Genomic DNA, 55,178 nt, shown 5'->3' on the forward strand with positions numbered 1-55,178 from the left:
CGCTGCCCGACGCCTTCGCGGGGGACCGGAAGGAGCTGGGGCGGAAGCGGTGCCAGGGAGAGAGTGCGTACTCGTGTGCCGCGGCCCGCACCCAGCCGGCCGGGTCGTGGTCGCGGGCCACCTCCGGCCAGCGCTGCCAGGCCAGCTGGAAGCCCCACTCGACGGCCTCGCGGGAGAGGTGCGGCCGCCCGGTGAGGAGGAACGCCTGCCGGGCGAGCGCCGGCGCGTGCCGGACGTACAGCGCGTCGAAGGCGGCCGCGGGGGAGGGGGCGTCACCGGCCGCGGATGACGGCGCGTCACCGGTCGCGGGTGACGGTACGTCAGCCGGGCCGGGGTCCTCCCCGGCCGGTCGGGGCTGCTGGGACTTTCGGGCTGTCCGGGTTGTAAATCCCATAAACGTATCTTGGGCGACACGTCCGGTATTCGCCCGCTGCGTAGTGGAAACGGGTGTTGTTGGCAGCATGGCGGCGTGAGCCAGATGACCGACAACGGACCGACGGCGGCCACGCCGGGCGGGGCCGCCGCGCAGCCCGCCACCACGACCGGCGGCGCGTTCCTCGCGGGGGTGGTGACCGCCGGGCTGGGCCTCGGCGTCTGCACCGTCTCCGTCCTCCTCCTGTGGATCGTCGCGCCGGCGCCGGCCGCCGGCAGCCCCTCCGGCGCACTGCACATCGCCGCCGACCTGTGGCTGCTCGCGCACGGCGCCGACCTCGTACGGACGGCGGGGCCCGGCGCGGCCGCCGTGCCGGTGGGCGTGACGCCGCTGCTCCTCGTCGCCGTGCCCGTATGGCTGCTGTACCGCTGCGCCCAGCGCGCCCTGGCGGCGGCGGGCGGCGGACCACGGCGGCATGCGCGCGGCAGGGGAGCCCTGCGCCGCCCCGCTTCCCCCGGCGCCGTGCTCGGCCGGTTCCTCGGCGGCTACCTGCTGACCGCCGCGGCCGCCGTGGCGTACGCGGCGTCCGGGGCGCTGCGGGTCGCGCCGGTGAGCGCGCTGCTGTGCGTGCCGCTCACCGCCGCGGGCACGGTGGCCGTGGTGGCGGCGCGCACGGTCGGGCTGGGCGCCGTCCTGCCGCTGCCCGCGCGCGCCCGGCAGCTCTGGGCCGGACTGCCGCCCGGCGTGCGCGCGGCCCTCGCCCCGCCCCGGCGCGCCGCCGCGCTGCGCGCCGCCTGTGCGGCCGGCGCGGTCCTGCTCGCCGCGGGCGCGCTGCTGGTCATGACCGGCCTGGTGTGGCACGCGGGCGCCGTGCGCCACCACGTCCTGCACGTCGCCCCGGACTGGCCCGGCCGCGGCACGGTCCTGCTGGTCTGCCTCCTGCTGCTGCCGAACGCGGCCGTCTGGGGCGCCGCGTACGCGCTGGGCCCCGGCTTCACGCTCGGCGCGGGCAGTACGGCAGGGCCGCTCGGCGCCGCGGGCTACCCGGCGGGCCTGCCGCCCTTCCCGCTGCTCGGCGCGGTCCCGCAGGAGGCCGCCGGATCCCCGCTGACCTGGGCGGCGGCCATCGGGCCCGTCGCGGCGGGGGCGGCCGCCGCGTGGTACGCGGCACGGCCCGCGCGCGCCGCGGCGGAGGCGGTACGGGAAGCGGCGGAGCGGACCGGTGGCGGGGCGGCCGCGCGCGGGCCCGAGGCCCGGCTGCTGCGCTGGAACCGCCGCTCCACCGCCACGGTCGCGGCGCTCGCGGCACTGGTGTGCGGGGCCGGGGCCGCGGTGCTCGCGGGCGCGGCGGGCGGCGCGCTCGGCACCGCCGCGCTCCGGCACGTCGGCCCGAGCTGGTGGCTCACGGGCGCGGCAGCAGCGGCCTGGACGGCGGCCGTCGCCGTACCGGGCGCCCTCGCCCTGCGCGAGTGGCACCTGTGGCGCACGCTCGGCCGCTCGCCGCTGCGGAAGCTCCGGTCACCACTGCCGAAGCTCCGCCCGCCTCGGACGGAGCGGTAGCCCGCGCGACCTCTGCGGGCCTTACTCCTGCACGCTCAGGATCGGCCGCAGCTGCTCCGGGAGGAGGTCCTCGCAGGAGTGCCGGGCGGACTGGGTGAGGGCGTCGTTGACGCAGGTGTAGTAGTCCTTGTACACGAGCTGGAGGGTGAATCCCGCGGCCACGATGCACAGTGCCAGGCACGCCGTGACCAGCCCGCTCAGTGCCGCGGTGGTCTGCGGCCGGGTGCTGCCGTAGGCCGCGGGCGCGCCCGTGTTGCCGGCGGTCGCGTGCGGCGGTCCCGCCGTCGTGGTGTCCGCGCCGTGCGGGGGGACGCCGCCCGAGATGTCCGCCGCGGTGGCCCTGGCCTGCGTGGGCTTGTCCCCGCCCGGCTTGCCCGCGCGCGGCTTGGCGCGCAGCGCGCTGATGCCCCAGTACAGGGCCAGCGCGCCGAGCAGCAGGGCGATCTCGGGGAGGCTGAAGAGCGAGAAGAAGAACGCCCACATGCCCGAGAGGAGGGCGTAGCGCGCCCGGCGCTGGGCCGGGTCGGTCGGGTCCCAGCGCAGCCCGGTCTGCCCGGGGCCGCCGGAGCCGCCCGGTCCCTCCGGTCCGCCGCGCCCGGGGCGGCTGCCGAATCCGCCGCTCTGGCGACCCGGCTGCCGGCTGCTCCACTGGCTGCCCCAGGCATGCCGGCCGTCGTGCTCGTCGGAGGAGCCCTGCGCGTCCTTCCCGGATTTCTCGGTGTCCCCGGACTTTCCGGAGTCCCCGGAGTCCTCGGGATGGCCCGAGTGCGCGTGGCGCGGCCGCCATTCCCGGTCGGGTGTCCCGGCCGGCGGTGCGGCGAAGGGGTTGTCCCGGTCCCGGTCCCGGCCGTCCTGGCCGCCGGCCCCCGCACCGCGGCCGTCCCCGGAAGTGCCCTCCGAGGAGGACGGCGACGGCTTGCCCTCGCGCGGCAGCAGCACCGCCGCCCCGGGAGCGGTGGCGGGGAGGGGGAGAAGGAATGCTGCCCGGCGGCGTCGGTCCGTCATCTGAGGTGCGTCTTCCCCTTGTCTCGTCCGATCGCCGGTCCGTCCGTCCGGCGGCGGGTCCACCACGAATCGCGCGCGATCTGCACAGATCACTTGCGGTCTTACGCCCGACGCTACCTCCCGCGTCCGCCCCCGTCCCGCGGGGGCCGCGCGGAGTGCCGGTATCGTTGCTGACGGTCGGCGCCTTCGTAGGGTTCCCCGGATTTCCGGTACCCATGGCCTTGTACGACCACACAAAGCTCGCGAGACCGAGAAAGAACCGCCGTGGCTTCCTCCCCACTCACCGTCCCCGCGCCCGCACGTCCCGGCCGCCCGGCCAGGATCGTCGCGCTGGTGTCCGGTTCCGGCACCAATCTCCAGGCGCTGCTGGACGCCATCGCCGAGCAGGGCGCGGAGGCGTACGGCGCCGAGATCGTGGCCGTCGGCGCCGACCGGGGGGCCATCGCCGGCCTGGAGCGCGCCGAGCGCGCCGGGCTGCCGACGTTCGTCTGCCGGGTCAAGGACCACGCCGACCGCGCCGCGTGGGACCTCGCGCTCACCGAGGCGACCGCCGCGTACGAGCCGGACCTCGTCGTCTCGGCGGGCTTCATGAAGATCCTGGGCAAGGAGTTCCTGGCCCGGTACGGCGGCCGCGTGGTGAACACCCACCCCGCGCTGCTGCCCAGCTTTCCCGGTGCCCACGGCGTACGCGACGCGCTCGCGTACGGCGCGAAGGTCACCGGCTGCACCGTCCACTTCGTCGACGACGGCGTCGACACCGGTCCGGTCATCGCGCAGGGCGTGGTCGAGGTCCGGGACGAGGACGACGAATCCGCGCTGCACGAGCGGATCAAGGAAGTCGAGCGTTCGCTGCTCGTCGATGTCGTGGGGCGTCTGGCCCGTAACGGCTACCGCACTGAGGGACGAAAGGTAGTTATCCCGTGACCGAGACCGCCGAAGGTACCAAGCGGCCCATCCGCCGCGCGCTGGTCAGCGTCTACGACAAGACCGGGCTGGAAGAGCTGGCGAAGGGGCTGCACGCGGCGGGCGTCCAGCTCGTGTCGACCGGCTCCACCGCGGGGAAGATCGCGGCGGCCGGCGTCCCCGTGACCAAGGTCGAGGAGCTGACCGGCTTCCCCGAGTGCCTGGACGGGCGCGTGAAGACGCTGCACCCGAAGGTGCACGCGGGCATCCTCGCCGACCTGCGTCTCGAGGACCACCAGCGGCAGCTCGCCGACCTGGGCGTCGAGCCGTTCGACCTGGTGATCGTGAACCTCTACCCGTTCGCCGCGACCGTCGCCTCGGGCGCGACCCCGGACGAGTGCGTCGAGCAGATCGACATCGGCGGCCCGTCGATGGTCCGCGCCGCCGCCAAGAACCACCCCTCGGTGGCCGTCGTCGTCAACCCGCAGCGTTACGAAGACGTGCTCGCCGCCGCCTCCGAGGGCGGCTTCGACCTCGCCACCCGTAAGCGGCTGGCCGCCGAGGCGTTCCAGCACACCGCTTCGTACGACGTGGCCGTCGCCTCCTGGTTCGCCGACGACTACGCGGCCGCCGACGACTCCGGCTTCCCGTCCTTCACCGGCGCCACCTACGAGCGCAAGAACGTCCTGCGGTACGGCGAGAACCCGCACCAGGGCGCCGCGCTCTACGTGGACGGCAACGGGGGCGGGCTCGCCGACGCCGAGCAGCTGCACGGCAAGGAGATGTCGTACAACAACTTCACGGACACGGACGCCGCGCGCCGTGCCGCGTACGACCACGCCGAGCCCTGCGTCGCGATCATCAAGCACGCCAACCCCTGCGGCATCGCGATCGGCGCGGACGTCGCCGAGGCGCACCGCCGCGCCCACGAGTGCGACCCGCTGTCCGCCTTCGGCGGCGTGATCGCCGTCAACCGCCCGGTCAGCAAGGCGATGGCCGAGCAGGTCGCGGAGATCTTCACCGAGGTCATCGTGGCGCCGGACTACGAGGAGGGCGCGCTGGAGGCCCTCACCAAGAAGAAGAACATCCGCGTGCTGCGCGTGCCCGGCGCCCCGGCGAACCCCGTCGAGGTCAAGGCCATCGACGGCGGCGCGCTGCTCCAGGTCACCGACCGCCTCCAGGCCGACGGCGACGACCCGGCCAACTGGACCCTCGCCACCGGCGAGGCCCTGTCCGCCGACGAGCTCGCCGAGCTGGCCTTCGCCTGGCGCGCCTCCCGCGCCGTGAAGTCCAACGCGATCCTGCTCGCCAAGGACGGCGCGACGGTCGGCGTCGGCATGGGCCAGGTCAACCGCGTCGACTCCGCGAAGCTCGCGGTGCAGCGCGCGGGCGAGGAGCGGGCGCGCGGCTCGTACGCCGCCTCCGACGCGTTCTTCCCCTTCCCCGACGGCCTGGAGGTCCTCACCGAGGCCGGCATCAAGGCCGTCGCCCAGCCCGGCGGCTCGGTCCGCGACGAGCAGGTCATCGAGGCCGCCAAGAAGGCGGGCGTGACGATGTACTTCACGGGCACGCGCCACTTCTTCCACTGATCACCGCGCGTACGGGCCCGGCGGAGCGCTCCGCCGGGCCCGTACGCGGTGGCCGCTCAGCAGCCGCTGCGCCAGCGGACGGCGTCGACGGTGTAGTCGAGGCCGCTGCGCCACGAGCCGGGCGCCAGACAGGTCCAGTCGTTGCTGAACCGCTTGATCCGCGCGTGGTCGCGCGGGTGGCTGGTGTCCCCGTTGTTCCACATCGAGCTGATGTGCTTGTAGTTGCGGTTCGTGTTGGCCCAGACCTTGTGGACCTTCCCCTGACCGTGCGGCTTGGTGTACAGGCACACCGCGCCCTCCGGACAGGGCTTCCAGCCCTTGGGCGCCGCGGCCTGCGCTGCCGTCTCCGCCGGTGCGGCCGCCCCCGCCGGGGCCATGGCGATCGTGCCCACGGCCACCGCCGCGGTCGCCACCGTCATCGCGATCCTGCGCATCATGGTCGTACGTCCCTCCGTTGACTGCCACCCCCGTGATGGCATGCCCTCACCATCCCGGAGCGGGCCGACGGCCGGTACCTCGGAACTCTCAGGGTGCGCTCAGCAGCTCTTGACCCACCGGTGGGAGCGGAGTTGCTCCTGGCCGGCCGGGAGGTCCGTGCGGCCGAGGCGGCTGATGCAGCCCTGCGGGCCGCGGAAGTCGTCGCCGGGGTAGTACGAGACGGCCGTGTACGAGCCGTCGACGCCGTTGTTGAACACCGAGCGCGGCGGCGTCCGGGCGCTCCAGGGGCAGGAGATCGTGCCGGTCCGCCAGTCCTCGTCGAAGCCGAACCAGCTGCACATGTCGCCCTTTCCGGCCGCTTCGGTGAAGAAGCAGACGTGGCCCTTCTTGCAGCGGTCATAGCCGGTCGGGGCCTTGCTCTCCTGGGCGGCTCCGGGCGCGCCGCCCAGCAGCAGCGCGGTGGCCCCCGCGGACGCGGCCATCAGCAGCAGGGCGGCACCGCCCGCGGCAACGGCCCGGCGCAGGCGCCGCCGGGGGGCCGGTGAGCGAACGGCGGTCCCGGCCGCCTCCTGCGTGCGGCGCAGCAGTGACGGCGCGTCATGTGCGGCGCGCTCCTCGTGCGTCGGCGCCAGACAGTCGCGGACGATCTCCCGCCAGGGGGAGGCGAGCGCGGGCGACAGCCGCAGGCCGCCGCTGCCCTGGGCATAGCTCAGCACGGCGTCCCGGCGGGCCGAGGGCGTGCCGCCCGGGAAGGGGGAGGTCCCGGTGAGGACGAGGTGGGCGAGGACGCCGAAGGCCCAGATGTCCGCGCTGGGCCGGACCAGCCGGCCGCGCTCGCCGATCTCGGACCAGAGCAGTTCGGGCGGAGTGTAGTCGGGCGTGGAGAAGGCGGGGGAGTAGGCGTGGGTGCCCTCCAGCTCCGCGGCGAGGTTGAAGTCGGCGAGCCGTACGGTGTCGGGCGCGACGGCGTCCGCCGCCCCGCTGCCCGCCCCGGCGGCCCCGGCCCCCCGGGACATCAACAGCACATTGCCGGGCTTGAGATCGCCGTGCACCCAGCCCGCGCCGTGCAACTGGGCCAGCCCCTCGCAGATCTGGACGAGCAGGGTCCCGGCGCCGGGCAGCGGGCCCGGTGCCACCAGCGAGACGAGCGAGAGCAGCGCGGCCAGGGAGCTTTCCGCACGTTCCAGGACCAGGACGGTGGCGCCGTCGACGTCGGGACACTCCGGCGCGTCGACGGTGAGCGCCTCGTACATCCGGATCAGCCGCGGCTGCCGGCACCTGCGGTGCAGGGCGAGTTCGCGCTCGGCGAGGTCCCGCAGGTGGTGCAGCTGCCGGGGTGTACGGGTGCCGGTGGGCAGGAACTTCAGGGCGGCCTCGGCGGGCTGCCCGGCACCCGGACCGGCCTCACCGCCGTCCACCGCGCGCGCCGCGTACACACTGCCGAACGCGCCCGAGGCGATCGGCTCGCCCACTTCCCACCGGCCGATGCGGAACCCGGCCGGCACGGGGACCGCGACGCCGGGCCGTGGGTCCGTCATGCCGTCAGTACCCCGTCCAGCACGCCCAGTTCGTCCTCGCGCACGAGGTCGAAGCGGAGCGCGAGGGAGACCACGGACTCCTTCTTGCCGTTCAGCCGCGGGCCGCAGTCGGCGGACTCGGGCGGCTGCTTGAGGCGCAGTTTGACCGCGAGGTAGTCGATGTTCCACTGCACGGCGGCCCGTCCGGCGGCCGGCCACACCGGCCGCAGCCGCTCGACGATCCGGTCGGTGGTGGGCAGCGGGGCGTGCGGCGCGCCGCTCAGCCGCGGCTCGCACAGCGCGGCCAGGACGAGGAAGTAGCGCTTGGTGCGATCGAGCGGGAAGGCGAGGACTGTGGCTTCGCCGCCGTCGGAGCCGGTGAGCGGGTCGGCGTAGTCGTGGCGCGGCGCCCAGACGTCAAAGGTCAGCAGCTCATCGGCGGCGGGCAGGACGACCCGCGCGAACTCGAACGGGATCGGCGCCCCGATCCGCCCCGGCGCGACCTTGACGTGCTCGCCCGCGCCCTCCGGGTTCTCCACGACGTAGGTCTGGCGGGCGCTGTGGTTGGTCAGCGTCCAGTACGCACCGGTGGCCGTGATCTCCCCGGCCGTACGCGAGACTCCGCAGTGCGGGATGGTCAGTTGGCGGCCGCCGTCGCTGCGCCGCTCCGAGCGGCCGAATCCCAGGGTCTCGCCCGGCTCCAGCCGGATCTGTTCCCCGCTCCCGCCGCACGGCGAGGGCACCACGATGATGCTGAACATGAGCCGTCCCTTCCCCCGGTGGATCATCGGAAGGGTAGCGGCGGAGAGTGATCGAAATCAGCCTGACGTGCGGATTCTGTTACGGACTGTGACATGAGGGGCGCGGGTGGGGTAACGACGCATGACGAAGGCCCCCGTCCACGGTGTGGACGGGGGCCTTCGGTGCGGTGGTTACTTCTCGACCACCGTTTACTTCTCGACCACCGTTTACTTCTTGATCACCACGGTGCCGGCGGCACGGTCGTGCCAGCCCTGCAGCTTGCCGCTGTTGTCGAAGAACGGCGACAGGTAGGTCAGCAGCATGCCGATGTAGCAGATGAACGCGCCGACCATCGGGATGATGTAGCGGATGAAGCCCGCGCCGACGCCGGGGACGCCGCCGGTGGACTCCTTGACGACCCGCAGGCCGAGCGCCATCTTGCCGAAGGTGGCGCCCTTGATGCCGATCATCAGCCACTCGTAGAGCAGCATGAAGAGAGCGAAGATGCCCAGGATGCCGAACATGACGGCGACACCGCTGCTGGCCTGCGCGGCGGCCTCGTTCATGCAGGCGTCGTAACCCGGGTCCATGTAGCTGCCGCAGTCCTCGGCGGCGTCACCGGCGATGCCGACGACGCTGCCCATGCCCGCGACCATGGCGATCGTCATGATCACACCGACGATCACGCCGTCCAGCAGCCGCGCGAGGAAGCGCTGGCCCATCGTCGCGAGCAGCACCGGGCCGCTGACGAGGTTGATGTAGCCGTTGTTGGCCTGGACGGAGCTGCCGGCGGGCTGCTGCTGGCCGTACGCGGCCTGCTGGCCGTACGGCTGCTGCGGCGCGCCCGGGGCCTGCTGCGGGTAGCCGTAGCCCTGCTGCGGCGGGACGCCCTGGGGGGCCTGCTGGGGGTAGCCGTAGCCGGGCTGGCCCTGCGGCTGCTGGGGCGGCTGCTGGCTGTAGGGGTTGTTCGGGTCGCCGGCGGGCGGCGGAGGGTAACTCACGGAAGCTTCCTTCGGGCGGGGACGTGGCGGGCCGACGGTTACTACGGGAAGCCACCGGACCGCCCCCGCAGCGCGTTGCTGCGTGAGCCGTGAAGAGTGCTTGGTGTTCTCCCCCGAACGTGCCGCCGTCGCATTCGGCCCCTCCTGCGACTGCAGCACGTGTCGCAACATCGTGAAGTCCGGATAAAGGCTTTGTCCAGCGGACGAGAGTCCGTAGTCCCCAGGTGATCCCGATATGTGTTGTTCCTGTTACCGAGATTGGACAGCTCTGTGGTCCGCTCGCGACAACCGCTGTGCCTCTACGCGCGTCGACCTCCGAACCCGGCCCTGATTGGTACGCCGGCCCCGTCATCCGGGAGGATAGGAGCCATGAGCGCCCAGATTCTCGATGGCAAGGCCACCGCCGCCGCGATCAAGTCCGACCTGTCCGCCCGTGTGGAGGCCCTGAAGGCCAAGGGCGTACAGCCCGGTCTGGGCACCATCCTGGTCGGCGAGGACCCCGGCAGCCAGAAGTACGTCGCGGGCAAGCACCGCGACTGCGCGCAGGTGGGCATCGCCTCCATCCAGCGCGAGCTGCCCGCCACGGCCACCCAGGAGGAGATCGAGGCGGCCGTCCGCGAGCTGAACGAGGACCCGGCCTGCACCGGCTACATCGTCCAGCTGCCGCTGCCCAAGGGCATCAACGAGAACCGCGTCCTGGAGCTGATCGACCCGGCCAAGGACGCCGACGGCCTGCACCCGACCAACCTCGGCCGCCTGGTGCTCAACGAGCAGGCGCCGCTGCCCTGCACGCCGAACGGCATCCTGACGCTGCTGCGCCAGTACGGCGTCGAGATCAAGGGCGCCGAGGTCGTCGTGGTCGGCCGCGGCGTGACCATCGGCCGCTCGATGCCGCTGCTGCTCACCCGCAAGTCCGAGAACGCCACGGTGACCCAGTGCCACACCGGCACCCGCGACCTCGCCAAGCACCTCAAGGAAGCCGACATCATCGTGGCGGCGGCCGGCTCGCCGCACCTGATCAAGCCGGAGTACGTCAAGGAGGGCGCGGCCGTCCTGGACGTCGGCGTCAGCCGGGACGAGAACGGCAAGATCGTCGGCGATGTGCACCCGGGCGTGCGCGAGGTGGCCGGCTGGGTCGCCCCGAACCCGGGTGGCGTCGGCCCCATGACCCGCGCGATGCTGCTGGTCAACGTCGTCGAGGCCGCCGAGCGCGCGGCCGGCTGAGCCACGGCGGCGGGCCGACGAGCGTACGGACGACAGAAGGGCAGCGAGCGCATGAACGCCGGAGCGCACTCGGACGGGGTGTCCAGGCCGCAGCGCCTCACACGACGCTTTCCGCTGATCACGAAGGACACCGCGCGCCCCCAGGGCGGCGGCCGCGCGGCGCCCGGTGACGCGCCGGCGCCGGTCCGGCAGTGGCCGCTGCTCACGGTGATCGGCGGGGTCGCGCTCGGGCTGTTCGTGCTCTCCCTCGACGCCTTCCGGGCGGGGATCCTGCTGATCGGGCTGTCGCTGCTGGCCGGCGCGGTACTGCGGCGCGTCCTGCCGTCCGTCGGCATGCTCGCCGTACGGTCGCGCTTCACGGACATGGCGACGTACGGCGGGCTCGGCTTCGTGATCGTGATGCTGGCGCTCATGATCCAGCCCAAGCCCTGGCTGTCGCTGCCGTTCCTGGACGACATCGTCCACTTCACGGTGCGCTGACTCAGGCTCAAGGCCGTTCCGAGGCCCGTTCTCCCCCGGGGAGAACGGGCCTCCGGCGTGCTCAGCCCCGCACGGCCTCAGCCCCGCACGGCCTTGAGGCGGACGTGCACGTCGTGCCCCTTGTGCCAGCCGGTGTCGATCAGCGGGCTGTGCTGGGACTCGTTGCCCCAGCCGTAGTAGTGGAACCAGCTCTCGCGCCACTCGCCGTTGATGTTCGAACCGGTCGCGGTGTACCCCTGGGCGATCTTCCCGTCGTGCTTGTTGTCCCACAGGTAGAGCTGGGCCTTGGTCTGCGTGGCCGAGCCGCTGTAGCGGTCGCACTCGCGGTACTTGAGCCCGACGGCGTTGCCGTCGGCCTGGATGGTCCGCCATCCCGTGCAGGCGCCCTCCTGCGCGCCGGCGGACGAGGCGGTGGCCGTGGGCGCCACCGCGGCGGTGACGGCGGCGGCGAGCGCCGCGATGGTCAGTGCGAGCCGCTTGCGTGTGGTCATGGTGCGGTTTCCTCCCGTGGTGTGGGGGCGGCGCGGAGCGGACCGCGCCGCCCGGTGGGCCACGACGACTCTGCGCGGCGGGCCCGGCCACCGGCCAGCGTTTCCGGGGGAGTTGGGCGATCGTGGGACGTCCCAGGGGCTGACCTGCTGGGACGCGGCGCGCGGGGACGCCGGCGTGGGACGTGGCGGGGCGCGGGAACCGGAGGCCGGGGAACCGGAGCCCCCTCCGTGGGCATCATCCGCACCAGAGGAGGCGGTACGCCTCGGGGGAACTTCGACGCGTGTGGAGTGGGACATGTCGCGTTGGCAGGAGTTGCCCGCACCGCTCGACCAGCGGGTGCGGCAACTCGTCGTACGGCTCAGGGAACTGAAGGACCACAGCGGCCTGAGCCTGGCCGCGCTGGCCGCCAGGACCCCGTACAGCAAGTCGTCCTGGGAGCGGTACCTCAACGGCAAGAAGCTGCCGCCGCGGGACGCGGTCGAGGCGCTCGCGCGGGTCTGCGGCACCGACCCGACCCGGCTGCTGGCCCTTCAGGAGGTCGCGGCGGCGGCCTGGGAGGGGCGGACGCCTTCGGTACGGGCGTCCGCACCCTCGGTACGGGCGTCCGCGCCTTCGGTACGGGCGTCCGCGCCTGAAACTCCGGCGTCCGCGCCGCCCGAGAGCCCCGCGCCCGGACCGCCGGGCTCGCCACCCGGACCGCCGGACGCGTCGGCCCCGCAGGCCCCGCCGCACCGTGTGAAGGCGCTGCTCGCCGTGGGGCTCGTGGCCGCTCTGCTGGCCGTCGCCGCCGTCCTGCTGGTGATGCGGCCCTGGGAGAGGGGGCCGGCCGCGCCGGCGGCCGTCGCGGAGGCGTCGCCGGGCGCGTTCCGGCCCGAGCCGGGGCGGACCTTCGGCTGCCGGGTCGCCCGTACCGGGGCCGGAGCGCTGTACGCCGGACACAGCACGTCCGATGACGCGGTGCTGGCCAACGGAGGGCAGGGCTGGGAGGTCGTCGAGGCGCAGTGCCTGCTGGCCCACCACGGCTACGACCCGGGCGCGGTCGACGGCATCGTCGGCGAGAAGACCATGCGGGCCGCGAAGCGTCTGCAGGCCGTGCACGGGCTGCCCGCCGACGGGATCGTGGGCCCCGACACCTGGAAGGTGCTGCGGCGGTGAGCGGCGCTCCGCCGCCGGAGACGGTCGAATCCGCGCGGCTGACCGAGGGGTTGCGGGAGCTGCGCGCGCGTACGGGGCTGAGCCTGGCCGCGCTCGCCGCGCGCACTCCGTACAGCAAGTCCTCCTGGCAGCGGTACCTCAACGGCACGAAGCTGCCGCCCCGGGACGCGGTCGAGGCGCTGTGCCGGTTGGCGCGGCAGCGGCCGGGCCGCCTCCTCGCCCTGTGGGAGCTGGCGGAGCACGCCTGGAGCGGCCGCGCGGCGGCGGGCCCGGCCCCGGGCGCAGCGCCGCCGCCCGAGGCGCCCACGCCCGCCCTGGAAGCGCCCACGCCCCTCCTGGAGGCGTCCGCGCGCCCGCCGGGCCGGGGCCCCGCTCCCGGGCCGAGAGGGCCGCGCACGCTGCTCGGCACGGCCGTCGCGGCGGTCGTGGCCCTCGCCGTCGCGGGGGCCGTCGCCCTGCTCGCCGCGCCGGGCCACGGGGCGGGCAGCGCGCGGGCGGCGGCGGGTCCGGCCACCGCGGCGGGGCCCGTCTCCGTGCCGGCGCCTCCCGCGGTCGGCTGCCGCGGCGCGTCGTGTGGGGGCGGTGACCCCGAGGCCATGCGGTGCGGCGGCGCCGGGCGGCTGGTGACCCCGCTGGAGCGGACGGTCGCCGGGGGCGCGCGGCTCCAGGTGCGGTACAGCACGGTCTGCCGGGCGGCCTGGGGCCGGGTCACGCACGGCACGGTCGGCGACCGGGTGGTGCTGACCGTCCCGGGCCAACGGCCGCGCGCGGTACGGGTGGCCGACGCGTACGACGCCGAGGGCTACCTCGTCACGCCCATGTCGGCGGCGAAGGGGACGGGCGGGATCACGCTCTGCCTGGAGCCGGCGGACGGCGGCCGCCGGCAGTGCTTCCGTATGCCGAAGTGAAGGTTCCGTACGTGGACGGCGTGCGGAGGCGCGTGTCCGAAGCGTGAACGCTCCCCTGCGCCGCTTTCATGGGAACTGGCATCCTGGCTGCCGGCATCCCAACGGATAGCCGCAGCAGTTCGGGGGGATAGGGGGAGGCAATGCCTCGCTGGAGGGCGCTACCGGAGGAACTCGATCCGCAGGTGCGGGAGTTCGCCGGACAGTTACGCAGGCAGGTGGAGCGGAGCGGGCTGAGCATATCGGCCCTCGCGGACCGTACGGGCTACAGCAAGACGTCGTGGGAGCGTTACCTCAACGGGCGGCTGCTGGCGCCGCAGCGTGCGGTGGTGGCGCTGGCCGAGGTGACGGGCGCGCACACCGGCCATCTCACGACCATGTGGGAGCTGGCCGAACGGGCCTGGAGCCGTGCGGAGATGCGGCACGACGTCACGATGGAGGCGATACGGGTGGCCCAGGCGCGGGCCGCGCTCGGCGAGTTCGGCCCGGCGCCGGACGAGCCGAAGGGGGGCCTCGGGAAGCGGCCGGTGGCCGCGGCCCCGGCGCCCGCCGCGCCCGAAGCGCCCGCCGCGGCGCCCGTCGCGCCGGAAGCGCCCGCCGAGGCGTCCGTCGCGTCCGAAGCGCCCGCCGCGCCGAGATTCCCGCACCAGCGCGACGGCTCCCCGACCCTGGGCGCGCACCCCGCGCCCTCCATACCCCCGGCACCCGCCCCGTCCGTGTCACCGCCCGTGTCACCGCCCACAGCCCCGCCCGCGGCACCGGCCGCCGGGCCCGACCCGGAGCGCCGCCGCCGCATCACGATGTTCGTGACCGGCGTCGTCGGGGCGCTGCTGCTGATCGCCGCTGCCGTGCTGCTGCTCGGCGACGGGGACGGCGGGCAGCGGGCGGCGCCCGCGCCCACGCCGACCCGGTCGCAGGCGCCCGACCTGCCGGCCGGCGTGAAGTGCAGCGGCGCCGGCTGCACGGGCAAGGACCCCGAGGAGATGGGCTGCGGCGGCACGCACGCCACGACCCCGTCCCGGGGCGTGATGGGCGGCGCGCTGGTCGAGGTCCGGTACAGCAAGGTCTGCGGTGCCGCCTGGGCCCGGCTCACGGGCGGCGCGCAGGGCGACCGCGCCACCGTCACCTCCGGCGGGCGTACGGAGGAGGCCAAGGCGGCCGGCGACGGTTCGGCGTACACCCCGATGGTGCAGGTCAGCGGCGCGCCGGAGAAGGTCAGGGCGTGCGGCACGACGAACGCGGGCTACCAGAGCTGCACCGAACCGGAAGCCGCCACGGGCACGGAGTCGGCCCCGGCCACCGGGCGCTGACCCCGCCCGGCGCGGCCCGCGTTGGGCCGATCGGGCGGTCCGCGGAACCGTGGGCATGACCCGGACGGAACGGGGCAGGCGCCCGGTCGACCCCCCACGGGTGTGGCACCGCCCGGCGGCCGCTCGCGCTCCCCTCCTTGTCGCGGGCGGCCGCTCTCCGTCCGCCGCGGGCCCGCGGTCGCGCGTCCTCGGGCGAGCGGCCGTGACCTGCGGGGTGACGGCCGGTGAGGAGTTACACACCGGCCTGTCACCGGTGCGGCGCCGCCGTCCGATAGCCTGACGCCCGGGTCTCTTGATACCGAGATACATCAAGAGGCTCCGTATACATGGGCAGGGACACCCACCGCCCACCGCAACATGGTGGCTCTGGGGCTCGCCCCCAGAAAAAACACGCCGCAGGAGATCGCCATGACCCGCACTCCCGTCAATGTCACCATCACCGGCGCCGCCGGCCAGATCGGCTACGCACTCCTCTTCCGCATCGCTTCCGGTCACCTCCTCGGTGCCGACGTGCCGGTCAAGCTGCGCCTCCTGGAGATCCCGCAGGGCCTGAAGGCCGCCGAGGGCACCGCGATGGAGCTCGACGACTGTGCCTTCCCGCTGCTCCAGGGCATCGAGATCACCGACGACCCGAACGTCGCCTTCGACGGCGCGAACGTCGCCCTGCTGGTCGGCGCCCGCCCCCGTACCAAGGGCATGGAGCGCGGTGACCTGCTGGAGGCCAACGGCGGCATCTTCAAGCCGCAGGGCAAGGCCATCAACGACCACGCGGCGGACGACATCAAGGTCCTGGTCGTCGGCAACCCGGCCAACACCAACGCGCTGATCGCCCAGGCCGCCGCGCCGGACGTACCGGCCGAGCGGTTCACCGCGATGACCCGCCTGGACCACAACCGTGCGCTCTCGCAGCTCTCGAAGAAGACCGGCGTGCCGGTCTCCGAGATCAAGAAGCTCACGATCTGGGGCAACCACTCCGCGACCCAGTACCCGGACATCTTCCACGCCGAGGTGGCCGGCAAGAACGCCGCCGAGGTCGTGAACGACGAGCAGTGGCTGGCCGACGAGTTCATCCCGACCGTCGCCAAGCGCGGTGCGGCGATCATCGAGGCCCGTGGCGCCTCCTCGGCCGCCTCGGCCGCGAACGCCGCCATCGACCACGTGCACACCTGGGTGAACGGCACCGCCGCCGGCGACTGGACCTCGATGGGTATCCCCTCGGACGGCTCCTACGGCGTGCCGGAGGGCCTCATCTCCTCCTTCCCGGTCACCACCAAGGACGGCAAGTACGAGATCGTCCAGGGCCTGGAGATCAGCGACTTCTCCCGCACCCGCATCGACGCCTCGGTGCAGGAGCTGGTCGAGGAGCGCGACGCGGTCCGCGGCCTGGGCCTGATCTGATCCGTTCCCCCTCGGGGGACGGCGCGAGCCCGTACCGCTCACTTCACGGTGAGTGGTGCGGGCTCGCTGTTTTTCCACTCCGGCTGTGGCCGGTTCTTCACCCCGCTGTAGAGGGCACCTATCAGCCAAAACGGGACAAGCTCGGGCAACTCGCCAGTAAATCCGTGAGCCCGGTCACCTTCCGTGAACTTTTGCGCATGAGGATCAGATAAGCGGGGAGGGGTCGATGTTGCTGGTGTGAACCAGCGGCACAAAACGGCAAGTGGAAGTGGAAGGCTGAGCGGACGTGTCGGCAATCGAGACCATTCACGTAGACGGGGTGTGGCGCGCCGCCGCATCCGACGCCACGCGGGAGGTCCTCGACCCCGCCGATGCGACGGTGCTGGCGGTCGTGTCGGAAGGCGGCGTCGAGGACGTGGACGCGGCGGTCGCCGCCGCGTCCCGGGCATTCGGCGGCGGGGCCGGTGAGTGGCCGCGCACGGCCGCCGCCGAGCGGGCCGCGCTGCTGCGCCGCGTCGCGGATTTCCTGCAGCGGGACCGCGAGGAGATCGCGCTGATCGAGAGCCGGGACACCGGCAAGACCCTGGAGGAGGGCCGGGTCGACGTCGATGACGTGACCAACGCCTTCCGGTACTTCGCCGACCTCGTGATGAACGAGAGCGGCGGCCGGGTCGTGGACGCGGGCAGCGAGGACGTGCACAGCGTCGTCGTGTACGAGCCGGTCGGCGTCTGCGCGATGATCACGCCCTGGAACTACCCCCTGCTGCAGGCCAGCTGGAAGATCGCTCCGGCGCTCGCGGCGGGCAACACCTTCGTGATCAAGCCCAGCGAGGTCACCCCGCTGTCCACCGTGCACCTGGTGAAGCTGTGCGTGGAGGCCGGGCTGCCCACCGGCGTGGCGAACATCGTCACCGGCGCGGGCCTGCCCGTCGGCCAGCGCCTCGCCGAGCACCCGGACGTGGACCTGTTCTCCTTCACCGGCGGCATCGTCAGCGGTACGAAGGCCGGCGCGGCCGCCGTGTCCGGCGCGAAGAAGATCGCGCTGGAGCTGGGCGGCAAGAACCCCAACGTGGTCTTCGCCGACGCCTGCGCCACGGACGAGGAGTTCGACACCGCCGTCGACCAGGCGCTGAACGCCGCGTTCATCCACAGCGGCCAGGTCTGCTCGGCCGGTGCCCGGCTGATCGTCCAGGCGTCGGTCAAGGACCGCTTCGTCGCCGAGCTGGCCCGCCGCGCCGAGCGGATCAAGCTCGGCCGGGGCACCGAAGAGGGCGTCGAGTGCGGCCCGCTCGTCTCCCAGCAGCAGCTGGACAAGGTCGAGGCGTACGTCGAGTCCGCGCTCAAGGAAGGCGCCCGGCTGCGCTGCGGCGGCTCGCGCCCCAAGCCGAGCGAGACCCGCCCCGAAAGTGGCTACTTCTACCAGCCGACCATCCTCGACCAGTGCCACCGCGGCATGAAGGTGATCCGCGAGGAGACCTTCGGGCCGATCCTGACGGTGGAGACCTTCACCACCGAGGACGAGGCCGTCGAGCTCGCCAACGACACCGAGTACGGCCTGGCCGGCGCGGTGTGGTCCGGTGACACCGCGCGCGCCCGCCGGGTCGCGGCCCGGCTGCGCCACGGCACCGTCTGGATCAACGACTACCACCCCTACCTCCCGCAGGCGGAGTGGGGCGGCATGGGCAAGTCCGGCATCGGCCGCGAGCTGGGCCCGGCCGGTCTGGACGAGTACCGCGAGAGCAAGCACATCTACGAGAACCTGCGCCCGGAGCCGGTGCGCTGGTTCGCGGGCTGACGAGCCCGCGGTGACCGGGCGGGCAGCGGCACCCCGCACCCGCCCGGCCACCCGCAGCCCGTCCCCCCGAAGCGGGCCCGGCCGCACCCCCCCCATCCCCGTAGGCCCGGCCCGCCCTGTACCTCCCCGGCCGCGACGAAGCGGCCCAGCGGAACCGCAGCCCCGCCGAGCGCACCCGCTCCGAAGCACTGCGCACCCGCTCGAACTTTGGAAAACACAAGGAGCTACCCATGTCTCCCGCAGCAGCGAAGAAGATGTCCGCGGACTATGTGATCGTCGGCGGCGGCACCGCAGGATCGGTGATCGCCTCCCGCCTGACCGAGGACCCCGACGTCACCGTCGCCGTCATCGAGGGCGGCCCGTCCGACATCGACCGTGAGGACGTGCTGACGCTGCGCAAGTGGCTCGGCCTGCTCGGCGGCGAGCTGGACTACGAGTACACGACCACCGAGCAGCCGCGCGGCAACTCGCACATCCTGCACAGCCGCGCCAAGGTCCTCGGCGGCTGCTCGTCGCACAACACCCTGATCTCCTTCAAGCCGCTGCCGTCCGACTGGGACGAGTGGGAAGAAGCGGGCGCCGCCGGCTGGAACGCCAAGGCGATGGACCCGTACTTCGGCAAGCTCCGCAACAACATCGTGCGGGTGGCCAAGAAGGACCAGAACCAGATCGCCACGGACTGGATCGAGGCCGTCAAGGACGCCCTGGACGTCCCCGAGGTCGTCGGCTTCAACGACCAGCCCTTCGAGGAGGGCGTCGGCTTCTTCGACCTCTCCTACCACCCGGAGAACAACAAGCGCTCCTCCGCCTCGGTCGCCTATCTGCACCCGCACATGGAGGCCGGTGACCGGCCGAACCTGACGCTGCTGCTGGAGACCTGGGCGTACCGGCTGGAGCTGGACGGCACCACCGCCAAGGGCGTCCACGTCCGCACCAAGGACGGCGAGGAGATCTACCTGGAGGCCGGCCGCGAGGTGCTGGTCTGCGCCGGCGCGGTGGACACCCCGCGGCTGCTGCTGCACTCCGGCATCGGTCCGAAGAAGGACCTGGAGGCGCTGGGCATCGAGTGCAAGCTCGACCTGCCGGGCGTCGGTGAGAACCTGATCGACCACCCGGAGTCGGTCATCGTCTGGGAGACCAACGGGCCGCTCCCGGGGAACTCCGCGATGGACTCCGACGCGGGCCTCTTCGTGAAGCGGGACCCGGACCACAAGGGCCCGGACCTGATGTTCCACTTCTACCAGATCCCCTTCACCGACAACCCCGAGCGCCTCGGCTACGAACGCCCCGAGCACGGCGTGTCGATGACCCCGAACATCCCCAAGTCCCGCGCCCGCGGCCGGCTTTACCTGACCTCCGCGGACCCCGAGGTCAAGCCCGCGCTGGACTTCAAGTACTTCGAGGACGAGGGCGACTACGACGGGCAGACCCTGGTCGACGGCATCAAGCTGGCGCGCAAGGTCGCGCAGTCCGAGCCGTTCGCCAAGTGGCTCAAGCGCGAGGTCTTCCCCGGCCCCGACGTCACCGACGACGCGGAGATCAGCGAGCTGGTCCGCAAGGCCGCGCACACCGTTTACCACCCCGCCGGCACCTGCAAGATGGGTGCCGTCGACGACGAACTCGCCGTCGTCGACCCGCAGTTGAAGATCCGCGGGCTGAACGGTATCCGTATCGCGGACGCGTCCGTCTTCCCGACGATGCCCGCCGTGAACCCGATGATCGGCGTGCTGATGGTGGGGGAGAAGTGCGCCGAAATTCTCACCGAGACCCCGACCCAGGGAGGTGATGCGTGATGACCAGCACCGTCGTCGACGCATCCGGCACCGAGAAGTCCACCGCCACGCCCACCGGTACGCAGACGGAGCAGGACGCGGTCTTCGCGGTCCGCCACCTGTGGAAGGTCTTCGGGCCCAAGGCCGAGAAGGTGCCCGAGGACGCCTCCCTCGCCGAGCTGTCCGCGCAGGAGCTGCGCGAGAAGACCGGCTGCACCGCCGCCGTCCGGGACGTCTCCTTCGACGTCAAGAAGGGCGAGGTCTTCGTCGTCATGGGCCTCTCCGGCTCCGGCAAGTCCACCCTCGTCCGCTGCCTGACCCGGCTCATCGAGCCGACCAGCGGCGACCTGGAGATGGACGGCGAGGACGTGCGCGGCATGGACCGGTCCGGGCTGCGCGAGCTGCGCCGGCACCGCGCCGCCATGGTCTTCCAGCACTTCGGCCTGCTCCCGCACCGCTCGGTGCTGGACAACGTCGCGTACGGCCTGGAGATCCAGGGCGTCGGCAAGGCCGAACGCCGCGCCCGCGCCATGGAGACGGTCGAGAAGGTCGGCCTCGGCGGCCTGGAGCAGCGCAAGCCCGGCCAGCTCTCCGGCGGTCAGCAGCAGCGCGTCGGCCTGGCCCGTGCGCTCACCGTCGACCCCGAGGTTCTGCTCTTCGACGAGCCCTTCAGCGCGCTGGACCCGCTCATCCGGCGCGACATGCAGGAGGAGGTCATCCGCCTGCACAAGGAGGAGGGCCGCACGATGGTCTTCATCACCCACGACCTCGCCGAGGCCCTGCTGCTCGGCGACCGCATCGCCCTGATGCGGGACGGGAAGATCGTCCAGCTCGGCACCCCCGAGGAGATCGTCGGCTCGCCGGCCGACGAGTACGTCCGGGACTTCGTCCGCGACGTGCCCCGCGAGCAGGTGCTGACCGTGCGCCGCGCCATGCGGCCTGCCGAGTCCGGCGAGGCCGACGAGGGCGCCGCGCTCACCCCGGACACGCTGATCTCCGACGCCATCGAGGCCGTGGCCCGCTCCGGCGGCGCGGCGCGCGTCGTCGAGGACGGCCGCTGCCTGGGCATCGTGGACCACGAGTGCCTGCTCAACGTCGTCGCCCGGCTCGACGAAGAGGCGCCGGACCACGGGAAGGCGGCCGCCTGATGCATCCCCGTACCGTCCCCACCGTCCCCGTGACGCCGAACCTCAGAGCCCGCCCCGCGGCCGACCGGCCGCTGACCCTGCGGGGGCTGCGCGCAGCGGCCCGCCGGTACTGGCACGAAGCGCAGCGCGCCGCCGCGCTGAACGTGCCGTCCGGTACCGCGAAGCGGGGGCGCGTGTGAGTGCCGCCACGACCAGCCCCACCACGACCGCACCGGGCACCTCCTCCCAGGGCCCGTCCCGCATCACCGCCTCGCTCCGCCACGGCGCCCTCGGCAAGCTGCTGATCCTCGCCGTCGCCGCGGCCGTCCTGGTCCCCCTCGTCAACGCCAAGTGGGCGAGCGGCGTCTGGCCGCACGCGCTGACCGTCGACCTCTCCGGTCCGTTCGGCGACGCCAGCACCTGGATCGTGAACAACCGCGATTCGCACTGGTTCTTCGTCTACTTCCTCGGCCACCTCTCCAACGGCGTGGTCGTCTCCGTACGCGCCGTCTACCTCTGCCTCCTCGCGCTCGGCTGGACCGGCGTGACCGCGCTGGTCACCCTGGTCGCCTGGCGCGTGGCGGGGCTGCGCATCGCCGCGACCGCCCTGGTGTCGCTGCTGGTCAGCGGCGTGCTCGGGATGTGGGTGCCGACGATGCAGACCATCGCGCTGATGGTCGTCTCGGTGCTCGTCTCGATCGCCGTGGGCGCGCTGCTCGGCCTCGCCGGCGGCCTCTCGGACCGGATGTTCCGGCTGCTGCGGCCGGTGCTGGACACCATGCAGGTGCTGCCGGCCTTCGCGTACCTGCTGCCGTTCGTCATGGTCTTCGGCATCGGCGTCCCCGCGGCGCTGCTCGCCACCGTGATCTACGCGGCCCCGCCGATGGCCCGGCTGACCGCGCTCGGCCTGCGCGGCGCCGACGCCGGCGTGCTGGAGGCCGTCGCCTCGCTCGGCGCCACCGGCAGGCAGCGGCTGCTGACCGCCCGGCTGCCGCTGGCCCGCAAGGAACTGCTGCTCGGCGTCAACCAGACGATCATGATGGCGCTGTCCATGGTCGTGATCGCCTCGATGATCGGCGCGGCCGGTCTCGGTGACCGCGTGTACCAGGCGCTGGCCTCCGTGGACGTCGGCGCCGCGCTGGCCGCCTCCATCCCGATCGTGCTGCTGGCCATCGTCATGGACCGCACCACCGCCAAGGCCGGCGAGCGGCTCGGCGACGGTCGGGGCGGCGGCCCGGCCTGGCTGCGCGGCCGCTTCGTCTGGCCGGCGCTCGCCGTCGTGACCGCGCTCGCCGCCGCCGCGGGCCGGCTCACCGGCTCGCTGGTCTGGCCGACCGCCTCGGTGGTCGACATCGCGCCGCCGGTGAACCACTTCAAGGAGTGGATGGTGGACCACCTCTACTCCGGTATCCCCGTCATCGGCGGCACCGCCGACTGGGCCGCGGGCTTCACCTCCTTCGTGCTCAACCCGCTCCGCGACGGCCTGACCGCGCTGCCCTGGTGGGGCGCGCTGCTGATCGTCGCCGCGCTGGCCTGGGTCATCGGCACCTGGCGCACCGCGCTGACCGCCACGCTCGCGCTCGCCGTCATCGGCGTGCTGGGCGTCTGGGTACCGTCCATGAACACCCTCTCGCAGGTGCTCGCAGCCCTGGTCGTCACGCTGGTCGTCGGCGTCGGCGTGGGCGTGCTCGCGGCCGGCAGCGCCCGTATGGAGAAGATCCTGCGGCCGGTGCTGGACGTCTGCCAGACCATGCCGCAGTTCGTGTACCTGATCCCGGTGGTCGCGCTGTTCGGTGTGGGCCGCGCCCCGGCCGCCGCGGCAGCCGTCGTCTACGCGCTGCCCGCCGTCATCCGCATCACCACCCAGGGCCTGCGCCAGGTCAGCCCGGCCGCCATGGAGTCCGCGCAGTCGCTCGGCGCCACCCGCTGGCAGCAGCTGCGCCAGGTGCAGCTGCCGCTGGCCAGGCCGGCGCTGCTGCTGGCCGTCAACCAGGGCGTCGTCCTCGTCCTCGCCGTCGTCATCATCGGCGGCCTGGTGGGCGGTGGCGCGCTCGGCTACGACGTCGTCACCGGCCTGTCCACCGGCGACCTGGGCCTCGGCATGATTGCCGGTATCGCCATCGTCTGCCTCGGCCTGATGCTCGACCGGGTGACGCAGCCGACGGACCGCCGCGCGGGGAAGGGAGCCTGAGCGATGATCTTCACTCGCAAGCGCACCACGGCCGTTGGCGCGGCCGCGCTGACCGGCGCCGTACTGCTGGCCCTCAGCGGCTGCGGCAAGGCCGACATGACCAAGCAGACGTCGCCGTTCGCGGCGGCCGCCGGCACCAAGACGGTGACCCTCTCCACGCAGACGTGGGTGGGCGCGCAGTCCAACGTCGCGGTCGCCAAGTACCTGCTGGAGCACGAGCTGGGTTACCGGGTCGACACCGTGCAGGTGGACGAGACCCCGGCCTGGGACGCGCTCAGCCAGGGCCGCGTCGACGCGATCATGGAGGACTGGGGCCACCCCACCCAGGAGAAGCTGTACGTCGACGACAAGAAGACCATCGTCCCCGGCGGCGACCTGGGCGTGGACGGCCACATCGGCTGGTGGGTCCCCAAGTACTGGGCCGACAAGCACCCGGACGTACTGAACTGGAAGAACCTCAACAAGTACGCCGACCAGCTGAAGACCGCCGAGAGCGGCGACAAGGGCCAGCTGATGGACGGCTCGCCGTCCTATGTCACCAATGACAAGGCCCTGGTGAAGAACCTCAAGCTGAATTACGAGGTGGTCTTCGCCGGCTCCGAGGCGGCCCAGATCACGCAGATGCAGCAGTTCGCCAAGGAGAAGAAGCCCTTCCTGACGTACTGGTACGCGCCGCACTGGCTCTTCAACCAGCTGCCGCTGAAGGAAGTCAAGCTTCCGAAGTACACCGACAAGTGCGCGGCGAAGGGCGAGAAGGACCCGGAGTCGATCGACTGCGCCTATCCGACGACGCCGCTGCAGAAGTTCTTCAACGCCGACTTCGCCAAGGGCAACAGCTCCGCCGCGAAGTTCCTGAAGAATTTCAAGTGGACCACCAAGGACCAGAATTACGTCTCGGAGCTCATCGCCTCCCAGCACATGCCCGCTGACGAAGCGGCCGCGCGCTGGGTGAAGAAGAACCCGGACGTCTGGCAGAAGTGGCTCCCGAAGAAGTAACACCCGTCGGGTGGCGACGCGGCCGGGCATCCCTCAGGGGGTGCCCGGCCGCCGCCATTCCGCGGCGGTCAGCGCGTATGCGACATCCCCGTGCTCGGCCCCCGGCAGCGGATCGGCCCATTCTTCATGGAACGTACGGACATACCGCAGCCCGCATTTCTCCAGCACCCGCCGGGACCCGGCATTCACCGCCATCGTCGTGGCGACCACCCGCGCCACGCCCAGCTCAGTGAAGCCCCTGTGGACCAGTGCCCGGGCGCCCTCCGTGGCGTACCCCTTTCCCCAGGCGGCGCGCCGGAGCCGGTAACCCAGCTCCACCTCGTCCGTGCGGCCGTCCCGCACGGGCCGGAATTCGAACCAGCCGAGAAATGCCGCGGTGGTCCTTTCCTCCGCGGCCCAGTATCCGAAAGCGGCGGGGTGCGCATAGCGGCCGGCGAGCAGCTCGGGCGCCGGGTGACCCCTGTCCAGGAATCGCATGACTTCGGGGTCCCCGTGCAACTCACGCAGATTGTCCAGGTCCGCCCCGGTGAAAGCGCGCAAACGCAGCCTTTCCGTCTCCAGTAAGACGTGCATCACAGCCCCCTACTCGCGCGTCAACCCCTGCTTACCGGCATAGTAGGGGCCCGCCCCTGAATGGGGTCATGACAACAACACAGCAGTTATCAGGGGGAGCAGGACCCATGCCATCCATACGCCGTGCCGCAGCAGCAGCCGTGGCGGTCGCCGCGTTGCTCGTCACCGCCACCGCCTGCGGGCCCGAGGACACCAAGGCGGCGGGCCAGAACGGCGCGGCGGAGGCCGGCGGGAAGCCGGACGGGATCAAGCTTCCCAACGGCCTGCCCAAGGACCTCGATTCGCTGAAGAAGTGGGAACAGGGCGGCTGGAAGGACTGGGACAAGGAGACCTGGGCCCGGAAGGCGTCCGAGTTCGCCAACCCGGTCATCAAGGACCTGTGGAAGCCGTCCCGGATGGCCAAGGCCGAGGACGCCCCCGCGGTGACCGTGCAGACCGCCGGCTCCGGTGACTCGGGCGCCACCGACCCCGAGCCCCGCCCGGTGACCGCGCAGCAGGTCGAGCGCCCGTACCACCAGCACATGGCGCCCATCGGGAAGATTTTCTTCGACAGCCCCGACGGCCCGATGGTCTGCTCCGGCACCGTCGTCACCGACCCGGCCAACCCGGGCAAGTCCAACCTGGTGTGGACCGCGGGCCACTGCGTGCACTCCGGCCGGAACGGCGGCTGGATGCGCAACATCGTCTTCGTGCCCTCGTACAACGACAACGGGCTGTCCGCGGACCAGGTCTCCGCCTCCTCGCAGCAGAACGTCACCCCGTACGGCACCTGGTGGGCGGACTGGTCGCAGACCTCCTCGCAGTGGATCGACGGCGGCGGCCACAGCGGCAACGCCGCGTCCGCCTACGACTTCGCCGTGCTGCACGTGAAGCCGGAGAACGGCGGCGGCAAGTCGCTGGAGGAGACCGTCGGCGCCTCCCTGCCGGTCTGGTTCGGCGCGCCCTCGGGCAGCGGCGTGACCGGCCTCGGCGCCACGAAGGCGATCGGCTACCCGGCGGCGCCCCCGTACGACGGCGCGAAGATGATGAACTGCCTCGACCGGCCCGTGCGGCTGACGATGGCTCAGGGCACCCCCGCCATGCACTGGATCGGCTGCAGCATGACCGGCGGCACCTCGGGCGGCGGCTGGCTCGCGAACCACAACGGCGAGCTCTCCCTGGTCTCCAACAGCTCCATCGGCTCGCTGGACCACACCTGGCTGGCGGGGCCGCACCTCGGCGCCGAGGCGAAGGGCGTCTTCGACGCGATCAGCAAGAAGTACGCGGGGCAGTGACGGCGTAGTGCGGGCGGCGGTACGCGGCACACGCGTACCGCCGCCCGCCGTGCTGTCAGCCCGTCCGCAGCTCCGCCGCCACCTCGCGCAGCGTCTCCATGGCCCGGCGCTGCAGCCCGCCGCCGAAGGTGACGCGGGAGGCGCCGGCGGTGCCCAGCGCGCGCGGTGACGGGCCGCCCGGCAGCGCGATCGCGTTGACCGGCGCGCCGATGCCCGCCGCCAGCTCGGCCAGCAGCTCCGGCGGCGCGAGGATCGGGTACACGCAGTCGGCGCCCGCGGCGACGTACCGCCGGCCGCGCGCCACGGCCGGCGCGGCCCCGGTCTCCCCGCGCAGAAACGTGTCGACGCGGGCGTTGATCACCAGCGCGTCCCCGGCGACGGCCCGCACCTCGGCCAGCCACTCGGCCTGCTCCTCCGGATCGCGCAGGGTGCCGGTCGCCGCGTCCGAGTCCTCCAGGTTGCAGCCCACCGCGCCCGCGTCCAGCAGCCGTTCGACCAGCTCCTTGGCGGGCAGGCCGTACCCGGCCTCCACGTCCGCGGTGACCGGCACGTCGACGGCCCGGGTGATCCGGGCGATCGCCGCGAACATCTCGTCCGGCGGGGTGTGCCCGTCCCCGTACCCCAGCGACTCGCCGATGCCCGCGCTCGGGGTGGCCAGCGCCTCGAACCCGGCTTCCGCGAAGACCCGCGCGCTCGCCGCGTCCCAGGGGCCGGGCAGGACGAGCGGGTCCTCCGGCGCGCGGTTCAGGTGCAGGGCGCGCAGCGCCGCGGCGGTCATGTGAGGACTCCGGGGTCAGCGCAGCACAGCCGGGGCGGGCACATGCCGGCGTCGCCGCCGGCCGTCGTGTTCATCGTCATGAGCCCGACGCTACGACGCTCCTGGCTCCTGGGTAGGGTCCTTCCCGACCTTGGCCGGGGAATACGCCCCCGGCCGGCCCACCACCCGCCGTCCGCCGAGGAGTTCACCATGACCGCGCGCCCCGTCACCCTCGTCACCGGCGGCAGCCGCGGCATCGGCGCCGCCACCTGCGTGCGGCTGGCCGCCGCGGGCCACGACCTGGCACTGTCCTACGTCCAGGACGCCGGGGCCGCCGAGCGGACCGCCGAGGCGGTACGCGCCGCCGGGGCCCGCTGCGTCGTCGTCCGGGCCGACACCGTCGAAGAGGCCGACGTGAACCGGCTGTTCGACGCGGCGGCCGACCGGCTCGGGCCGGTCACCGGGCTGGTGAACAACGCGGGCGTGACCGGGCCGCTCGGCAGGCTCGCCGACGCCGACACCGCCGTGCTCCGCCGCGTCCTGGACGTCAACGTCCTCGGCGCCCTGCTCTGCTGCCGTCGTGCGGCGCAGGTCATGGCCCCGCGCCGGACCGGGGCCATCGTCAACGTCTCCTCGGCGGCTGCCACCCTCGGCAGCCCCGGCGACTACGTCCACTACGCCGCCTCGAAGGCGGCCCTCGACGCGCTGACCGTCGGGCTCGCCAAGGAACTCGGCCCCGACGGCATCCGCGTCAACGCCGTGGCCCCAGGGATCACCGACACCGACATGCACGCCGCCATGGGCGCGCCGGACCGCGCGGCACAGGCGGCCCCCGGCATCCCCCTCGGCCGCGCCGGCGAGCCCGACGAGATCGCCGCCGCGATCACCTGGCTGCTCTCCCCGGACGCCTCGTACACCACGGGCACGGTCCTGCGGGTGGCCGGCGGACGGTGAGCCGCACGCTCCGTCACGGCCGCCGCACGCGCGGGTACGGACGGCGCGCGCTCCGTTACCGGAAGCGGGGCGTCCGCCCCGTACCTGCCGGTATTCCCACCGGCGGCCAGGACGCCCCGGGGACCTGAGAGAATGAGTGTCATGGCTCTCGATCGTCCGCGTGTGCTCTCCGGTATCCAGCCCACCGCCGGCTCCTTCCACCTCGGCAACTACCTCGGCGCCGTCCGCCAGTGGGTAGCCCTCCAGGAGTCCCACGACGCCTTCTACATGGTCGTGGACCAGCACGCGATCACCGTGCCGCAGGACCCGAAGGAGCTGCGCGCGAACACCCGCGTGGCCGCCGCCCAGCTGCTCGCGGCCGGGCTGGACCCGGAGCGCTGCACCCTCTTCGTCCAGAGCCACGTCCCCGAGCACGCGCAGCTCGCCTGGGTGCTGAACTGCATCACCGGCTTCGGTGAGGCGTCCCGCATGACCCAGTTCAAGGACAAGTCGGCAAAGCAGGGCCAGGACCGTACGACGGTCGGCCTCTTCACGTACCCCGTGCTGATGGTCGCGGACATCCTGCTGTACCAGGCCGACCAGGTCCCGGTCGGCGAGGACCAGCGCCAGCACCTGGAGCTGACCCGCGACCTCGCGGACCGCTTCAACCAGCGCTTCGGTGACACCTTCACGATCCCGAACCCGTACATCGTGAAGGAGACCGCGAAGATCCAGGATCTTCAGGACCCGCTGATCAAGATGAGCAAGTCGGCGTCCTCGCCGAAGGGCATCATCGACCTGCTCGACGAGCCCAAGGTCACGGCCAAGAAGATCAAGAGCGCGGTGACCGACACGGACACGGTGATCCGCTTCGACCGCGAGGCCAAGCCGGGCGTGTCGAACCTCCTGACCATCCTCTCCACCCTCACCGGCACGGACATCCCGCAGCTGGAGAAGGACTACGAGGGCAAGATGTACGGCGCGCTCAAGACCGACCTCGCCGAGGTGATGGTCGACTTCGTCACACCCTTCCGGGACCGTACGAAGGAATACCTGGACGACCCGGAGACGCTGGACTCGATCCTGGCCAAGGGTGCCGAGAAGGCCCGCGCGGTGTCCGCCGAGACGCTGGCCAAGACGTACGACCGGATCGGCTTCCTGCCCGCCAAGCACTGAGCCGCCCGCCGGGACGCGCTCGCCGTAACGGCGGCGCACCCGGCACACTGGCATCCGGGGACACCATCCGTTTCAGGGAGGAGAACGCAGTGGGGACCGTAACGCTCGGCGTTTCGATCGCGGTCCCGGAGCCGTACGGCCGCTTCCTCCAGGAGCAGCGCGCGCGCTTCGGGGACCCGGCCGCGCACGCCATCCCCACCCACGTCACCCTCCTCCCGCCCACCGAGGCCGATCCGGCGGACCTGCCCCGGATCGAGGAGTACCTCGCCGAGGTCGCGGCGGCCTTCACGCCCTTCACGCTGCGTCTGAAGGGCACCGACACCTTCCGGCCGCTCTCGCCCGTCGTCTTCGTCAAGCTCGTCGACGGCAAGGCGGGCTGCACGGCGCTGCAGGAGCGCATCCGCGCCGCGTCCGGCCCGTGCGCCCGGGAACTTCAGTTTCCGTACCACCCGCACGTCACCGTCGCGCACGGCACGTCCGAGGAGGCGATGGACCGGGCCCAGCGCGAGCTCGCGGACTTCGAGGCCGCCTGGACCATAGGCGGCTTCGCGCTGTACCAGCAGGGCGCGGACGGGGTGTGGCGGCTGGAGCGCGAATACCCTTTTGGCGGACCGGTCGGCGGCGTGCCGCGGCAGGCCGACCTCACCCGGCCGCCGGCCCCTTCCCGGTGACCCGCCGCGCCCTGGCGCGTCTGCGCCGTACGCGGTCATCCGGAGGCTAGTGTTCCGCCAGATGGGGGACAACGGCTCGGGAAGGGGTACCCGCGGCTCATGGAGTGGCTGACCAGGCTGCCGCTGATCGGCCCCGGGGTGGTGTGGCTGATGCGCACCCACCTGTGGCGGGCGTACCAGCGGATGGACCGCGTGCACTGGACCCGGCTGGCGGCCGCCCTCACCTTCACCAGCTTCGTGGCGCTCTTCCCGCTGCTCACGGTCTCGGCGGCGCTCGGCGCCGCGACGCTCACCGATGCGCAGCTGCGCCAGTTCCAGCACCAGCTCACCGAGCAGGTGCCGGGCATCGCGGCGCAGCTGGACGTGGGGGCGCTGGTGGACAACGCGGGCACGGTCGGGGTGATCGCCGGCGCCGCGCTGCTCTTCACCGGCGTGGGCTGGGTCCAGTCGCTGCGGGACTGCCTGCGCGCGGTGTGGGAGACCGACGACGAGGAGGGCAACTTCTTCGTGGTCAAGGCCAGGGACGGCGCACTGCTGCTGGGCCTGGGCGGGGTGGCGGTGGTCTCGCTGGCCTGCTCGGCGTTCGCCTCGTCGGCGGTGGGCCGGGTGGCGCAGGCCATCGGCATCCCCGAGCACGGCGCGGGCCGTGTCCTGCTGACGCTGGCGGGGTTCCTGATCGCCGTGCTCGCCGACTTCCTGCTGCTCGCGTACGTCCTGACCCAGCTGCCCGGCGCGGAGCCGCCGCGGCGCGCCGTGGCCGTCGCGGCACTGATCGGGGCGGTCGGCTTCGAGGTACTGAAGTACGCGCTCAGCGGCTATCTGCAGGGCGTCGCGGCGAAGAGCATGTACGGCGCGTTCGGCACCCCGATCGCGCTGCTGCTGTGGATCAACTTCACCGCGAAGCTGCTGGTCTTCTGCGCGGCCTGGACGGCCACCCAGGAGCCGGCCGACGAGCCGGTGGAGGTGCCCGAAGCGGCGCCGTCCGGCGGGGCCGCGGAGGACGCCGCGTAACGCCTCCCCGGCCCCCGCCAGGTTCTCAGGCGGCCGCGGCCTCAGCGGCCGCGGCGCCGTACCAGCTCCGGCAGCGGCCAGCGGCGGTGCACTGCGAAGGCCACGGCGCCGAGGACGGCCAGCGCGCCGCCCGCGATCCCCAGCGCGGTCCACGCACCGCCCCTGGTGTGGTCACCCTCCGTGGCGGCCAGGTGCGCCGCGCTCTTGCCGTGCGGCTTGCCGGCGCTGTGCTTGCCGGCGTCGCCCTCCTCGCTCTTCGGGCCGACCAGCCGCCCCACCGGCTCGACCTTGTCCCGGGCCGCGAACCCCCAGTCGAACAGCGCGGCGGTCTCCTTGTAGACCTCGTTCAGGTCCTTCTTGGCCGGGTTCATGACCGTGACCAGGAGGACCTTGTCGCCGCGCTGCGCGACGCCGGTGAAGGTCGAGCCCGCGTTCGTGGTGTTGCCGTTCTTCACACCCGCGATGCCCTTGTACGGCTTCATGCCGAACGCGCCGGTCAGCAGCCGGTTGGTGTTCTGGATGCCGAAGGTCGGGCGCTTCTTGCCCTTCTTCGCCTCGCCCGGGAACTGCGCGGTCGCCGTCGAGCAGTACTCCCGGAAGTCCGCGTTCTGCAGCCCCGAGCGGGCGAACAGGCTCAGGTCGTACGCGCTGGAGACCTGCCCCTTCGCGTCATAGCCGTCCGGGGTGACGACGTGCGTGTCGTGCGCGTTCAGCTCGTCCGCGTGTGCCTGCATGTCGCGGACGGTCTGCTCGACGCCGTGGTTCATCGCGGCCAGCGTGTGCACCGCGTCGTTGCCCGAGCGAAGGAAGACGCCCAGCCACAGGTCGTGCACGGAGTAGGTCTGGTGCTCTTTTATGCCCACCAGGCTGCTGCCCTCGCCCATGCCCGCCAGGTCCTCCGGCTCGACCTTGTGCTGCTCGGTCTTGGGGAACTTCGGCAGCAGGGTGTCGGCGAAGAGCATCTTCAGCGTGGAGGCGGGCGGCAGCGGCCAGTGTGCGTTGTGCGCGGCGAGCACGTCCCCGGACTCCGGGTCGGAGACGATCCAGGAGCGCGCGGAGAGGCCCTTGGGCAGCTTCGGGGCGCCGTCCTTGAGCCGGACCTGCGTACCGGGCTTCGCCAGCAGGTCGCCGCCGACGGCGGACATCGCGGCGGGCGGCTCGGGCGCCTTGGACTTCGTCGGCTTCGCGTCGTCGGCGTACGCGGGCGCGGCCACGGCCAGCGGCGCGGTCAGCGCGGCGCACACCAGGGCGGCGGCCGCGGTCGTACGGGCGGCGCGGCGGCGGGCGGGGGACGGGGCGGGGGAGGGCGTGATCGTCGGCACGACGGTGAACGTACCCGGCGTGTCCGGCGCGGCCGCCGCCACCCCGTACGGTGCGGCCCCTGACGCAGCTCCTACGGGCCCGCCGCTCATACTGGAAGGCATGAAGCTCTCGCGCCCCGTCTCCTGGTTCCTGCTCGCCTTCGGGGTCTGGAGCTGGTTCATCTGGATCACTTTCGTCAAGAATCTGGTCAAGGACGGAAGTGGTCTCGCCTTCGATGACGCAGGTGACCCGACTGCCTATTTCTGGGTGCATCTGGCGCTCGCCGTGACGTCCTTTCTCTTGGGGACGGCAATCGGAGTGATCGGGTTCCGTGGGGTGCGGGCCCTGCGGCGCGAGACCGCGGCCCCGGTGAGCGAGAAGTCCGGAACGTGATCTTCTTTCTGGCCATCGGGGCGATCTTCGCGCTGCTCGGCGCGGTCCACTGGTACCTCTGGCGCCGCCTGGTCCGCGACACGACCTCTCCCGGCAGCGGCCCGCGCCGGGCCGGCACCGTGCTCGCCGTCGTGCTGCCGCTGCTGATCCTCGGCGCCTTCGTCGCGCCCCGCGCGGGCGCCCCGTTCCCCCTCCAGCAGTTCTTCGCCTGGCCGGGCTATCTGTGGCTCGCGCTGGTGCTCTACCTGACCCTCGCCCTGCTGGCGGGCGAGGTGGTCCGCGCGGTGTGGCTGCGGGTCCCGGCGCGCGAGACGGTGCCGGAACCGGTACCGGAGCGGATACGCGAGCCGGAGCCGGTCCCCGCGGGCGCGGACGGGGGCGCGGACGGGGATGTGGATGCGGGCACGGGCACGGGCGTGGGCGCGGGCGGCGACGCGCCCGTCGCGAGCGAGCCCCCCGCCGCTGCCCCCGCCGCTGCCCCCACCGCCCCCTCCCGGCGCCTCTTCGTCGCCCGCTCGGTGGCGGTCGGGGCCGCTGCGGCCGCCGCCGCGACCGTCGGGTACGGCACCTACAGCGTGCTCAGCGGGCCCCGCCTGAAGCGGGTGACGGTGCCCCTCGCCAAGCTGCCGCGCGCCGCGCACGGCTTCCGTATCGCCGTCGTCAGCGACATCCACCTAGGCCCGGTACTGGGCCGCGCGCACACCCAGCGGGTCGTGGACACCGTCAACCGCGCGAACCCCGACCTGATCGCGATCGTCGGCGACCTGGTCGACGGCAGCGTGGCGGACCTGGGCCCGGCCGCCGAGCCGCTGCGCGGGCTGACCGCCCGGCACGGCGCGTACTTCGTCACCGGCAACCACGAGTACTTCTCCGGCGTTCAGCAGTGGGTCGACCACGTACGCGAACTGGGCGTCCACCCGTTGGAGAACGCCCGCACGGAGCTGTCCGGATTCGACCTGGCCGGCGTCAACGACATCTCCGGCGAGAACTATGCCGACGGCCCCGACTACGACCGCGCCCTGGGCGACCGCGACCCGTCCCGCGCCGTCGTCCTCCTCGCCCACCAGCCGGTCATGATCCACGAGGCGGTCCGGCACCACGTCGATCTCCAGCTCTCCGGACACACTCACGGCGGCCAGCTGTGGCCCGGCAACCTCGTCGCCGCGGCCGCCAACCCCACCGTCGCGGGCCTGGACCGCTACGGCGACACCCAGCTCTACGTCAGCCGCGGCGCGGGCGCCTGGGGCCCGCCGGTCCGCGTCGGCGCCCCACCGGACGTCACGGTCGTCCAGCTGGCCTCCCGGCAGGCATGATCTGCGCGGGCAGCGGAAAAATCGGGCGACGTCCGTCCGTACCGCCTGTTAGCTTCCGGAACCATGGACCCACTGGCAGAACCCGACATCCGCGCCTCCTTCGTGAACTGTTCGAAGGGCGAGGCACGTCGGCTGAACCTCCCCGCCGGGCTCGCCGAACTGCCCTGGCCCGACCTGGACTTCCTCGGCTGGCGGGACCCGCAGGCGCCCGACCGGGCCTACCTCGTCGTACCGCGCGCGGACGGCCCGCTCGGCGTCACGCTGCGCCGCCCCACGAACGTCCGCCGCACCTTCACCAAGACCACGGTCTGCTCCTTCTGCCTGACCGGGCACGGCGGTTCGGGCGTCAGCCTCCTCGCCGCGCCCCGGGCCGGCGCGGCGGGCCGCCAGGGCAACACCGTCGGCGCGTACGTCTGTGCCGACCTGGCCTGCTCGCTGTACGTACGGGGCAAGAAGCGGCCCGATCTCGCCGCGCGCTACGAGGAGCAGCTCAGCGTCGAGGAGAAGGTCGCCCGGATGACCGCCAATCTGGACGCCTTCCTCGACAAGGTCACCGACGGCAGGCTCACCGAGGGGGCCGCGCGCCGGACGGCGTGAGGAAGTCCTCCAGCAGACCGGTCAGTTCGCGGACCAGCGGGCGCAGGACGCGGTAGCGGGACGCGGCGATCGCGCGGGAGATGAGGGGCGCCGTACGGGCGGCCAGCGCGCGGCTGCGCGCGCAGTCCGGCGACCGGTCGTACACCCAGAACAGCACCAGACCCATCTGGTGCAGCCACAGCAGCCGCGGGAGCTGCTCCGCCAGCTCCGGCGCGGCCTTCACGCCCGCGCCCGCGAGCACCTCGCGGTGCAGCGCGACGGCGGCCTCGCGGGGGCCACGGGACGCCTCGGAGAAGGGGCTGAGCGGGCTGTCCGGGTCGGCGGCGTTCTTGAAGAACTGGGTGGCGAACCGGTGGTACGGCGCCGCCACGTCCAGCCACGCCAGCAGCACCCCGCGGATCCGCGCGGCAAGCTCCGTCTCGGTGGCGAGCACCGCGCGGGCCGCCGCCGCGTGCTCCGCCGCGATCCGGTCGTAGAACCCCTGCACCAGGTGTTCCTTGGAGGCGAAGTAGTAGTACGCGTTACCGGTGGAGACGCCCGCCTCCTGGGCGATGGCCCGCATCGTCGTCCGGTCGTAACCGCGCTCCTCGAAGAGCCGCATCGCGGTGGCCAGGATCAGCGCCCGCGTCTGCTCTCCCCGGGATGCCTGCTTCGCGTCGTCCACGCCCCGACCCTAAGCGAGCGGCCGGGACGCGGGGGACCGCAGGGGCCCGTCGGGCGCTTCTAGAGGCCGTGCGCGGCGAGGAAGCCGGTGATCAGCCGCTCCCACTCCTCGGGGCACTCGTGCATCGGCACGTGGCCCGCGGCGAGTTCGGCGTACTGCGCGCCCGGTATGTGCTCGGCCAGGTAGCGGGAGTGCGCGGGGTCGACCAGCTGGTCGTGGAGGGTGGCGATGACGAGCGTCGGGACCGTGATCCCCGGCAGGTCGGCGCGGACGTCCAGGGACCGTACGAGCGCCGCCTGGTCCGCCGAGCCGTCGGGCACCAGCTCCGGGCAGGGGTCCAGCAGCGCGTCCAGGTCGGCGTGCGGCAGGTCCCGGAGGCGGCCGGGGGACCAGCCGCTGAGCGTGCGGGCCAGCGCCAGGGCCGTGTAGTCGTCCTGCGCCAGCAGGCGCTGCCAGAGCGCGAGCCAGAGGTCGGTGCGGCGGTCCGGGACGGCCAGCCCGGCGGTCAGCACGAGGCCGCTGACGTGCTGCGGGTAACGGGTCGCTGTGCGCACCGCGACGGCCGTGCCGAGCGAGTACCCGACCAGGGTGAAGGTCTCCAGCCCGGCGGCGAGCGCGCCGTCGACGACCGCGTCGGTGAGGCCGTCCAGGGTGAGCGGCCCGGCCGCGCGCGGAGTGCGGCCCGAGCCGGGGTAGTCGGGGGCGACGACGGTGTGGCCGGCGGCGAGCGCCGGTAAGAGGCGGGCGTAGTTCTCGTCGATGCTGCCGGTGGCGCCGTGGGCGAGGACGATGCCCGGGCCGGAACCGGTGACAGTGGCGGAGAGCGGAGGCAGGGGCCGGTGCGGAGAAAGGGGGGTGGTGTCGTTCCTCATACGACTGAGCATTCCCCGGCACGCCGGGCGTACCTACGCGAAGGGCCCCTGCCCGGTACGAAAACCGGACAAGGGCCCTGCGCAGGCTCAGGCTCTCAGGCCGAGGTCAGAAACGCCGCGTGATGAGCGCGCGCTTGACCTCCTGGATCGCCTTCGTGACCTCGATACCGCGCGGGCAGGCGTCCGTGCAGTTGAAGGTCGTACGGCAGCGCCAGACGCCGTCCTTGTCGTTCAGGATCTCCAGGCGCTGCTCGCCCGCCTCGTCACGCGAGTCGAAGATGAAGCGGTGCGCGTTGACGATCGCCGCCGGGCCGAAGTACTGGCCGTCGTTCCAGAACACCGGGCACGAGGTCGTGCACGCGGCGCACAGGATGCACTTGGTGGTGTCGTCGAAGCGCTCGCGGTCCTCGGCGGACTGCAGGCGCTCGCGGGTCGGCTCGTTGGTGTCCTTCGTGATCAGGAAGGGCATCACGTCGCGGTACGCCTGGAAGAACGGCTCCATGTCCACGACGAGGTCCTTCAGGACCGTCAGGCCCTTGATGGCCTCGACCGTGATCGGCTTCTCAGGGTTGATGTCCTTGATCAGCGTCTTGCAGGCCAGCCGGTTCTTGCCGTTGATCCGCATGGCGTCGGAGCCGCAGATGCCGTGCGCGCAGGACCGGCGGAAGGTCAGGGTGCCGTCCTGCTCCCACTTGATCTTGTGCAGCCCGTCGAGCACGCGCTCCTTCGGGTCCAGCTCCAGCTGGAAGTCCTGCCACTTCGCCTCGTCCGAGACCTCCGGGTTGAACCGGCGGATGCGGAAGGTGACGGTGATCTTCTGGAGTGCGCTGCTCTCGGCCGCGTCCAGCGCGTCCGAGTGCTTGTCAAGCGTGGGGGTGCTCATCAGTACTTACGCTCCATCGGCTGGTAGCGGGTCTGGACGACCGGCTTGTAGTCGAGGCGGATCGACTCCTTGCCGTCTGCGCCGACCTCGCGGTACGCCATGGTGTGCCGCATGAAGTTGACGTCGTCGCGGTTCGGGTAGTCCTCGCGGTAGTGACCGCCGCGGGACTCCTTGCGAGCCAGCGCGGAGACCGCCATGACCTCGGCCAGGTCGAGCAGGTTGCCCAGCTCGATGGCCTCCAGCAGGTCGGTGTTGAAGCGCTTGCCCTTGTCCTGGACGGACACGTTCAGGTACCGCTCGCGCAGCTCGCCGATCTTCTCGACCGCGCTCTTGATCGTCTGCTCGGTGCGGAACACCATCACGTTGGCGTCCATGCACTCCTGCAGCTCGGTACGGAGCTTGGTCACGCTCTCCGTGCCGTTGGAGTTGCGCAGCCGCTCGACCTGCTCCTGGACCTGCTTGGCCGGGTCCTCGGGCAGCTCGACGAAGTCGCTCTTGTGCGCGTACTCCGCGGCGGCGATGCCCGCGCGGCGGCCGAACACGTTGATGTCCAGCAGCGAGTTCGTGCCGAGGCGGTTGGCGCCGTGCACGGAGACACAGGCGACCTCGCCGGCGGCGTACAGGCCCGGCACGACGGTGGTGTTGTCGGCCAGCACCTCGCCCTCGACGTTGGTCGGGATGCCGCCCATGGCGTAGTGCGCGGTCGGCTGGATCGGGATCGGGTCCGTGTAGGGCTCGATGCCGAGGTAGGTCCGCGCGAACTCGGTGATGTCGGGCAGCTTGGCGTCCAGCTGCTCCGGCGGCAGGTGCGTGAGGTCGAGGTAGACGTGGTCGCCCTCGGGACCGCAGCCGCGGCCCTCACGGATCTCCGTGTAGATGGAGCGCGAGACGACGTCACGCGAGGCGAGGTCCTTCATGACCGGCGCGTACTTCTCCATGAAGCGCTCGCCGTCCTTGTTGCGGAGGATGCCGCCCTCACCACGGGCGCCCTCCGTCAGCAGGATGCCCATCCGCCAGATGCCGGTCGGGTGGAACTGGAAGAACTCCATGTCCTCCAGCGGCAGCCCGCGGCGCCAGGCGGCGGCCTGGCCGTCACCGGTCAGGGTGTGCGCGTTGGAGGTCACCTTGAAGAACTTGCCGGTGCCGCCGGACGCGAAGATGATCGACTTCGCCTGGAAGACGTGGATCTCGCCGGTCGCCAGCTCGTAGGCGACGACACCGGCGGACTTCTTGACCCCGTCGACCTCGTTGAGCAGCAGGTCCAGGACGTAGAACTCGTTGAAGAACTCCACGCCCTCCTTGACGCAGTTCTGGTACAGCGTCTGGAGGATCATGTGGCCGGTGCGGTCCGAGGCGTAGCAGGACCGGCGGACCGGGGCCTCACCGTGGTTACGGGAGTGGCCGCCGAAGCGGCGCTGGTCGATCGTGCCGTTCGGGGTGCGGTTGAACGGCAGGCCCATCTTCTCGAGGTCCAGGACCGAGTCGATGGCCTCCTTCGCGAGGATCTCGGCGGCGTCCTGGTCGACCAGGTAGTCGCCGCCCTTGATCGTGTCGAAGGTGTGCCACTCCCAGTTGTCTTCCTCGACGTTCGCGAGCGCCGCGGCCATGCCGCCCTGCGCCGCGCCGGTGTGGGAGCGGGTGGGGTAGAGCTTCGTCAGGACGGCGGTGCGGCTGCGCTTGGTCGACTCGATGGCCGCGCGCATACCGGCGCCACCCGCGCCGACGATGACGGTGTCGTACTTGTGGATCTTCATTGTTCCAGTCAGCCCCGGCGTTAGCGGATGTTCGGGTCGAAGGTGAAGATCACCAGCGTGCCCAGAAGGACGGTGAACACCGTGGCGGCGTACAGCAGCATCTTCAGCCAGAAGCGGGTGTTGTCCCGCTGCGCGTAGTCGTTGATGACCGTACGCAGGCCGTTGGCGCCGTGCAGCATCGCCAGCCACAGCATGATCAGGTCCCATGCCTGCCAGAACGGCGAGGCCCAGCGACCGGCCACGAAGGCGAAGCCGATCTTGCTCACGCCGCCGTCCAGCACCAGCTGGAGGAGCAGGTGGCCGAGGACCAGGACGACCAGCACGATGCCGGACAGCCGCATGAACAGCCAGCCGTACAGCTCGAAGTTGGTCCGGGTCGACCGCGGGGTCTTCTTGGTACGGGCGCGGGGCGGCTCGATGACGGGAGCCGGATTGTCCACGTCGTACAGGGACACGGAGTCGTTCACAGGAGTCGTCTCAGCAGAGGACATCGCGCTTCATCAGCTCCCGAACAGCGTGCGCAGGGTGTGCTGCAGCACGGGGTAGAAGGCGCCGGCCATCAGGACAAGCCAGACACCGACAACGGTCCACAGCAGCTGCTTCTGGTACTTCGTGCCCTTGGACCAGAAGTCCACGGCCACGACGCGCAGGCCGTTGAGCGCGTGGAAGAGGATGGCGGCCACGAGGCCGTACTCCATCACGTTGACGAGGGGCGTCTTGTACGTGGCGACGACGTCGTCATAAGCCTCGGGAGAGACGCGAACGAGAGCGGTGTCGAGCACGTGCACGAACAGGAAGAAGAAAATGAGGACGCCGGTGACTCGATGAGCCACCCAGGACCACATACCTTCCCGGCCGCGATACAGCGTTCCAGCCGGCACGGAAAAACCCTCCGGGAGCGGGGACTGGGGCCTGCCGGCTTCACTGTCGGTCTGGCCCGGCCGGGTACGGTCCACCGGCCCTGGCCATCGTAGCGACGACTTGTCGGTTCCTCCCGCCGGGGTCCTCAGGTGTGATCAAACAAGCACGGACGGGCGATCGAACGGGCTAACGGACAGGGAGGAAAAGGGTAATCGGCGACCAATCACGGACTTTCGCCCGCAAGGTGGGCGAGGCGCCCCCGCGCGGTCCGGCGCAGCTCCTCGGCGGCGACCGCGCGCTCCTCGTCCGGCTCGTGTCCCAGCCGGTCCCTGATGCCGCTCAGCACGCGGTCCAGCAGCTCCTCCTCGCGCAGCCCGTCCAGGCAGATCACGAAGGCGTGCCGGAAGCGGCGCTCGTACTCGGCGTGCGCGGCGCGCAGTGCGGTGTGCGCCGCGAGGGTGCCGCGGCCGCGGGCGCCCGCGAGCGGCTGCGGGGAGAGCGACTCCTCGGCGAGCGCCTCGGTGAGATCGCCCGGGCTGAGGTCGTAGCTGGCCTCGTCGGCGGCCGCCAGCAGCGCTTCCAGGTCGGGGTACGGGCGGTGCGCGGCGATCCGGCGGGCCCAGCGGCGGCTGCCGCAGCAGGCCAGCAGCGCGGCCTCGGCGGCGCCGGCGGTGGCCGAATTGAAGCGGTCGAGTCCGGACGCGCCGTCGGGCAGCGTCCGCCGCGGCCGGCACGTCTGCAAGGGTAGGCCGGGGCGGGGAGCGTGCAGCGTGGCCGGCGGGCCGGCCGGGGGCTCGCTGGTCAGCGTGGTCTCCTCGGGCACCAAAGAGTCTTCTGGGGGTGAGGGCGAATGAGTCGTCACCGTAACGACGTATGTCGACCTCTGTCCGACGGATGCACGAATTTCACCCGGATGAGAGAGCTTTCGCGCGCGTAGTGGACGGGACGTTCTTCCAGCTAGCCATACTTCGCCCTGGAAAGGGAGGTTTGCGTAGATGAGGAAGTTGACGGCATGGGTGGCCCTGGCCGCCTCGGCCCTGACCATCACCGGCTGCTCGGAGGGCTCCGCGCAGCACGGCGGCAGCGGTACCGGAAACCAGGATTCCAAGTCGCCCACGTCCGCCGCGTCCTCCGCAGCGCCCACGCCCCGCTGGGCCGCGGTCAAGGGACCCCCGCGCACGATCCCCGCCGTCCGCGGCTTCAAGGCGGCCGACGGCACCGGCTGGCGCGTCTCGAAGAACGCCCGCGTCGTCGTCCCCGCCGGGCAGGACAGCCCGCTCGCCGACGAGGCCCGCCGGCTCGCCGCCGACCTGGGCGGCCTGAAGCTGTCCTGGAAGGACGACGCGCGCCCCGGTGACGTCGAGCTGACCCTCTCCGGCAAGGGCAAGGCCGCGGAGGAGAACAACGCGGCCCCCGCGAGCACCGCCGACGAGGCGTACACGCTCACCGCCCGCGACACCCGCCTCGCCCTGTCCGCGCCCACCGACACCGGGATCTTCAACGCCACCCGTACGGTCGTGCAGTCCGTACGGGCCTCCGGCGGTGTCCCCGAAGGGACGATCCAGGACCGCCCCGACCGGGCCCAGCGCGGCCTGCTCGTCGACACCGCGCGCAAGCACTTCAGCGCGGACTGGCTGGAGAAGCGCGTCCGCGAGATGGCCGACCTCAAGCTCAACCAGCTCCAGCTGCACTTCTCCGACGACCAGGCGTTCCGCATCGAGAGCTCCAGTCACCCGGAGATCGTGTCGACGGACCACCTGACCAAGGCGCAGGTCCGCCACCTGGTGAAGCTCGCCCGCGAGCTGCACATCACCGTCATCCCCGAGATCGACTCGCCGGGCCACCTCGGCGCGGTGATCGACAAGCACCCCGAGCTCCAGCTGCGCAGCGCCGCGGGCACCTCCCAGCGCGGCGCGATCGACATCTCGCAGCCCAAGGCCGCGCGGATCGTCGACGACCTGCTGCGCGAGTACGCCGAGCTGTTCGCCGAGGAGGGCGTGCCCGGGCCGCGCTGGCACCTCGGCGGCGACGAGTACCGCGCCCTGACCGTGAAGTCGCCGGGCGCCACCTACCCGCAGCTCGCGCGCGCCGCCACCAAGAAGTACGGCGCCAACGCCACCGTCCAGGACCTGACGACCGGCTGGCTCAACGACCGCGAGAAGACCCTGCGCAAGGCGGGCGTGCGGCACGTCGAGGCATGGAACGACGGCTTCCACGACTCCAAGGTGGTCACCCCCGACAAGGACCGCACGGTGGCGTACTGGACCGGCAAGGAGATCGGCGCGAACGACCCGGCCGGGTTCCTGAAGGAGGGCCGGAAGGTCGTCAACATCAACGACGAGTACCTCTACTACGTCCTCGGCCAGCCGAACGACTTCACCTACCCGACCGGCGAGCGGATCTACAAGGAGTGGACCCCGGCCGTGCTGCGCGGCACCAAGCCGGTCCCGGCCTCGCTCGCGGGCCCCGACCGCGTCCCCGGCGCCCGCTTCGGCGTCTGGTGCGACCTCGCCCAGTCCCAGACCACCGACCAGGTCGCCCGCGGCATCCGGCTGCCGCTCGCCGCGCTCTCCCAGAAGGTCTGGGACCCGCGCAAGCCGTCGCTGTCCTGGAAGGACTTCACGTCCCGCGCGGCGACGGTGGCGCCCGCGCGCTGAGACGGTGGCGCCCGCGCGCTGAAAAGCCCGGACGCGCGGGTGAAAAGACCGGACACGCGCTTTCGTTCCGGTTCCTCCCGGTCCGCTGTGACGTTCCCACGCCCCGGCACGCAGTACTGCCCGACAAGCAAGTGCCGGGTGCGGAGGGAAGGCGTACGTCATGAGCCTGGTGGAACTGCTCGCGCGGGCCGATGCGCGCGGGCTGGCGGCGAGCGGCCTCGCCTGCCTGGACCGCTGCCTGCCGCTGCTCGGCGCGGACGACGACGCGCTGCGCCCGCTGTGGGCGAGCCTGCCGGCGGACGGCGCCGAGTGGGGCGCCGAACTCGCCGCGGTACGCGCCGTGCTGCCGCCGGGCCCGGCGGACGCCGCCGAGTCGGCCGTACTGACCCGCCGGATGCTCGACACCGCGCCTGCCGACGACTCCGACGAGGAGGCGCTCCGCGCCTGGGCCGACGACTGCTCCAGCGCGGCGCTCCATGTGCACCACCTGCTGGACCACCCCGGCAAGCCGTACGAGGGCCCGCACACCCTCGCGGACCGCCGCGAGGGCCGCACGGACGGCACGACCCCGCTGGTCGAGGCCGAGCTCCGGCGCCAGACGACGATCCTGGAGCTGCTGGCCGGGCACGGCGCCGCGGGCCTGCGGCAGGCGGTGGAGATCTCCGCCGAGGGCCGCCGCGTACTGCGCGCGGTGGTCTCGCGCCAGGCACGCGGCGCGGCCTAGGCCCCCGAGCAGGACCCCGGGCAGGTCACGACCTTCTCCCCCCAGCCGCACGGCCCCGGGCCGCGCGGCCGCTGAACTGTGCCCTTTCCGCTCACTGTGACATTTCCGTCCGTTCGGACGCTGATGACTGTGGAGGCACAGGTGCCCTGATCCGTGCCGCGCCGCCGCGGCCGGTGCGGATCTGCCGAGAAGAGGACAACGGGGTTGGGCGGGGGAGGGGAACTCCGTCGGGTGCAGGCGCGCGACGGGGAGCTGGGCGCGGCGGTGACACGGGCGCAGCAGGGGGACGAGACCGCCTTCGCGGCCGCGTACCGCCTGGTGCAGCCGGGGCTGCTGGGCTATCTGCGCGGCCTCGTCGGCGACGAGGCCGAGGACGTGGCGGCCGAGGCGTGGCTGGAGATCGCCCGCGACCTCGGGCGGTTCAGTGGCGACGGCGCGGGCTTCCGCGGCTGGACCGCGACCATCGCCCGGCACCGGGCGCTGGACCTGCTGCGCCGGCAGAAGGTACGGCCGCGCGCTGCCGCGTTCGAGCCGGACCTGGTCGAGCTCCCGGGCCCGCACAGCACCTCCGAGCAGGCCCTGGAGACGCTCTCGACCGAACGGGTGCTGGCCCTGATCGCGGGCCTCCCGCGCGACCAGGGCGAGGCCGTCCTGCTGCGCGTCGTGGTCGGCCTCGACGGCCCGGCCGCCGCCCGCGTCCTGGGCAAGCGGCCCGGCGCCGTCCGCACGTCGGCCCACCGCGGGCTGCAGCGGCTGGCGGACGAGCTGGGCGTGCGGCGGAACGGGGAAGAACGAAGCGGGACGAAGGACACGAGGCGAAGGTGAGGAAGCCACGCATGGGCGGCGGTTCCAGGAACGCCGGTGCGGCGTCCGGAGAAGACGACACGGGCGGCCTCTCCGGGCTGGCCGAACGGCTCGGCGCCGCGGTACGCGCCGGCTCGGCCGCCACCCCGGAAGGGGAGGAGCGGGCGGTCGCGGCGTTCCGCGCCGCCCGGGACGCCCGGGATACCCGGGCAGCCGCGGCGGTGAGCCCCCGGCGCCCGTGGTTCACCGGGCGGCCGGTACGCGCCGCGCTCGGCACGCTGCTGGCGTCGGTGCTGCTGGGCGGGGTGGCGGTGGCCTCGATCGGTACGTTCGGCAACGCCCCGGAGCGCCCGGGCCCCTCTCGCACCGCGCCCGGCCACGCCGTACCCCCGTCCGGCCGCCCGGCCCTGCCGGCGCGGCCCACGGTCCCGCTCATCCGCCCGCCGAAGCCCTCGCCGGAAACCACTCCGGAGACCGGAGCGCCGGGGACGCACGACCATCACGACGAGCCGACGCCGAAGCCGAAGCCGAAGCCGGGGCAGAAGCACAAGCAGGGACAGGGGCAGAAGCCGCAGCCGAAGCCGGAGAAGCCCTCGAGGTCCCCGAAGACCCCGAAGCCCCCGAAGGCACACCAGGAAAACGAAAAGCCCCTCGAGCCCCGGCAGGGGAAGAGCCGGGACCAGGGGCAGAAGGCGCCGAAGCCCCCGCACAAGGCGAAGAACTAAGAAAAAAAGAAGAAGGGGGACGGCCGGGGCCGCCACCCCCCACAGGAGAGGCCCCGGCCGTCGTTCGCGGGAGGGCCGCACCGGGCCCTCATTCCCTACAGCGTCAACGACCCCGAAAGCGTCACAGTGGCGTCACTCGCCGTACGGACGACCACATCCCGGCGACTCTGGACGCAGGGCGGCCAATGCCCGTAACGTGCAGGTCCGCGCCGGTCGGTGCGCTTGCCACGCGTCCTGCGGCGGGCCTGCGGGCCCCTTGGGCGGGCACCAGGCGTACTTACTTCGGCGTAGGGGGCACCACGGGATACCGTCGGCGCCAGAAGCAGTTCCTTTACCTGCGGTAGCCGGACGCCGGCAGCAGACGTAGGCAGCAACGACCGGGCAGCGGATGCTTCGCGTGCGACAGGATGGACCCGTGCAAGGGGACGACACTCAGCCGGACGACAGCCGGTTGACGGTCGCCGTACAGGCGGCACAGGACGGCGACGAGACGGCCTTCCGTACCGTCTACCGGGCCGTACATCCCCGTCTTCTGGGATATGTACGGACCTTGGTGGGCGAAGCGGACGCAGAGGACGTCGCCTCCGAAGCCTGGCTGCAGATCACCCGGGACCTCGCCCGCTTCAGCGGCGACGCCGACCGGTTCCGCGGCTGGGCGGCCCGCATCGCGAGGAACCGCGCGCTGGACCACATCCGTATGCGCGGCCGCCGCCCGGCCATCGGCGGCGACGAGAGCGAGCTCACCGAGAAGCCGGGCCCGTCCGACACGGTCGACGAGGCCCTGGAGTCGCTCGGTACGGGACGCGCGTTCCGGCTGATCTCCCAGCTTCCGCAGGACCAGGCCGAGGCGGTCGTGCTGCGCGTGGTCGTCGGGCTGGACGCCAAGAGCGCGGCCGGGGTGCTCGGCAAGCGCCCGGGCGCGGTCCGTACGGCCGCCCACCGCGGGCTGCGCCGGCTCGCCGAGCTGATCACCGACCGCGACGACGACCCGGCCCCCCGTGACGGAGCCGCGCCGGAGCAACCGGAAGGACTTCCGGACCGTCCTGTACCAGGGAGCAGGCCGGCCGGTGGGCCCGTGGGAGGGGTGCCCTTCCAGAGCCGCGGGTGCCGGACCGGAGGAACGGAATCGTACGTCCCGGGTGTGACGGAAACGGCCGCACGGACGCAGAAGGACATGTGATGGCCGACGACCGGTACAGCTGGCTCGACAAGAACGCCGCGGAGAATTTGCTGCGCGGCGAACGGGTCGATGCCGGCGGCGGCTTCGGCGCGGACGAACTGAACGACCTGCTGAGCGCTGCGGCCGTGACCGGCGCGCGCCCCTCGGCGGACGTCCCGCTGCCCGGTGAGGAGGCGGCGGTCGCCGCGTTCCGCCAGGTTTCGTCGGGGAGGTCTACGCGCGACACTGCCTCGGCGGGCGGCGCGGCGCGGGCCACCGCGGAGGACGGCATACCCGTGGTGCGGTCCGTGTCCGGCGGCGGCGCGTCCCGCACCGCTGAACGCTCTCGCCTCGGCCGCCCCTTCCGGCGCGGTCTCGCCGTCGCCCTCGCCGGCTGCGCGCTCGGCGGCGTCGCGGTGGCCGCGGGCACGGGTGTCCTCCCCACTCCCTTTCACGGCGGCGCCGATCCGGCCCCGAGCGCCACGGCGGCCGTCACCCCCAGCATCCTGGAGAGCGAGGACGCCGAAGCGGACGCCTCGGACGGCGCCGCCGGCTCCCCCGACGCGAGCCGGGGCTCCTCGTCGCCCGCCACGCCCGCGTCCCCCGGGGGACCGGGCGGCACGCGGACGCCCGGGCGCGAGGGCGCGGACGGCGCCTCGAAGGCCCCGCTGCCGCAGCTCACCCCCGGCGGCGGTCTGAATACCGACAAGGCGAAGCGCCGCACGGCGGTACTGGGCCTCTGCCGCGACTACGAAGCGGGCCGCACCTCGGCCACGGAGCGCCGGCGCCTGGAACGCACCATGGGCGGCGCGGAAAAACTCCACACCTTCTGCAAGCAGTACCTCCAGAAGGACGGCGTCACGGACGGCGTGGGCGACTCCGCCCCCACCCCCGACTCCGGCCTGACGGGCGGCTCCGGTTCCACCGGCTCGGACGGCGACTCCTCGGACGGCACCACGTCCGGCGGCAGCGACTCCGACGGCGACAAGTCGGGCGACGACAGCAAGACGTCTGACGACGAAAGCCGCTCAGCGACCACCCCGACCGCTTCCCCGAGCCCCACGACCGCTCCGGCCACCACCGCGCCGACCTCCTCGACCACACCGTCCCCGGTCGGCTGACATCCCTCCTGACCATCCGGTGTGACGTTTTTGGAGCCCGTGACGCTGTACGTACTGAAGCCGACTGGTCATCGGCTGCGCGGGAGCCGGGGTTCCCCCCGTACCTACGGCACCGCGCGTTCGGCGCGAGCGGGGCACGTTCCCCCGGCCCCGCTCGCGCCCCTTTTTTTGCGCCCGCCGCCTACCTGTATATGACGACCTTCGTCCCCGGCTTCACCTGCTGGAACAGCGCGGCGATCTTCTTCTTGTCGCGGACGTTGACGCAGCCGTGGGAGGCGCCGGAGTAGCCGCGGGCGGCGAAGTCACTGCTGTAGTGGATCGCCTGGCCGCCACTGAAGAACATCGCGTACGGCATGGGCGTGTCGTAGATCGTCGAGACGTGGTGGCGGCTCTTGAACGTGATGCCGAAGGCGCCCTCGCGGGTGGGGGTGTACTGCGAGCCGAAGCGCACGTCCATCGCCGAGACGACCTTGCCGTCAACCATCCAGGCCAGCGTGTCACTCTTCTTGCTGATACAGATCACCCGGCCCGTCAGGCATCGCGGGTCGGGCGCCGCCACCGGGCGGGTGGTCGGCGGGTACAGCTCGTCGCGCGTCGGGGGCTGCGTCCGCACGCGGAGGGCGCTGAGCGTCGCCGCGTCCGCGCTGCCGGTCCGGGGGAGGCCCTGGGCCCGCTGGAAGGCCGTGACGGCGGCGGCCGTGACCGAGCCGTAGTACCCGGTCGGATTCCGGTCGAAGTGCTTCAACTGGCGCAGCCGCGCCTGCAGTTCACGTACGCGCCCGCTGCGGTCCCCGGGCGCGAGCACCGGCTTCGGGGCGGCGTGCGTCGGCTTCGGCGGCTTGGGCGCGGGCGCGTGGGACGAGGGCGCGGCCGGGGTCGCCGGGAGGGAGGCGCTCGGCGCCGGCGCGGCGTGCCCGGCGCCCTTGCCGCTGCCGTCCTCGACCCGTATCCGCATCTCCTTGCAGCCGGTCGTCACCGACAGTGCGGCGGTCAGCGCCAGCGTGCCGGCCAGCGCGCGGAACGTGCTGCTGTGACGCCTGTCGCGCCTGTGACGCCTGCGACGCATATCCCACCCCTGTGGTCTCACCCGCCCCTTCCCAGGCTTCCCGGCGCTGCGGCGCGCCGAACCTGCGGCCATGCTGGAAGTCGTGCTGTGAGCAAGGTCCTAGCCTGCGCCCCTCCACGGGGCGCACGGTCGCCGCTACAGTCCGTCGCGAAGGCCCTTCATTACTAAGCAGTAGTACAGCGGGAGGCAGGCACCATGGCGCGCGAGTCCGGCAGCTCTCGGCACACCGAGAGCGGATTGCCCATCGAGCCCGTTTACGGTCCGGACGCCCTCGGCGACTGGGACCCGGCGGAGAAGCTGGGTGAGCCCGGCGCCTACCCGTACACCCGTGGCGTGTACCCGACGATGTACACCGGGCGCCCCTGGACGATGCGCCAGTACGCCGGTTTCGGTACGGCCGCCGAATCGAACGCCCGGTACAAGCAGCTGATCGCGAACGGCACGATGGGCCTGTCCGTCGCCTTCGACCTGCCGACCCAGATGGGCCACGACTCCGACGCGCCGATCGCCAGCGGCGAGGTCGGCAAGGTCGGCGTGGCGATCGACTCCATCGAGGACATGCGGGTGCTGTTCGACGGCATCCCGCTGGACAAGGTCTCCACCTCGATGACCATCAACGCGCCCGGTGCCCTGCTGCTGCTCCTGTACCAACTCGTCGGCGAGGAGCAGGGCGTGGACCCCGCCAAGCTCACCGGCACCATCCAGAACGACGTGCTGAAGGAGTACATCGCCCGCGGCACGTACATCTTCCCGCCCAAGCCGTCGCTGCGGCTGATCGCCGACATCTTCAAGTACTGCAAGGCCGAGATCCCGAAGTGGAACACCATCTCGATCTCCGGCTACCACATGGCCGAGGCCGGCGCCTCGCCCGCGCAGGAGATCGCCTTCACCCTCGCGGACGGCATCGAGTACGTACGGACCGCCGTCGCGGCCGGCATGGACGTCGACGACTTCGCGCCCCGGCTGTCGTTCTTCTTCGTCGCCCGTACGACCATCCTCGAAGAGGTGGCCAAGTTCCGTGCGGCGCGCCGCATTTGGGCCCGGGTGATGAAGGAGGAGTTCGGCGCGAAGAACCCCAAGTCGCTGATGCTGCGCTTCCACACCCAGACCGCGGGCGTGCAGCTGACGGCCCAGCAGCCCGAGGTGAACCTCGTGCGCGTCGCCATCCAGGGCCTCGGCGCGGTCCTCGGCGGCACGCAGTCGCTGCACACCAACTCCTTCGACGAGGCCATCGCGCTGCCGACCGACAAGTCCGCGCGGCTGGCGCTCCGTACGCAACAGGTGCTGGCGTACGAGACGGACGTGACGGCCACCGTCGACCCGTTCGCCGGGTCCTACGTCGTCGAGAAGATGACCGACGACGTCGAGGCCGCGGCCGTCGAACTGATGGGCAAGGTCGAGGAGCTGGGCGGCGCCGTGTCCGCCATCGAGCACGGCTTCCAGAAGAACGAGATCGAGCGCAGCGCGTACCGCATCGCCCAGGAGACCGACTCCGGCGAGCGCGTCGTGGTCGGCGTCAACCGTTACCAGCTCGACGAGGAGGAGCCGTACGAGCCGCTCCGCGTCGACCCGGCCATCGAGGCGCAGCAGGCCGAGCGCCTGAAGAAGCTGCGCGCCGAGCGGGACCAGGCCGCGGTGGACGCGGCGCTGGCCGACCTGAAGAAGGCCGCCGAGGGCACGGACAACGTCCTGTACCCGATGAAGGACGCGCTGAAGGCCAAGGCGACGGTCGGCGAGGTCTGCAACACGCTGCGGGAGGTCTGGGGCGCTTACGTCCCGACGGACGCGTTCTGAGCGGGTGGGCGCGGGAGGAGCCCGCGCCCTGCGTCAAAATAGCTCCATGTCGTCGCCCCGCCGCACCTGCCCCGTCTGCACCAGAGAGATCGCCGTGGTCGGCGGGCGGTTTGCCCGGCACGATCCGCCCGGGCGGCGCACGGGGCTCGAACTGATCTCGTGTCCCGGCTCGCGGCGGATGGCGCCCATGATGGCGCCGGCGGAGAAGCTGTTCGACCCGGAGGAGCCGCCGTTCCCCGGGCAGCAGCCGCTGTTCTGAGGCGGCCCGCCCTTTTGCCCGGCCGCCCGGGAGCGGCTCGTCAGCGGTCGGTCAGCTGCCGATCAGCGGCTGATTACGGCGCGAGGATGTCCAGCTCGGCCATCGCGCCGACGGTGATCTCGCGGGTCAGTTCCTCCGCGCGGGCCGCGTCGCCCGTGCGTACCGCCTCCGCGACCTGGACGTGGAGGGTGACCGCCGCCGGGTCCGGGTCGGTGAACATCACGTGGTGATGGGTGCGGCCGGTCAGGATCGCCGCCACCACGTCGTTGAGCCGGGCGAACATCTCATTGCCCGATGCCGTGAGCAGGGTCTTGTGGAAGGCCGTGTCATGGACGAGGTACGCCTCCAGCTGCTGGCCGCGTGACGTGGCGACCATGCCCATGGCGTGCTCCGTGAGGGCCGCGCACTGGCCGGGCGTGGCGTGCCGGGCGGCCAGGCCCGCCGCGGCCGGCTCGATGGCGCAGCGCAGCACGGTGAGCGAGCGCAGCTGGCGGGGCCGGTCGGCGCCGGCCAGCCGCCAGCGGATGACCCGCGGGTCGAAGACGTTCCACTCCTCGGTGGGGCGTACGGTCACGCCCACCCGGCGCCGGGACTCGACCAGGTGCATGGACTCCAGGACCCGGACCGCCTCGCGGATGACCGTACGGGAGACGTCGAAGCGCTGGGCCAGCTCGTCGGTGCGGAGCACCGTGCCCGGTGCGTGATCACCCGCGGCGATCTCCGGCCCGAGGGACTCCAGCACCTTCGCATGCAGCCCCTGCCCCTGGTTTTCCATGGGATAAGCCTACGGGTCCGCTTCCCTGGGAATAATAAGTATGACGTTTGTGTCACAGACTCTTGAATACGTCGTACCTAATGGGTTTCAGTGGGGCGATGCATTCGAGCCACGCACTGTGGCTCGTCACGCCAAGTCAATGAGGACGAGCGAGCGAGGTAACCGCGATGAGCACCCCCCATGTCATCGTCGTGATGGGAGTCGCCGGCACCGGCAAGACGACGATCGGACCGCTCGTCGCCGAAGCGCTGGATGTCCCGTACGCCGAGGGAGACGACTTCCACCCCCCGGCCAACATCGCCAAGATGTCCGCCGGGACCCCGCTCGACGACGCCGACCGCTGGCCCTGGCTCGACGCCATCGGCGCCTGGGCGCACGGCCGGGCGGGCAAGGGCGGAGTGGTCAGCAGCTCCGCGCTCAAGCGGGTCTACCGCGACCGGCTGCGGGCCGAGGCCCCCGGCATCGTCTTCCTGCACCTCACCGGTTCTCGTGAGCTGATCGAGGGCCGGATGGCCGAGCGCAAGGGCCACTTCATGCCCACAGCGCTCCTCGACTCCCAGTTCGCCACCCTGCAGCCGCTCGGCGAGGACGAGCGGGGCGTGGCGGTGGACGTCTCCGGGACCCCGGAAGAGATCACCGAGCGGGCGGTCGCCGCGCTGCGGCAGCTCGACGACGCCGCTCCGGCCACCACCGAGCTCTGATCAGGAGCCGCATCCCCGAGCTCTGAACCGGCCCCTTCCCCCGGGGTCCGGTCCCGAGCCGTACCCATGAGCTCCGATCGCGAGACCGGGCTCCAACCGAAGGAAAAGCCGTGACCCATCTCAGCGTCGAGATGATGGCAGCGGACGCGGTCGAGCCGATCACCTCGGCCGGCAACGCGCAGCTGGGCATCTCCGTGCTCGTCGGCATCGCCGTCATCGTCCTTCTCATCACCAGATTTAAGCTGCACGCCTTCCTGTCACTGACCATCGGCTCGCTGGTGCTCGGTGCGGTGGCGGGCGCCCCGATGGACAAGGCCATCACCAGCTTCACCAACGGCCTGGGCTCGACCGTCGCGGGCGTGGGCGTACTGATCGCGCTCGGCGCGATCCTCGGCAAGCTGCTCGCCGACTCCGGCGGCGCCGACCAGATCGTCGACACCATCCTCGCCAAGTCCAGCCGGCGGATGATGCCCTGGGCGATGGTCCTGATCGCCGCGATCGTCGGCCTGCCGCTCTTCTTCGAGGTCGGCATCGTCCTGCTGATCCCGGTCGTGCTGCTGGTCGCCAAGCGCGGCAACTTCTCCCTGATGCGGATCGGCATCCCGGCGCTGGCCGGTCTCTCCGTCATGCACGGCCTGATCCCGCCGCACCCCGGCCCGCTCGTCGCCATCGACGCGATCAAGGCCAACCTGGGCGTCACCCTCGGCCTCGGCGTGATCGTCGCGATCCCCACCGCGATCCTGGCCGGCCCGGTCTTCTCCCGCTTCGCCTCCCGCTGGGTGGACATTGCGCCCCCGGAGAAGATGATCCCGCAGCGTCCCTCCGAGGACCTGGAGAAGCGCCCCAGCTTCGCCGCGACCCTCTCCACCGTCCTGCTGCCGGTCGTGCTGATGCTCGCCAAGGCCCTGGTCGACATCGTCATCGACGACCCCGAGAACCACGTGCAGCGCGTCTTCGACGTCATCGGCTCCCCGCTGATCGCCCTGCTCGTCGCGGTACTGGTCGGACTGTTCACCCTCGGCAAGGCCGCGGGCTTCAGCGCCGGCCGGCTCTCCACGACCGTGGAGAAGTCCCTCGCCCCGATCGCCGGCATCCTGCTGATCGTCGGCGCGGGCGGCGGCTTCAAGCAGACCCTGGTCGACGTCGGCGTCGGCGACATGATCCTGGACCTGTCCAAGGACTGGGGCCTGCCCGCGCTGCTGCTGGCCTGGCTGATCGCGGTCGCCATCCGCCTCGCGACCGGCTCCGCGACGGTCGCCACGGTCTCCGCGGCCGGCCTCGTCGCCCCGCTCGCCGCCGACATGAGCACCACCCACGCCGCACTCATGGTCCTCGCCGTCGGCGCCGGCTCGCTCTTCTTCAGCCACGTCAACGACGCCGGCTTCTGGCTGGTCAAGGAGTACTTCGGGATGAAGGTCGGCCAGACGGTCAAGACCTGGTCCCTGATGGAGACGGTCATCTCCGTCGTCTCGATCATCGTGGTACTGCTGCTGTCGCTGGTGTTGTAGCGCGGCAGCCCGGCACGGGAAATGGCATCGCGGAAGGGCCGTACGGACGGATAACGTCCGTACGGCCCTTCCCGTACGAGAGGCGACCCCATGACCACCGATGAGGGCGCACCGGCCGGCAGCGGCGTACCGGTCGACCACGCCCTGGTACGCGCCGCGGAGGAAGCCGTCGCGGCCTACGCGCACGACGACGAGCACACCGTGGCGGCCGCCGCGCGCACAGCAGACGGCCGCATCGTCACCGGCCTGAACGTGTACCACTTCACCGGTGGCCCCTGCGCCGAGCTGGTCGTCATGGGGGCCGCGGCCGCGCAGGGCGCGTACGACCTGCGCCAGATCGTGGCGGTCGCCGACGAGGGCCGCGGCATCATCCCGCCCTGCGGCCGCTGCCGCCAGGTCCTGCTGGACTACTACCCGGACCTCACCGTGATCGTCGCCTCGGATGACGACAGCCGGGCCCTCCCGGTCCGCGCACTGCTGCCCGTGGCGTACGTGAAGGCGGATCAGGAGCCCTCCGACACCCACTCGTAACGCCCGCCCGGTTCCCGCTCACCCCATGAGGGATCGTTTCAGCCGTGGTGTCAGGGGGCGTTCCACGAAGCGGTAGAGGCACCAGGCCAGGGCCAGCATCAGGGCCAGGACCAGGGGGAAGGTGGCCGCGGAGGGGAGGCCGAGGGTCTGGTGGAAGAGGTGTACGGCTACCCAGCCCAGGTGTTCGTGTATCAGGTAGAAGGGGTACGTCAGGGCGCCCGCGACGGTCAGCCAGCGCCAGTTCGCCCAGCGGAGTTTGCCCAGGGCGATAGCCCCGACCAGGAGGTAGCCGAGGGTGATGACGGCGACGATGCCGAGCGAGGGGCGGTAGGAGAAGGCGTCGGGCATGTCCGCCGGGTGCCAGAGGCGGGAGACCGCGTAGTGCTGACCGAGCAGCCAGCTGACGGCGACGATCGCCCAGCCGGCGGTGTCCCGGCTGCCGTAGCGGTGGATCAGGTAGAAGCCGATGCCGCCGATGAAGAACGGCGCGTACTCGGGCATCAGGACGATGTCGAGGACGGAGTTGTCCGCCGCCTCGGCGATCACCGCGGCCAGGGTCCAGCCGGCGCAGAAGAGGGCGACGCGGCCGCGGGTGGCGCCGGGGAGGACGACGCAGAGGGCGAAGAGCGCGTAGAAGCGCATCTCGGCCCAGAGCGTCCAGCAGACGCCGAGGACGCGGTCCACGCCCAGCGGCATCTGGAGCATCGTGAGGTTGGTCAGCGCGTCGGTGGGGGAGACCGCCTCGTACGCCACCCAGGGGAGCGCGAAGACGACCGTCACGAGGATGACCGCGGCCCAGTAGGCGGGGAAGAGGCGGGAGACGCGCGAGGCGAAGAAGGCTCTCAACGGCCGTCCCCAGCCGCTCATGCAGATGACGAAGCCGCTGATGAGGAAGAAGATCTGGACGCCGAGGCAGCCGTACGCGAAGAAGCCCGACGCGGTCGGGAACTGGTACGCGGGCGAGCTGCCCCAGGCGTCGCCGATCTCGCCGTCCCGGCCGCCGTAGTGGTATGCGGCGACCATGAGGGCGGCGAGCAGGCGCAGTCCGTCCAGGGCGCGGAGCCGGGTGGGGCCGGCGCCGCGCGTGGGGACGACAGGTACAGGCGCTCCCGTGGTGCGGGGGAGCGTGGGGGGAGCCGGTGCGGTCGTCATCCGAACGCGGCCCGCTTCTTGAGCTTGCGCTGCACGGAGCGGGCCTGCCTGGCGACCCGGCGGACCGTGGGGTTGCGCGGGATGAACGCGAGCTGGACCGGCACGCCGCCGGGCAGCGCCAGCGCGGTGAGCCGGCGGCGCTTGAAGTAGCGCCAGGTCGACTCGTCCAGGTGGGCGGAGAGGTAACGCTCGGCGGCCGGGCGCAGGTCCGGGTAGATCTGGTGCTGCATCGCGTAGCCGACCGCCTTGACCAGGCCGGTCAGATCGCGGGCCACCTCGCTCTCGGTGGGCGGCGTCCAGCGGGCCACCGCGGTCGCGTCGGTCAGCGGCGGCAGCAGCGCGTCGACGATGGTGACCGGCACGCGGTTGCTGTTCTGGTACGGCGCGAGGCGCTCCAGCAGCAGGTCCGTGCCGATGCGCGCGGCCGGCAGCCCGTAGAACGCGGTGGCGGTCAGCAGCGCGGTGGAGAAGCAGCCGACGACCAGCGCGGGCTTGAGGCGCTGGTACAGCACCTCGGCGAGCTGCGGCGTGTCCAGCACGGTCAGCTCGGCGCCCAGCCGCTCCGCCTCCTCCTCCAGGATGCGCGACCAGCGCGCGGGCGCGGTCGGGTGCGGCTTGAAGACCACCTGACGGTGGCCCAGGTCCACGGCCCCGCGCAGCATTTGGACGTGCAGCTCCTCCTCTTCCTCGGGGGTGAGGATGGAGAGCGCGGAGAGGTACTGGCCCAGCAGCAGGGCGCCGCCCCCGGCCGGTACCGCCGCGGCGTCGCCCCGCTCCGACCCCTCGGCGAACTCGGCCAGTTCGGCGAGGACGGCCAGGAACGGCTCGGTCGGCACGGTCTCGGCGGGCACCCCGAACTCGGTGAGCAGGAGCGGCTTCAGGCCGGGCACCAGGTCCAGGTGGAGCAGCCGCCGGATGCGGGTGCCGACCAGCGGGTCGAGCTTGGAGCGGGTGGGGCCGTAGCTCATCAGGCCGTCGGCGTAGACCTCGACCGGCGCGCCCTGGAAGATCTGACAGAGCGCCAGGGCCGGGTTGACCTGGATGGATTCGACGATCAGCTCGACGGGGGAGTTGCCGAGGTCCCACAGGAGGCGGAGATGGCGCTCCCACAGGGGCGCGTCGTCGCCGCGCGGGGACCAGCCGCCGGGGTGGAACGGGGAGATCGTCTCGTTCCAGGACCGTACCTCGTCGAAGCG

General features: G+C 72.3%; 55 protein-coding genes (2 of these 55 running past the window's edge). 34 read left to right on the forward strand and 21 right to left on the reverse strand.

What is annotated here, in order from left to right:
* Positions 1-394 carry the start of an RNA polymerase sigma factor gene (locus tag ACIGXO_RS24155; RefSeq protein ID WP_399790412.1) on the reverse strand. It extends 491 nt beyond the left edge of the window, so only the first 394 of its 885 coding nucleotides appear in the window; it begins with the start codon at positions 392-394; its stop codon lies beyond the left edge, outside the window.
* 84 nt (positions 395-478) lie between these two features.
* On the opposite strand from ACIGXO_RS24155, the gene ACIGXO_RS24160 reads away from it, so the two are divergent.
* The gene (locus ACIGXO_RS24160) at positions 479-1,933 is read left to right on the forward strand and encodes a DUF6350 family protein (protein WP_399790653.1); all 1,455 of its coding nucleotides are present in this window, start codon (positions 479-481) and stop codon (positions 1,931-1,933) included.
* Positions 1,934-1,954: 21 nt separating this feature from the next.
* Here ACIGXO_RS24160 and ACIGXO_RS24165 read toward each other — a convergent pair whose 3' ends face one another.
* Positions 1,955-2,938, reverse strand: coding sequence for a hypothetical protein (locus ACIGXO_RS24165; RefSeq protein WP_399790415.1), 984 nt, complete (start codon positions 2,936-2,938; stop codon positions 1,955-1,957).
* A gap of 264 nt (positions 2,939-3,202) precedes the next feature.
* Here ACIGXO_RS24165 and purN point away from each other — a divergent pair, with 264 nt between their 5' ends.
* Positions 3,203-3,862, forward strand: a complete 660-nt coding sequence (gene purN / locus ACIGXO_RS24170) for a phosphoribosylglycinamide formyltransferase (protein ID WP_363260464.1) — start codon at positions 3,203-3,205, stop codon at positions 3,860-3,862.
* Positions 3,859-5,430, forward strand: a complete 1,572-nt coding sequence (gene purH, locus ACIGXO_RS24175) for a bifunctional phosphoribosylaminoimidazolecarboxamide formyltransferase/IMP cyclohydrolase (RefSeq protein ID WP_399790418.1) — start codon at positions 3,859-3,861, stop codon at positions 5,428-5,430. Before purN ends, purH begins: the two co-directional genes overlap by 4 nt.
* Positions 5,431-5,486: 56 nt before the next feature.
* On the opposite strand, the gene ACIGXO_RS24180 is transcribed toward purH, so the two are convergent.
* The 4 genes from ACIGXO_RS24180 to ACIGXO_RS24195 all read right to left on the reverse strand — a co-directional run bounded on the left by ACIGXO_RS24180 (position 5,487) and on the right by ACIGXO_RS24195 (position 9,127).
* Positions 5,487-5,867, reverse strand: coding sequence for a peptidase inhibitor family I36 protein (locus ACIGXO_RS24180; RefSeq protein WP_399790420.1), 381 nt, complete (start codon positions 5,865-5,867; stop codon positions 5,487-5,489).
* A gap of 99 nt (positions 5,868-5,966) precedes the next feature.
* Positions 5,967-7,406: a protein kinase gene (locus tag ACIGXO_RS24185; RefSeq protein WP_399790423.1), complete on the reverse strand. Its 1,440-nt coding sequence runs from the start codon at positions 7,404-7,406 to the stop codon at positions 5,967-5,969.
* Entirely contained in the window at positions 7,403-8,146 is a 744-nt protein-coding gene (locus tag ACIGXO_RS24190) for an FHA domain-containing protein (protein WP_399790426.1), read from the reverse strand. The genes ACIGXO_RS24185 and ACIGXO_RS24190 overlap by 4 nt, the downstream gene beginning before the upstream one ends.
* A gap of 207 nt (positions 8,147-8,353) precedes the next feature.
* Positions 8,354-9,127, reverse strand: coding sequence for an RDD family protein (locus ACIGXO_RS24195; RefSeq protein ID WP_399790429.1), 774 nt, complete (start codon positions 9,125-9,127; stop codon positions 8,354-8,356).
* A gap of 369 nt (positions 9,128-9,496) precedes the next feature.
* Here ACIGXO_RS24195 and ACIGXO_RS24200 point away from each other — a divergent pair, with 369 nt between their 5' ends.
* Both ACIGXO_RS24200 and ACIGXO_RS24205 read left to right on the forward strand, forming a co-directional pair.
* Positions 9,497-10,351 (forward strand): bifunctional methylenetetrahydrofolate dehydrogenase/methenyltetrahydrofolate cyclohydrolase, encoded by an 855-nt coding sequence (locus ACIGXO_RS24200; RefSeq protein ID WP_399790432.1) that lies wholly within the window; start codon positions 9,497-9,499, stop codon positions 10,349-10,351.
* Positions 10,352-10,402: 51 nt separating this feature from the next.
* On the forward strand, positions 10,403-10,831 hold the full coding sequence (locus ACIGXO_RS24205) for a DUF3017 domain-containing protein (RefSeq protein ID WP_399790435.1): 429 nt from the start codon (positions 10,403-10,405) through the stop codon (positions 10,829-10,831).
* A 77-nt stretch (positions 10,832-10,908) separates the two neighbouring features.
* Here the strand turns inward: ACIGXO_RS24205 and ACIGXO_RS24210 are convergent, their stop codons facing one another.
* On the reverse strand, positions 10,909-11,322 hold the full coding sequence (locus ACIGXO_RS24210; RefSeq protein WP_399790438.1) for a hypothetical protein: 414 nt from the start codon (positions 11,320-11,322) through the stop codon (positions 10,909-10,911).
* A gap of 295 nt (positions 11,323-11,617) precedes the next feature.
* On the opposite strand from ACIGXO_RS24210, the gene ACIGXO_RS24215 reads away from it, so the two are divergent.
* From ACIGXO_RS24215 to ACIGXO_RS24260, 10 genes are all read left to right on the forward strand, one after another.
* Positions 11,618-12,478: a helix-turn-helix domain-containing protein gene (locus ACIGXO_RS24215; RefSeq protein ID WP_399790441.1), complete on the forward strand. Its 861-nt coding sequence runs from the start codon at positions 11,618-11,620 to the stop codon at positions 12,476-12,478.
* A complete protein-coding gene (locus ACIGXO_RS24220) occupies positions 12,475-13,386 on the forward strand; it encodes a helix-turn-helix domain-containing protein (protein WP_399790443.1) in 912 nt (303 codons plus the stop codon). Before ACIGXO_RS24215 ends, ACIGXO_RS24220 begins: the two co-directional genes overlap by 4 nt.
* A 140-nt stretch (positions 13,387-13,526) precedes the next feature.
* Entirely contained in the window at positions 13,527-14,693 is a 1,167-nt protein-coding gene (locus ACIGXO_RS24225) for a DUF2690 domain-containing protein (protein ID WP_399790446.1), read from the forward strand.
* A gap of 408 nt (positions 14,694-15,101) precedes the next feature.
* The gene (locus tag ACIGXO_RS24230) at positions 15,102-16,091 is read left to right on the forward strand and encodes a malate dehydrogenase (RefSeq protein ID WP_399790449.1); all 990 of its coding nucleotides are present in this window, start codon (positions 15,102-15,104) and stop codon (positions 16,089-16,091) included.
* Between the two features lie 286 nt (positions 16,092-16,377).
* Positions 16,378-17,886: an aldehyde dehydrogenase family protein gene (locus ACIGXO_RS24235; protein WP_399790452.1), complete on the forward strand. Its 1,509-nt coding sequence runs from the start codon at positions 16,378-16,380 to the stop codon at positions 17,884-17,886.
* A 230-nt stretch (positions 17,887-18,116) separates the two neighbouring features.
* Positions 18,117-19,679: a GMC family oxidoreductase gene (locus ACIGXO_RS24240; RefSeq protein WP_399790455.1), complete on the forward strand. Its 1,563-nt coding sequence runs from the start codon at positions 18,117-18,119 to the stop codon at positions 19,677-19,679.
* A complete protein-coding gene (locus tag ACIGXO_RS24245; RefSeq protein WP_399790457.1) occupies positions 19,679-20,806 on the forward strand; it encodes a glycine betaine/L-proline ABC transporter ATP-binding protein in 1,128 nt (375 codons plus the stop codon). Before ACIGXO_RS24240 ends, ACIGXO_RS24245 begins: the two co-directional genes overlap by 1 nt.
* Positions 20,806-20,985, forward strand: a complete 180-nt coding sequence (locus ACIGXO_RS24250) for a hypothetical protein (protein WP_399790460.1) — start codon at positions 20,806-20,808, stop codon at positions 20,983-20,985. Before ACIGXO_RS24245 ends, ACIGXO_RS24250 begins: the two co-directional genes overlap by 1 nt.
* Positions 20,986-21,047: 62 nt before the next feature.
* Positions 21,048-22,976 carry an ABC transporter permease subunit gene (locus tag ACIGXO_RS24255; RefSeq protein WP_399790656.1) on the forward strand — a complete coding sequence of 643 codons (1,929 nt, stop codon included), beginning with the start codon at positions 21,048-21,050 and terminating at the stop codon, positions 22,974-22,976.
* Between the two features lie 3 nt (positions 22,977-22,979).
* Positions 22,980-23,972, forward strand: a complete 993-nt coding sequence (locus ACIGXO_RS24260; protein ID WP_399790463.1) for an ABC transporter substrate-binding protein — start codon at positions 22,980-22,982, stop codon at positions 23,970-23,972.
* A gap of 33 nt (positions 23,973-24,005) precedes the next feature.
* Here ACIGXO_RS24260 and ACIGXO_RS24265 read toward each other — a convergent pair whose 3' ends face one another.
* Positions 24,006-24,545 (reverse strand): GNAT family N-acetyltransferase, encoded by a 540-nt coding sequence (locus tag ACIGXO_RS24265; protein ID WP_399790465.1) that lies wholly within the window; start codon positions 24,543-24,545, stop codon positions 24,006-24,008.
* A 107-nt stretch (positions 24,546-24,652) separates the two neighbouring features.
* Between ACIGXO_RS24265 and ACIGXO_RS24270 the strand changes: the two genes are divergently transcribed.
* Positions 24,653-25,819: a trypsin-like serine peptidase gene (locus ACIGXO_RS24270; RefSeq protein WP_399790468.1), complete on the forward strand. Its 1,167-nt coding sequence runs from the start codon at positions 24,653-24,655 to the stop codon at positions 25,817-25,819.
* A 55-nt stretch (positions 25,820-25,874) separates the two neighbouring features.
* Here the strand turns inward: ACIGXO_RS24270 and ACIGXO_RS24275 are convergent, their stop codons facing one another.
* Complete coding sequence (locus ACIGXO_RS24275) at positions 25,875-26,597, reverse strand: isocitrate lyase/phosphoenolpyruvate mutase family protein (protein ID WP_399790471.1); 723 nt, start codon at positions 26,595-26,597, stop codon at positions 25,875-25,877.
* 189 nt (positions 26,598-26,786) lie between these two features.
* Between ACIGXO_RS24275 and ACIGXO_RS24280 the strand changes: the two genes are divergently transcribed.
* From ACIGXO_RS24280 to ACIGXO_RS24295, 4 genes are all read left to right on the forward strand, one after another.
* Positions 26,787-27,530 carry an SDR family oxidoreductase gene (locus ACIGXO_RS24280; RefSeq protein WP_399790474.1) on the forward strand — a complete coding sequence of 248 codons (744 nt, stop codon included), beginning with the start codon at positions 26,787-26,789 and terminating at the stop codon, positions 27,528-27,530.
* 141 nt (positions 27,531-27,671) lie between these two features.
* A complete protein-coding gene (gene trpS, locus ACIGXO_RS24285) occupies positions 27,672-28,685 on the forward strand; it encodes a tryptophan--tRNA ligase (protein WP_399790477.1) in 1,014 nt (337 codons plus the stop codon).
* 89 nt (positions 28,686-28,774) lie between these two features.
* Positions 28,775-29,356, forward strand: coding sequence for a 2'-5' RNA ligase family protein (locus ACIGXO_RS24290; RefSeq protein WP_399790480.1), 582 nt, complete (start codon positions 28,775-28,777; stop codon positions 29,354-29,356).
* 99 nt (positions 29,357-29,455) lie between these two features.
* Positions 29,456-30,367, forward strand: a complete 912-nt coding sequence (locus ACIGXO_RS24295; RefSeq protein ID WP_399790483.1) for a YihY/virulence factor BrkB family protein — start codon at positions 29,456-29,458, stop codon at positions 30,365-30,367.
* A gap of 41 nt (positions 30,368-30,408) precedes the next feature.
* Here ACIGXO_RS24295 and ACIGXO_RS24300 read toward each other — a convergent pair whose 3' ends face one another.
* Positions 30,409-31,791, reverse strand: coding sequence for a D-alanyl-D-alanine carboxypeptidase family protein (locus tag ACIGXO_RS24300; RefSeq protein WP_399790486.1), 1,383 nt, complete (start codon positions 31,789-31,791; stop codon positions 30,409-30,411).
* On the opposite strand from ACIGXO_RS24300, the gene ACIGXO_RS24305 reads away from it, so the two are divergent.
* From ACIGXO_RS24305 to ACIGXO_RS24315, 3 genes are all read left to right on the forward strand, one after another.
* Positions 31,790-32,062 (forward strand): SCO4848 family membrane protein, encoded by a 273-nt coding sequence (locus tag ACIGXO_RS24305; protein WP_399790489.1) that lies wholly within the window; start codon positions 31,790-31,792, stop codon positions 32,060-32,062. The genes ACIGXO_RS24300 and ACIGXO_RS24305 overlap by 2 nt on opposite strands.
* Positions 32,059-33,375 (forward strand): metallophosphoesterase, encoded by a 1,317-nt coding sequence (locus ACIGXO_RS24310; RefSeq protein WP_399790491.1) that lies wholly within the window; start codon positions 32,059-32,061, stop codon positions 33,373-33,375. Before ACIGXO_RS24305 ends, ACIGXO_RS24310 begins: the two co-directional genes overlap by 4 nt.
* A 63-nt stretch (positions 33,376-33,438) precedes the next feature.
* On the forward strand, positions 33,439-33,972 hold the full coding sequence (locus ACIGXO_RS24315) for an FBP domain-containing protein (RefSeq protein WP_399790494.1): 534 nt from the start codon (positions 33,439-33,441) through the stop codon (positions 33,970-33,972).
* Here ACIGXO_RS24315 and ACIGXO_RS24320 read toward each other — a convergent pair.
* The 7 genes from ACIGXO_RS24320 to ACIGXO_RS24350 form a co-directional block, all read right to left on the reverse strand.
* Positions 33,941-34,636, reverse strand: coding sequence for a TetR family transcriptional regulator (locus tag ACIGXO_RS24320; RefSeq protein ID WP_399790496.1), 696 nt, complete (start codon positions 34,634-34,636; stop codon positions 33,941-33,943). The genes ACIGXO_RS24315 and ACIGXO_RS24320 overlap by 32 nt on opposite strands.
* 59 nt (positions 34,637-34,695) lie before the next feature.
* Positions 34,696-35,508, reverse strand: a complete 813-nt coding sequence (locus tag ACIGXO_RS24325) for an alpha/beta fold hydrolase (RefSeq protein WP_399790499.1) — start codon at positions 35,506-35,508, stop codon at positions 34,696-34,698.
* 106 nt (positions 35,509-35,614) lie between these two features.
* Positions 35,615-36,391 carry a succinate dehydrogenase iron-sulfur subunit gene (locus ACIGXO_RS24330; RefSeq protein WP_399790502.1) on the reverse strand — a complete coding sequence of 259 codons (777 nt, stop codon included), beginning with the start codon at positions 36,389-36,391 and terminating at the stop codon, positions 35,615-35,617.
* Complete coding sequence (gene sdhA / locus ACIGXO_RS24335; RefSeq protein ID WP_399790505.1) at positions 36,391-38,145, reverse strand: succinate dehydrogenase flavoprotein subunit; 1,755 nt, start codon at positions 38,143-38,145, stop codon at positions 36,391-36,393. The genes ACIGXO_RS24330 and sdhA overlap by 1 nt, the downstream gene beginning before the upstream one ends.
* Before the next feature lie 20 nt (positions 38,146-38,165).
* Entirely contained in the window at positions 38,166-38,636 is a 471-nt protein-coding gene (locus tag ACIGXO_RS24340; protein WP_031060017.1) for a succinate dehydrogenase hydrophobic membrane anchor subunit, read from the reverse strand.
* A gap of 9 nt (positions 38,637-38,645) precedes the next feature.
* On the reverse strand, positions 38,646-39,026 hold the full coding sequence (gene sdhC / locus ACIGXO_RS24345; RefSeq protein WP_030609578.1) for a succinate dehydrogenase, cytochrome b556 subunit: 381 nt from the start codon (positions 39,024-39,026) through the stop codon (positions 38,646-38,648).
* A 203-nt stretch (positions 39,027-39,229) separates the two neighbouring features.
* A complete protein-coding gene (locus ACIGXO_RS24350) occupies positions 39,230-39,748 on the reverse strand; it encodes a 2-oxo-4-hydroxy-4-carboxy-5-ureidoimidazoline decarboxylase (RefSeq protein ID WP_399790659.1) in 519 nt (172 codons plus the stop codon).
* Between the two features lie 253 nt (positions 39,749-40,001).
* Between ACIGXO_RS24350 and ACIGXO_RS24355 the strand changes: the two genes are divergently transcribed.
* The 6 genes from ACIGXO_RS24355 to ACIGXO_RS24380 all read left to right on the forward strand — a co-directional run bounded on the left by ACIGXO_RS24355 (position 40,002) and on the right by ACIGXO_RS24380 (position 46,196).
* Positions 40,002-41,663 carry a glycoside hydrolase family 20 protein gene (locus ACIGXO_RS24355; RefSeq protein ID WP_399790509.1) on the forward strand — a complete coding sequence of 554 codons (1,662 nt, stop codon included), beginning with the start codon at positions 40,002-40,004 and terminating at the stop codon, positions 41,661-41,663.
* 160 nt (positions 41,664-41,823) lie between these two features.
* The gene (locus ACIGXO_RS24360; protein WP_399790512.1) at positions 41,824-42,387 is read left to right on the forward strand and encodes a hypothetical protein; all 564 of its coding nucleotides are present in this window, start codon (positions 41,824-41,826) and stop codon (positions 42,385-42,387) included.
* A gap of 204 nt (positions 42,388-42,591) precedes the next feature.
* Positions 42,592-43,212: an RNA polymerase sigma factor gene (locus ACIGXO_RS24365; RefSeq protein WP_399790515.1), complete on the forward strand. Its 621-nt coding sequence runs from the start codon at positions 42,592-42,594 to the stop codon at positions 43,210-43,212.
* Positions 43,213-43,223: 11 nt separating this feature from the next.
* Positions 43,224-43,916 (forward strand): hypothetical protein, encoded by a 693-nt coding sequence (locus tag ACIGXO_RS24370; protein ID WP_399790517.1) that lies wholly within the window; start codon positions 43,224-43,226, stop codon positions 43,914-43,916.
* Between the two features lie 415 nt (positions 43,917-44,331).
* Entirely contained in the window at positions 44,332-45,096 is a 765-nt protein-coding gene (locus ACIGXO_RS24375) for an RNA polymerase sigma factor (protein ID WP_399790521.1), read from the forward strand.
* Complete coding sequence (locus ACIGXO_RS24380) at positions 45,096-46,196, forward strand: hypothetical protein (RefSeq protein WP_399790523.1); 1,101 nt, start codon at positions 45,096-45,098, stop codon at positions 46,194-46,196. The genes ACIGXO_RS24375 and ACIGXO_RS24380 overlap by 1 nt, the downstream gene beginning before the upstream one ends.
* Before the next feature lie 181 nt (positions 46,197-46,377).
* Here the strand turns inward: ACIGXO_RS24380 and ACIGXO_RS24385 are convergent, their stop codons facing one another.
* Positions 46,378-47,262, reverse strand: a complete 885-nt coding sequence (locus ACIGXO_RS24385; protein ID WP_399790526.1) for a L,D-transpeptidase family protein — start codon at positions 47,260-47,262, stop codon at positions 46,378-46,380.
* A 195-nt stretch (positions 47,263-47,457) separates the two neighbouring features.
* Here ACIGXO_RS24385 and ACIGXO_RS24390 point away from each other — a divergent pair, with 195 nt between their 5' ends.
* Entirely contained in the window at positions 47,458-49,056 is a 1,599-nt protein-coding gene (locus ACIGXO_RS24390; protein ID WP_399790529.1) for a methylmalonyl-CoA mutase, read from the forward strand.
* A gap of 46 nt (positions 49,057-49,102) precedes the next feature.
* Positions 49,103-49,315 (forward strand): hypothetical protein, encoded by a 213-nt coding sequence (locus ACIGXO_RS24395; RefSeq protein ID WP_030254100.1) that lies wholly within the window; start codon positions 49,103-49,105, stop codon positions 49,313-49,315.
* Between the two features lie 73 nt (positions 49,316-49,388).
* Here ACIGXO_RS24395 and ACIGXO_RS24400 read toward each other — a convergent pair whose 3' ends face one another.
* Positions 49,389-50,090 (reverse strand): FadR/GntR family transcriptional regulator, encoded by a 702-nt coding sequence (locus ACIGXO_RS24400; RefSeq protein WP_399790532.1) that lies wholly within the window; start codon positions 50,088-50,090, stop codon positions 49,389-49,391.
* 167 nt (positions 50,091-50,257) lie between these two features.
* Between ACIGXO_RS24400 and ACIGXO_RS24405 the strand changes: the two genes are divergently transcribed.
* From ACIGXO_RS24405 to ACIGXO_RS24415, 3 genes are all read left to right on the forward strand, one after another.
* The gene (locus ACIGXO_RS24405) at positions 50,258-50,791 is read left to right on the forward strand and encodes a gluconokinase (protein ID WP_399790535.1); all 534 of its coding nucleotides are present in this window, start codon (positions 50,258-50,260) and stop codon (positions 50,789-50,791) included.
* 110 nt (positions 50,792-50,901) lie between these two features.
* Positions 50,902-52,299, forward strand: a complete 1,398-nt coding sequence (locus ACIGXO_RS24410) for a GntP family permease (protein ID WP_399790538.1) — start codon at positions 50,902-50,904, stop codon at positions 52,297-52,299.
* Positions 52,300-52,389: 90 nt separating this feature from the next.
* Positions 52,390-52,830 (forward strand): cytidine deaminase, encoded by a 441-nt coding sequence (locus tag ACIGXO_RS24415; protein WP_399790542.1) that lies wholly within the window; start codon positions 52,390-52,392, stop codon positions 52,828-52,830.
* An 18-nt stretch (positions 52,831-52,848) separates the two neighbouring features.
* Here the strand turns inward: ACIGXO_RS24415 and ACIGXO_RS24420 are convergent, their stop codons facing one another.
* Positions 52,849-53,982 carry an acyltransferase family protein gene (locus ACIGXO_RS24420; protein WP_399790544.1) on the reverse strand — a complete coding sequence of 378 codons (1,134 nt, stop codon included), beginning with the start codon at positions 53,980-53,982 and terminating at the stop codon, positions 52,849-52,851.
* Positions 53,979-55,178 carry the 3' portion of a polysialyltransferase family glycosyltransferase gene (locus ACIGXO_RS24425; protein WP_399790548.1) on the reverse strand. The gene runs 216 nt beyond the window's last position, so only the last 1,200 of its 1,416 coding nucleotides appear in the window; its start codon lies off the right edge, out of view — the gene reads right to left on this strand; its stop codon occupies positions 53,979-53,981. Before ACIGXO_RS24425 ends, ACIGXO_RS24420 begins: the two co-directional genes overlap by 4 nt.

It is taken from the genome of Streptomyces sp. NPDC053542 (assembly GCF_044544685.1).
Taxonomy (GTDB): Bacteria; Actinomycetota; Actinomycetes; order Streptomycetales; family Streptomycetaceae; genus Streptomyces.

Bases quoted from the DNA above. Each gene is read 5' to 3' on its own strand.
- ACIGXO_RS24405 (WP_399790535.1), top strand. From the start codon at position 50,258: ATGAGCACCCCCCATGTCATCGTCGTGATGGGAGTCGCCGGCACCGGC.
- ACIGXO_RS24265 (WP_399790465.1), bottom strand. From the start codon at position 24,545: ATGCACGTCTTACTGGAGACGGAAAGGCTGCGTTTGCGCGCTTTCACC.
- ACIGXO_RS24210 (WP_399790438.1), bottom strand. From the start codon at position 11,322: ATGACCACACGCAAGCGGCTCGCACTGACCATCGCGGCGCTCGCCGCC.
- ACIGXO_RS24295 (WP_399790483.1), top strand. From the start codon at position 29,456: ATGGAGTGGCTGACCAGGCTGCCGCTGATCGGCCCCGGGGTGGTGTGG.
- ACIGXO_RS24240 (WP_399790455.1), top strand. From the start codon at position 18,117: ATGTCTCCCGCAGCAGCGAAGAAGATGTCCGCGGACTATGTGATCGTC.
- ACIGXO_RS24415 (WP_399790542.1), top strand. From the start codon at position 52,390: ATGACCACCGATGAGGGCGCACCGGCCGGCAGCGGCGTACCGGTCGAC.
- ACIGXO_RS24230 (WP_399790449.1), top strand. From the start codon at position 15,102: ATGACCCGCACTCCCGTCAATGTCACCATCACCGGCGCCGCCGGCCAG.
- ACIGXO_RS24205 (WP_399790435.1), top strand. From the start codon at position 10,403: ATGAACGCCGGAGCGCACTCGGACGGGGTGTCCAGGCCGCAGCGCCTC.
- ACIGXO_RS24165 (WP_399790415.1), bottom strand. From the start codon at position 2,938: ATGACGGACCGACGCCGCCGGGCAGCATTCCTTCTCCCCCTCCCCGCC.
- ACIGXO_RS24390 (WP_399790529.1), top strand. From the start codon at position 47,458: ATGGCGCGCGAGTCCGGCAGCTCTCGGCACACCGAGAGCGGATTGCCC.
- ACIGXO_RS24215 (WP_399790441.1), top strand. From the start codon at position 11,618: ATGTCGCGTTGGCAGGAGTTGCCCGCACCGCTCGACCAGCGGGTGCGG.
- ACIGXO_RS24315 (WP_399790494.1), top strand. From the start codon at position 33,439: ATGGACCCACTGGCAGAACCCGACATCCGCGCCTCCTTCGTGAACTGT.
- ACIGXO_RS24280 (WP_399790474.1), top strand. From the start codon at position 26,787: ATGACCGCGCGCCCCGTCACCCTCGTCACCGGCGGCAGCCGCGGCATC.
- ACIGXO_RS24380 (WP_399790523.1), top strand. From the start codon at position 45,096: ATGGCCGACGACCGGTACAGCTGGCTCGACAAGAACGCCGCGGAGAAT.
- ACIGXO_RS24180 (WP_399790420.1), bottom strand. From the start codon at position 5,867: ATGATGCGCAGGATCGCGATGACGGTGGCGACCGCGGCGGTGGCCGTG.
- ACIGXO_RS24275 (WP_399790471.1), bottom strand. From the start codon at position 26,597: ATGACCGCCGCGGCGCTGCGCGCCCTGCACCTGAACCGCGCGCCGGAG.
- ACIGXO_RS24225 (WP_399790446.1), top strand. From the start codon at position 13,527: ATGCCTCGCTGGAGGGCGCTACCGGAGGAACTCGATCCGCAGGTGCGG.
- ACIGXO_RS24300 (WP_399790486.1), bottom strand. From the start codon at position 31,791: ATGCCTTCCAGTATGAGCGGCGGGCCCGTAGGAGCTGCGTCAGGGGCC.
- ACIGXO_RS24190 (WP_399790426.1), bottom strand. From the start codon at position 8,146: ATGTTCAGCATCATCGTGGTGCCCTCGCCGTGCGGCGGGAGCGGGGAA.
- ACIGXO_RS24250 (WP_399790460.1), top strand. From the start codon at position 20,806: ATGCATCCCCGTACCGTCCCCACCGTCCCCGTGACGCCGAACCTCAGA.
- ACIGXO_RS24270 (WP_399790468.1), top strand. From the start codon at position 24,653: ATGCCATCCATACGCCGTGCCGCAGCAGCAGCCGTGGCGGTCGCCGCG.
- trpS (WP_399790477.1), top strand. From the start codon at position 27,672: ATGGCTCTCGATCGTCCGCGTGTGCTCTCCGGTATCCAGCCCACCGCC.
- ACIGXO_RS24370 (WP_399790517.1), top strand. From the start codon at position 43,224: ATGGGCGGCGGTTCCAGGAACGCCGGTGCGGCGTCCGGAGAAGACGAC.
- ACIGXO_RS24325 (WP_399790499.1), bottom strand. From the start codon at position 35,508: ATGAGGAACGACACCACCCCCCTTTCTCCGCACCGGCCCCTGCCTCCG.
- ACIGXO_RS24400 (WP_399790532.1), bottom strand. From the start codon at position 50,090: ATGGAAAACCAGGGGCAGGGGCTGCATGCGAAGGTGCTGGAGTCCCTC.
- ACIGXO_RS24340 (WP_031060017.1), bottom strand. From the start codon at position 38,636: ATGTCCTCTGCTGAGACGACTCCTGTGAACGACTCCGTGTCCCTGTAC.
- ACIGXO_RS24260 (WP_399790463.1), top strand. From the start codon at position 22,980: ATGATCTTCACTCGCAAGCGCACCACGGCCGTTGGCGCGGCCGCGCTG.
- ACIGXO_RS24245 (WP_399790457.1), top strand. From the start codon at position 19,679: ATGACCAGCACCGTCGTCGACGCATCCGGCACCGAGAAGTCCACCGCC.
- ACIGXO_RS24305 (WP_399790489.1), top strand. From the start codon at position 31,790: ATGAAGCTCTCGCGCCCCGTCTCCTGGTTCCTGCTCGCCTTCGGGGTC.
- ACIGXO_RS24160 (WP_399790653.1), top strand. From the start codon at position 479: ATGACCGACAACGGACCGACGGCGGCCACGCCGGGCGGGGCCGCCGCG.
- ACIGXO_RS24355 (WP_399790509.1), top strand. From the start codon at position 40,002: ATGAGGAAGTTGACGGCATGGGTGGCCCTGGCCGCCTCGGCCCTGACC.
- ACIGXO_RS24395 (WP_030254100.1), top strand. From the start codon at position 49,103: ATGTCGTCGCCCCGCCGCACCTGCCCCGTCTGCACCAGAGAGATCGCC.
- ACIGXO_RS24185 (WP_399790423.1), bottom strand. From the start codon at position 7,406: ATGACGGACCCACGGCCCGGCGTCGCGGTCCCCGTGCCGGCCGGGTTC.
- ACIGXO_RS24360 (WP_399790512.1), top strand. From the start codon at position 41,824: ATGAGCCTGGTGGAACTGCTCGCGCGGGCCGATGCGCGCGGGCTGGCG.
- ACIGXO_RS24330 (WP_399790502.1), bottom strand. From the start codon at position 36,391: ATGAGCACCCCCACGCTTGACAAGCACTCGGACGCGCTGGACGCGGCC.
- ACIGXO_RS24420 (WP_399790544.1), bottom strand. From the start codon at position 53,982: ATGACGACCGCACCGGCTCCCCCCACGCTCCCCCGCACCACGGGAGCG.
- sdhA (WP_399790505.1), bottom strand. From the start codon at position 38,145: ATGAAGATCCACAAGTACGACACCGTCATCGTCGGCGCGGGTGGCGCC.
- ACIGXO_RS24200 (WP_399790432.1), top strand. From the start codon at position 9,497: ATGAGCGCCCAGATTCTCGATGGCAAGGCCACCGCCGCCGCGATCAAG.
- ACIGXO_RS24385 (WP_399790526.1), bottom strand. From the start codon at position 47,262: ATGCGTCGCAGGCGTCACAGGCGCGACAGGCGTCACAGCAGCACGTTC.